This is a genomic window from Enterobacter cloacae complex sp. GF14B (assembly GCF_004136805.1).
GTDB classification, from domain to species: domain Bacteria; phylum Pseudomonadota; class Gammaproteobacteria; order Enterobacterales; family Enterobacteriaceae; genus Enterobacter; species Enterobacter hormaechei_C.
The window spans coordinates 1-45,298 of the sequence record NZ_QFRV01000037.1; the positions used below are offsets into that span (position 1 = coordinate 1).

The following is a 45,298-nucleotide window of genomic DNA, read 5'->3' on the forward strand; positions in this document are numbered from 1 at the left end:
CGCGGGGACGTTTGCGGTGGCGGGAATGGGGGCGCTGCTGGCGGCCTCCCTGCGCGCGCCGCTTACCGGGATCGTACTGGTGCTGGAAATGACCGACAATTACCAGCTCATTTTGCCAATGATCATTACCTGTCTCGGCGCGACACTATTAGCCCAATTCCTGGGTGGAAAACCGCTATACTCCACCATTCTTGCCCGTACCCTGGCGAAACAGGAAGCTGAACAGGCCCTGAAGCAGAATACTTGAATGAATTACCAGGGTATTAGATAATGACAAAAAGAATTGGGTGATTTTTGCCCAATAGCAGTCGCAGTATTCATGGGAGCATAAGATGAGTGATGACGTAGCGTTGCCGCTGGAATTTACCGAAGCAGCAGCGAAAAAAGTGAAAACCCTGATTGCCGACGAGGACAATCCGGATCTGAAACTGCGTGTTTATATTACCGGCGGCGGCTGTAGTGGCTTCCAGTATGGTTTTACCTTTGACGACCAGGTTAACGATGGTGATATGACTATCGAGAAACAGGGCGTCGCGCTGGTGGTTGATCCGATGAGCCTGCAATATCTGGTGGGCGGTTCAGTGGACTACACTGAAGGTCTGGAAGGTTCGCGCTTTGTGGTGACTAACCCGAATGCGACCAGCACCTGCGGGTGTGGTTCTTCGTTCAGTATTTAAGCCTGGACGCAGATTGTAGGCCCGGTAAGCGAAGCGCTACCGGGCTTATAAACGACACCTATCTTGAATTTTCATCCAGCGCAAAGGTCGGCAGCTTCAGGTGCCAGCGTATCGCCGCTAAACGGATCACCAGCGTGACCACCATCCCCAGCATCGCCGCATTCTCCAGCGGGACAGCAAAGGTGTAATACGCCGTGGCGTGAACGATCCCCCCGATGATACAGGCCGTCGCGTAGATTTCCGTTCGCAGGATCATCGGGACTTCTCGCGCCAGTATGTCGCGAATAATCCCTCCGCCCACGCCAGTTAACACCCCCATGCAGATCGCCACCAGCGGGCCAGTCCCGGCAATAAAGGCTTTGTTCACGCCTATTCCCACAAAGACCGCCAGACCGACGGCATCCAGCACCGGTAATATCCATTTTGGCAGTCTGCGAGGCTGACGAACCAGCACGATGGTTAACAGGCAGGTGACCATCGCCACCACCAGATCCGTGGGATCTTTTACCCAAAATACCGGGCCATTTGCCAGCGCCATATCGCGGATCGTTCCGCCTCCCACCGCCGTAACGACGCCGAGCACCAGTACGCCAAAAGGATCCATGCGTAGTTTTCCGGCAAGCAAAACGCCGGAGATAGCAAAAACGGCTGTGCCAAGAATATCCAGCCAATACACGAGCATCGTTAAATCCTCGAAGGGGGTATTTATCTGTTTGAGTGACTCTCTGCCAGTTCGGCGCAGAGTTGTTTTGCGGCGAGGATAATACGCGGGCTGGCGCGTTCAAACCAGTCGCTGTTGAGTGCGATGACCGGAATTTTAAGCTGCCGATGCCAGAATTGTTCTATTTTAGGAATCTCGCTCGCATTTCCGACCACCACAATGGCCTGCGGTTGTCGCGCCAGAACCTGCTCACGACTGACCTGGGGCCAGGGGACCCGACTTTCGGCAAAGATATTTTCACCTCCACAGGTTTCAAGCACCTGGTTCTGGATCGAACCTTTCCCGGTAGTGAACAGCGGCTGGCTGCCAAATTGCAGAAAAACGCGTTGTTTCGGTTGCGTGCCGTATCGGGCTTTTAGCGCGGCATAGTCGTTGAGCATCTGCTGTGCAGCCTGTCCGGCGCGTTGGGGGGTAGGGCTGAAGGGCGCGAGGTCACGGAGGGTTTGCGCCACCTGTTCGATGCTCACCGCGTCCACCCATTTAACCGTTATTCCCAGCGAAGAGAGCTGGTTTACCTGCCGTTCGGCATTACCGCCGCGCCAGGCGAGTACCAGATCGGGCTTTAGCGCAACGATGCGTTCCAGATTCATTCCCTGCCAGGTGGCAACCTGTTCGATTTGGGCGGCCTGCGGTGGATAATCGGAAAAGCTGCTCACCGCAACGGGCGTGATCCCGGCGGCAAAAGCCAGTTCCGTATTGGCAGGGGAGAGTGTGATCACCCGCGGCGCGGCGATGAGCCAGGCCGGAGCGAACAGAAGCAGGGCGACCAGCGCCCTGAATGACACCTTACCCACGCGCCAGTTTCTGCACCAGGGTTTCCACCATCACGGTGGACTGCTTGGCCGCAACGGCCAGGAACTCGTCGAAGCTGATGTGGGACTGCTGGTCCGCTACGTCAGAGATCGCGCGAACGACCACGAACGGCACGCTGAAGTTATGGCACACGTGCGCAATGGCCGTGGCTTCCATCTCAACGGCCACAGCCTGCGGGAAGTTATGACGGATTTTCGCCAGACCAACAGAGCCGTTGATAAAGGCATCGCCGCTGACGATCAGGCCACGCACCGCATTGAGGTTCAGCTCGTTGATGCAGCTTTCAGCGGCGGCAATCAGCTTATCATCCGCTTTAAACCCGGCCGGGCAGCCCGGAAGCTGACCATATTCGTAGCCGAATGCGGTGACGTCTGCATCGTGGTAACGCGCTTCGTCGGAAACCACGATATCGCCCACTTTCAGCGTCGGCGCCAGACCGCCCGCAGAACCTGTATTAATGATAACGTCAGGCTTGCAGCGCTCAAGCAGCAGGGTCGCGCCCAGTGCCGCTGCAACTTTACCGATGCCTGATTTCAGCAGAGCCACGTCAACACCGTTCAGCTGGCCGGTGTAGATCTCACAGCCACCGAGGGAGAGGGTCTGACGGTTCTCAATTTTGTCACGCAGCAGCGTAACTTCTTCTTCCATTGCACCAATAATGCCGATTTTCATAGATTTACTCGCGATGTGCCTTGTTAAGATGCATAGTCTATCATGCGGTTAAGGGGAAACGCATTCTCACGCGGGGGAGCACATGGCACCAATCGATTTTCGCACCAAAATTAACTGGCACCGACGTTTCCGTTCGCCACAGGGCGATAAGAGCGAACATGAGATCCTGCGCATTTTTGAAAGCGATCGCGGACGCATCATCAATTCGCCCGCCATCCGCCGGTTACAGCAAAAAACCCAGGTGTTCCCGCTGGAGCGTAACGCCGCGGTGCGTACGCGGTTAACGCACTCCATGGAAGTGCAGCAGGTGGGACGCTACATTGCGAAAGAGATCCTCAGCCGCCTTAAAGAGCAACGTCTGCTGGAAACCTACGGACTGGATGAACTGACCGGCCCGTTCGAAAGCATCGTTGAGATGGCCTGCCTGATGCACGATATCGGCAATCCTCCCTTTGGTCATTTCGGCGAGGCCGCCATCAATGACTGGTTTAAACAGCGGCTTTTTCCCTCTGATGCCATAAGCCAGCCGCTCAGCGATGACCGCTGTTTGGTACGCGATTTACGCCTGCGTGAAGGTGAAGATAGCCTGAACGATCTGCGCCGTAAGGTGCGCCAGGATCTGTGTCATTTCGAAGGTAACGCGCAGGGGATCCGTCTGGTGCACTCCCTGATGCGGATGAATCTGACCTGGGCCCAGGTGGGCTGTATTCTTAAATACACGCGTCCCGCGTGGTGGACCGGAGAAACGCCCGCCACGCATAGCTACCTGATGAAAAAACCGGGCTATTACTTATCGGAAGAAGCATATATCGCGCGGTTGCGTAAAGAACTGTCTCTGACCCCCAATGGCCGTTTTCCATTGACATGGATTATGGAAGCGGCTGATGACATTTCTTATTGCGTGGCCGATCTGGAAGACGCGGTGGAAAAAAGAATATTCAGCGTCGAGGAGCTGTATCAGCATCTTCATGATGCCTGGGGAGAGCATGAAAAAGGTTCTCTGTTTGCGCAGGTCGTCGAGAATGCCTGGGATAAATCGCGTTCAAATTCGCTGAGCCGCAGTACCGAAGATCAGTTCTTTATGTATTTGCGAGTAAACACGCTGAATAAACTGGTGCCGTATGCAGCCGCCCGTTTCATTGATAATTTGCCGATGATATTTAGCGGGGAATTTAATCACGCCCTGCTGGAAGATGAGAGCAGTTTTAGCCAGCTTCTTGAATTATATAAAAACGTGGCTGTCCGCCATGTTTTCAGCCACCCGGATGTCGAACAGCTGGAGCTGCAAGGATACCGGGTTATCAGCGGGTTGCTGGAGATTTATGGCCCGCTGCTCCAGCTGACGGTCGATGAGTTTAGCGAGCTAGCAGATAATGAACGTGTTCGCCGCCTGCCGATTGAATCTCGTCTCTATCAGAAGCTTTCAACGCGCCACCGGCTGGCATACATTGAGGCCGTCAGTAAAATAGATCGTCATTCTTCCCAATGGCCAGTCATGGAATATTATTATCGCTGTCGTCTTATCCAGGACTATATCAGCGGGATGACAGATTTGTATGCCTGGGATGAATACCGCAAGCTTATGGCCGTTGAATAAGCCATGAGTTTTGTAAAGACGACCAATAAATTTTTACTTTTTCCATAAACTTAATCCCGGAACTAAGCGGTATAAAACGAATCTGAGTTACACAGCAATTTTGCGTTATCTGGTAAATCGAGATTGAGAAACATGAAAAAAACCACATTAGCAATGAGTGCACTGGCTCTGAGTTTAGGTTTAGCGCTGTCCCCTCTGGCGACGGCGGCCGAGACAGCTTCCTCGGCAGCGACTGCGCAGCAGATGCCAAGCCTGGCCCCGATGCTCGAAAAAGTGATGCCATCGGTGGTGAGTATTAACGTTGAGGGCAGCACAACCGTCAATACGCCGCGTATGCCGCGTAATTTCCAGCAGTTCTTCGGCGACAATTCGCCGTTCTGCCAGGACGGTTCGCCATTCCAGAGCTCCCCGTTCTGTCAGGGCGGCGGTGCAGGGAATGACGGCATGGGCGGCGGCCAGCAGCAGAAATTCATGGCACTCGGCTCGGGCGTGATTATTGATGCAGCCAAAGGCTACGTGGTAACCAATAACCACGTGGTGGATAATGCTAACACCATTAAGGTGCAGATGAGCGATGGCCGTAAATTCGATGCCAAAGTGGTCGGTAAAGACCCGCGCTCCGATATCGCGCTGATTCAAATCCAGGATCCGAAGAACCTGACGGCGATTAAGCTTGCCGACTCTGACGCGCTGCGCGTGGGTGACTACACCGTCGCCATCGGTAACCCGTTTGGTCTGGGCGAAACCGTGACCTCGGGTATCGTCTCGGCGCTGGGACGTAGCGGCCTGAATGCGGAAAACTATGAAAACTTCATCCAGACGGATGCGGCCATTAACCGTGGTAATTCCGGCGGTGCGCTGGTTAACCTGAATGGTGAACTGATCGGTATCAACACCGCTATCCTGGCACCGGACGGTGGCAACATCGGTATCGGCTTTGCTATCCCGAGCAACATGGTGAAAAACCTGACTGCGCAGATGGTGCAATATGGACAGGTGAAACGCGGTGAGCTGGGTATCATGGGTACCGAGCTGAACTCCGAGCTGGCGAAAGCGATGAAAGTAGACGCTCAGCGCGGCGCATTCGTAAGCCAGGTCATGCCGAACTCCTCGGCGGCGAAAGCCGGCATTAAAGCGGGTGACGTGATCACCTCTCTGAACGGTAAACCGATCAGCAGCTTTGCCGCCCTGCGTGCGGAAGTGGGTTCTATGCCAATCGGCAGTAAAGTGACCCTCGGCCTGCTGCGTGAAGGTAAGCCGGTTAACGTGAGCCTGGAACTGCAACAGAGCAGTCAGAACCAGGTGGATTCCAGCACCATCTTCAGCGGTATTGAAGGTGCTGAGATGAGCAACAAAGGGGCAGATAAAGGCGTGGTGGTGAACAACGTGAAAGCGAACTCACCTGCTGCCCGTATCGGCCTGAAAAAAGGTGATGTGATCATGGGTGCTAACCAGCAGCCGGTGAAAAACATCGCTGAACTGCGCAAAATTCTCGACAGCAAGCCGTCCGTGCTGGCACTGAATATTCAGCGTGGTGATACTTCTATTTATCTCCTGATGCAGTAATCATCTTAAGCCCCTGTTCGCAGGGGCTTTCTCGTTTCTGTGACCTTTCCCACAACTCCATACATCTCTCTCTGCCTTTGGGCATCTGCACAATGCAGCCTTAGCTGAACTTCCCTATGCTTGAGCTCTGCTCACGGGAGGGTTTTATGGCTGGCTGGCATCTTGATACCAAAATGGCGCAGGATATCGTGGCGCGAACCATGCGCATCATTGATACCAATATCAACGTAATGGATGCCCGTGGGCGCATTATCGGCAGCGGCGATCGTGAGCGTATTGGGGAATTGCACGAAGGGGCGTTGCTGGTGCTCTCTCAGGGGCGCGTGGTCGACATCGATGACGCCGTGGCGAAACATCTGCACGGGGTTCGTCAGGGGATCAACCTGCCGCTGCGTCTGGAAGGAGAGATTGTTGGCGTTATCGGTCTGACCGGCGATCCTGAATCGCTGCGTAAATACGGTGAGCTGGTCTGCATGACGGCGGAGATGATGCTGGAGCAGTCGCGTCTGATGCACCTGCTCGCCCAGGACAGCCGCCTGCGCGAAGAGCTGGTGATGAATTTGATTCAGGCGGAGGAGCATACGCCTGCCCTGAGCGAGTGGGCGCAGCGTCTGGGTATCGACCTGAATCAGCCGCGCGTGGTTGCCGTTATTGAGGTGGATAGCGGCCAGCTTGGCGTGGACAGCGCCATGGTGGAACTACAGCAGCTGCAAAACATGCTGGCGACGCCGGAGCGTAACAACCTGGTGGCAATCGTCTCTTTAACGGAAATGGTGGTGCTCAAGCCTGCGCTTAATCAGTTTGGCCGCTGGGACGCGGAAGATCATCGTCGCCGCGTTGAGCTGCTCATCGAGCGCATGAAGGAGAACGGACAGCTCCGTTTTCGCGTCGCGCTGGGAAATTACTTTACCGGGCCGGGGAGTATCGCCCGTTCATGGCGAACGGCGCGCACCACCATGATGGTGGGTAAACAGCGCATGCCGGAGAGCCGCAGTTATTTCTATCAGGATCTGATGCTGCCGGTCCTGCTCGACAGCCTGCGCGGTGGCTGGCAGGCCAACGAGCTGGCGCGCCCGCTGGTGCGTCTGAAAGCGATGGACAACAACGGGCTGCTGCGCCGCACGTTGCAGGCGTGGTTCCGGCATAACGTGCAGCCGCTGGCAACGTCAAAAGCGCTGTTTATTCACCGTAATACGCTGGAGTATCGGCTTAACCGGATCTCGGAACTGACGGGGCTGGATTTAGGGAATTTTGACGACCGGCTACTGCTGTATGTGGCGTTGCAGCTGGATGAGCAGAGATAATGTTGTGTGCGGTTTTCACCCTCTCCCTGTGGGAGAGGGCCGGGGTGAGGGCATCAGACCGCACCGGAATAACTTATTTCCGCGTCAATTTCTCAAGATCCGCTTCAATCTCGCTGATCTTATTGGTGACTACGCTTTCCAGGTGACGCAGGTCGTCAAGGATCTTACGTTTCAGATCGACTTCGCTGCGATCGCGCTGGCAGATTTGATCGAGTTCGTCGATCACGTAGCGCAGGTTAGGGCTGATTTCCTGTACTTCTTTATATCCCTGACCGATACCGTCAGCGACAACGGTCTTACGCTGGCGAGGGTATTTAAACTTCACGCTTTTGGCGAAGAACTCTCCTTTGTCCTTGTGAAAATAGATTTTCAAAATATCGTTATTGGCTTCCTGGCGAAGACTATAACGATCAATTTCATCAGGATTGGTAATGCCCAGACTTTTCAGATTATCGTACATAGCGGTACCCTTGATCTCAACATAACCTATGAATAATTAACGAAAAAATCTATTTTCGCCACCTTCGGATATAAAAAAAGCGGGGTTGCCCCCGCTTTTTGTTATACCCGATTAATCGATGGTGCGCAGCAGTTCATTGATGCCTACTTTACCGCGCGTTTTCGCGTCCACTTTTTTCACGATGACCGCGCAATACAGGCTGTATTTGCCATCTTTAGACGGCAGGTTGCCGGAAACCACAACGGAACCGGCTGGAACGCGGCCGTAGTGAATTTCACCGGTTTCGCGATCGTAAATACGGGTGCTCTGGCCAATGTACACGCCCATGGAGATCACAGAACCTTCTTCGACGATCACGCCTTCAACCACTTCGGAACGTGCGCCGATGAAGCAGTTGTCTTCGATGATGGTTGGGTTAGCCTGAAGTGGCTCAAGAACGCCACCGATGCCCACGCCGCCGGACAGGTGAACGTTTTTACCGATCTGCGCGCAGGAGCCGACGGTAGCCCAGGTGTCCACCATGGTGCCTTCGTCAACGTAGGCGCCGATGTTCACGTAGGATGGCATCAGCACGGTGTTGCGTGCGATGAATGCCCCCTGACGAACGGCTGCCGGTGGTACTACGCGGAAGCCCTCTTTCTGGAAGCGCGCTTCGTCGTAATCCGCAAATTTCATTGGCACTTTATCGAAGTAGCGGCTTTCTGCTCCGTCGATAACCTGGTTATCGTTGATGCGGAAAGAGAGCAGCACAGCTTTCTTCAGCCATTGATGAGTAACCCACTGACCGTCGATTTTTTCTGCCACGCGCAGCGCGCCGGAATCCAGCAGGGAAATAACCTGGTTTACCGCTTCACGGGTCACGGTATCCACATTTGCCGGAGTGATGTCGGCGCGACGCTCAAAAGCGGACTCAATAACGTTCTGTAACTGCTGCATTGTTTACTCTTTCCATTTCACTAAAAAACACGTCACCCTTTATCGTTTGGATTGAGGGCTGCTGTCAACCGTTGTTGCACTTCAAGTTGCAGGTCATTATTAAGGGCACGCCGGTCGGCCGTCGCGATTATAAATAAATCTTCTACTCGTTCGCCAATCGTTGTAATTCGGGCGCCGTGAAGCGAAATTCCCAGATCGGCAAAAACCTGGCCGACGCGGGCGAGTAGCCCTGGCTGGTCGAGCGCAATCAGCTCAAGGAACGATTTACGGTCGGTATGGGTCGGCAGGAAATTGACCTCGGTATCGACGGTAAAGTGGCGCAGTTTTGCCGCCTGACGGCGCGGCTGCGGAGGTTGCCAGCTGCGCTGCGTAATCGCCTGCTCAAGGCCAAAGCGTATCCCCTCATGCCTGTCCGACGACAGCGGGCTGCCGTCCGGCTCCAGCACAATAAAGGTGTCCATCGCCATGCCGTCGCGGGTGGTAAAAATCTGCGCGTCGTGAACGCTCAGGTTACGCCTGTCCAGCTCGGCACAGACCGCTGCAAACAAATAAGGCCGGTCCGGGCTCCAGATAAAGATCTCCGTCCCGCCGCGCGTGGCCTGCGGGCTAAGCAGAATCATCGGTTTCGTCAGATCGTGCTTCAGCAGATGCCGGGCGTGCCAGGCAAGCTGGTTTGGGCTGTGGCGTACAAAGTAGTTGGCGCGACAGCGCGCCCAAATCTGATGCAGCGCCTCTTCGTTGATGTTATCCATGCGCAGCAGGGCCAGCGCTTGCAACTGGTGATGGCGCACACGCTCGCGCATGTCCGGGGTATTCTGCATCCCGCGACGCAGCTGTTTTTCGGTGGCGAAGTACAGCTCGCGCAGCAGGCTCTGCTTCCAGCTGTTCCATAGGGTTTCGTTGGTGGCGCAGATATCGGCTACCGTCAGGCAGACCAGGTAGCGCAGGCGGTTCTCCGTTTGCACTTCCTCGGCGAACTGCTTGATCACTTCCGGATCCTGAATATCACGACGCTGAGCGGTAACCGACATCAGCAGATGATGGCGAACCAGCCAGGCGATAAGCTGCGTTTCACGCGAGTTCAGGCCGTGCAGCTCGGCAAATTTCAGCACGTCCTGTGCACCGAGTACGGAGTGGTCGCCGCCGCGACCTTTGGCGATATCATGGAACAGAGCAGCGATCAGGATCAGCTCCGGGTGTGCCAGACGTGGCCACAGATCAACGCACAGCGGATGGCGGGATCGCGTCTCTTCTTTAGCGAAACTTTCCAGCTTCAGCATGACGCGGATCGTGTGCTCATCCACCGTATAGGCATGAAACAGGTCGAACTGCATCTGCCCGACAATATGCGACCACTGAGGCATATAGGCCCACAGCACGCTGTGACGGTGCATTGGCAGCAGTCCGCGGCTGACGGCGCCCGGATGACGAAGCATGCTCAGGAACAACGAGCGCGCCTCCGGGATGTAACACAGCGGCTGCTTCAGATGACGCCGTGCATGGCGCAGATGACGCAGGGTAGTGGAGTAGATCCCGGTGATCGTGCTGTTGCGCACCATGGTATAGAACATTCGCAGGATCGCTTCCGGTTCGCGAATGAACAGCGTTTCGTCGCGCAGATCGATCAGCGTGCCGCGCAGCTGAAATTCGTCATCAATCGGACGCGGTTTTTCGTCAGCCGTCAGCGCGAGGATCGCCTCATCGAACAGCTGTAACAGCATCTGGTTCAGCTCAGAGACGCGGCGGGTGACGCGGAAGAAATCCTTCATCATTTGCTCGACCGGCTCGTTGCCCTCGCCCTGGTAATTCAGGCGCTGCGCCACGCTGAGCTGTCGGTCAAACAGCAGGCGGTTATCGTAGCGGGTGACTTCCAGGTGCAGGGCAAAACGGATGCGCCACAGCAGATGCAGACACTCATTGAGTTCGTTACGTTCGGCTTCGGTCAGAAAACCAAACCCGACCATTTCGTCCAGCGATGTTGCCCCAAAATGGCGACGGGCGACCCATTGCAGCGTGTGTATATCGCGCAGGCCACCGGGGCTGCTTTTAATGTCAGGCTCAAGGTTATAGCTGGTGCCGTGGTAGCGCTGGTGGCGCTGGTTTTGCTCCTCGACTTTCGCGGCGAAGAACTTTTCTGACGGCCAGAAGCCGTCGCTGAAGATGTGTTTTTGCAGCTCCAGGAACAGCGCGACGTCGCCAATCAGCAGACGGGTTTCAATCAGGTTGGTGGCGACGGTCAGGTCAGATAACCCTTCCAGCAGACACTCTTCCAGCGTGCGTACGCTGTGGCCCACTTCCAGCTTTACGTCCCAGAGCAGGGTCAACAGTTCACCGATTTTCTGCGCCCGATCGTCCGGCAGTTTTTTACGGCTTAAGATCAGCAGGTCGATATCAGAGAGCGGATGCAGTTCACCCCGGCCATAGCCGCCAACAGCAACCAGCGCGACGTCGCTCACCTGTCCGAAACCGTAGTCGATCCAGAGACGTTGCAGGAGCTGGTCGATAAATTCGGTGCGCGCTTCAATGAGCTGCTCGGCCGAAACGCCTGCGTCAAATGCGCTTCCCAGCCAGCGATGGAAAACCTCCATGTGGGCTTTGATATGCGCGCAGGTCAGTTCATGCGGTGGCCAGACGCCCGGGTTATCAGGCTGGTCGGGGAGGGTGGGAAGTGCTGTGTTAGCATACTGTTCGGGTAAGAGATTACTCATCGTGCGCCACCCATAAGAAAAAGCTATCGCCATTAAAAAAGCCGGCATTCGCCGGCTTCTTATCACTCAATGTTCGTCAGTATCGCCGGGATGGTGTCATCCTTGCGCAACGTCATAATTTCGCAGCCGTTGTCTGTAACCACAATAGTATGCTCGTACTGGGCAGACAAGCTTCTGTCTTTGGTTTTTACCGTCCAGCCATCTTTCATGGTACGGATGCGGTAATCACCCGCGTTGACCATTGGCTCGATCGTGAAGGTCATGCCCTTTTGCAGCACTACGCCGCCGTCGTCTGCATCGTAGTGCAGAACCTGCGGTTCTTCATGGAACACACGACCAATACCGTGACCGCAATATTCGCGCACCACGGAGAAACCTTCCGCTTCCACAAATTTCTGGATTGCGGCGCCGATGGTGCGCAGGCGGATGCCCGGCTTCACCATTTTCAGCGCCAGGTAGAGGCTCTCTTGCGTTACTTTGCACAGACGCTCGCCCAGAATCGTTGGCTTGCCAACGATGAACATCTTAGAGGTGTCGCCGTGGTAGTCGTCTTTGATGACGGTCACGTCGATGTTGACGATGTCGCCATCTTTCAGCAGCTTCTCGTCATCCGGAATGCCGTGGCAAACCACTTCATTAATAGAGATGCAGACGGATTTCGGGAAACCGTGATAGCCAAGGCAGGCGGAGACCGCGTGCTGTTCGTTGACGATATAGTCGTTACAGATGCGATCCAGTTCGCCAGTGCTGACGCCCGGTTTCACAAACGGCTCAATCATTTCCAGCACGTCCGCGGCCAGACGACCGGCGACGCGCATCTTTTCAATTTCTTCAGGTGTCTTAATAGAGATAGCCATGTAATCTGTCCATCGGTGTCGATTTTTTCGACAATACTAGTGTAAGTGTTGTCAATGGTATCAGTCAGGCGCACCCCGTGCCAAATTGAGAATCATTAACAGCACACTCCGCCAACAATTATTGGTTTCTGGCCGTGTTTTGTGATATAAAGCGCGCCGGACTTCCGATCCATCTCAGATACACAGGCTGGACGGGAGCGACAAATCTCACTTTGTGTAACAACACACACGTATCGGCACATATTCCGGGGTGCCCTTCGGGGTCGGTAATATGGGATACGTGGAGGCATAACCCCAACTTTCAATATAGAGGTTTTAAACATGGCAACTGTTTCCATGCGCGACATGCTCAAGGCTGGTGTTCACTTCGGTCACCAGACCCGTTACTGGAACCCGAAAATGAAGCCTTTCATCTTCGGCGCACGTAACAAAGTTCACATCATCAACCTTGAGAAGACTGTACCAATGTTCAACGAAGCCCTGGCTGAGCTGAACAAGATCTCTTCCCGTAAAGGTAAGATTCTGTTCGTTGGTACTAAGCGCGCTGCAAGCGAAGCTGTGAAAGATGCTGCTAACAGCTGCGACCAGTTCTTCGTGAACCATCGCTGGTTGGGCGGCATGCTGACCAACTGGAAAACTGTTCGTCAGTCCATCAAGCGCCTGAAAGATCTGGAAACCCAGTCTCAGGACGGTACTTTCGATAAGCTGACTAAGAAAGAAGCGCTGATGCGCACTCGTGAACTGGACAAGCTGGAAAACAGCCTGGGCGGTATCAAAGATATGGGCGGCCTGCCAGACGCGCTGTTCGTAATCGATGCAGACCACGAGCACATCGCAATCAAAGAAGCTAACAACCTGGGTATCCCGGTATTCGCTATCGTTGATACCAACTCCGATCCGGACGGTGTTGACTTCGTTATCCCGGGTAACGACGACGCAATCCGTGCTGTTAGCCTGTACCTGAGCGCTGTAGCTGCTACCGTTCGTGAAGGCCGTTCCCAGGATCTGGCTTCTCAGGCGGAAGAAAGCTTCGTAGAAGCTGAATAATAAGGTTTTACCCCTTATTAGTACCGTGTATGAATAGGGGCCCATTATCGGCCCCTTTTTTCAATTTATACTGTTTGGCTCCCGGCCGGGCAGTTCACATCTCCCGAGGATTTAAGAATGGCTGAAATTACCGCATCCCTGGTAAAAGAGCTGCGTGAGCGTACTGGCGCAGGCATGATGGATTGCAAAAAAGCGCTGACCGAAGCGAACGGCGACATCGAGCTGGCAATCGAAAACATGCGTAAATCCGGTGCGATCAAAGCAGCTAAGAAAGCAGGCAACGTTGCTGCTGACGGCGTGATCATCACCAAAATCGACGGCAACTACGGCATCATTCTGGAAGTTAACTGCCAGACTGACTTCGTTGCTAAAGATGCTGGTTTCCAGGCATTTGCTAACAAAGTTCTGGACGCAGCGGTTGCAGGCAAAATCACTGACGTTGAAGTTCTGAAAGCACAGTTCGAAGAAGAGCGTGTTGCGCTGGTTGCTAAAATCGGTGAGAACATCAACATCCGTCGCGTTGCTTCCCTGGAAGGTGACGTTCTGGGCTCTTACCAGCACGGCGCGCGTATCGGTGTTCTGGTTGCGGCTAAAGGCGCTGACGAAGAGCTGGTTAAACAGCTGGCAATGCACATCGCTGCAAGCAAACCAGAATTCGTTAAGCCAGAAGACGTGTCTGCTGAAGTGGTAGAGAAAGAGTACCAGGTTCAGCTGGACATCGCGATGCAGTCTGGTAAGCCAAAAGAAATCGCAGAGAAAATGGTTGAAGGCCGCATGAAGAAATTCACCGGCGAAGTTTCTCTGACTGGCCAGCCTTTCGTAATGGATCCAAGCAAGTCTGTTGCTCAGCTGCTGAAAGAGCACAACGCTGATGTAACTGGCTTCATCCGCTTCGAAGTGGGCGAAGGCATCGAGAAAGTTGAGACTGACTTCGCAGCAGAAGTTGCTGCAATGTCCAAGCAGTCTTAATGATTGAAAAGGAGCCGCCTGAGGGCGGCTTCTTTTTGTCACCCGTCTCACGAAATCAGACAGGCTCCAGTATCGCTGTGCTGATTTGCGACATATCATGTCGCCAGAATTAACCCCATCTTAATCGTTGACAGTCTCAGGAAAGAAACATGGCTACCAATGCAAAACCCGTGTACAAACGCATTCTGCTTAAGCTGAGTGGCGAAGCGCTGCAAGGATCGGAAGGCTTCGGTATTGACGCAAGCATCCTTGATCGCATGGCACAGGAAATCAAAGAACTGGTCGAACTGGGTATTCAGGTTGGCGTGGTCATTGGCGGTGGCAACCTTTTCCGTGGTGCTGGTCTGGCGAAAGCGGGGATGAACCGCGTAGTGGGCGACCACATGGGTATGCTGGCAACCGTGATGAATGGCCTGGCGATGCGTGATGCGCTTCATCGCGCCTATGTGAACGCTCGCCTGATGTCCGCTATTCCTTTGAATGGCGTATGCGATAATTACAGCTGGGCAGAGGCCATCAGCCTGCTGCGCAACAACCGCGTGGTGATCCTCTCCGCCGGTACGGGTAACCCGTTCTTTACCACCGATTCCGCAGCCTGCCTGCGCGGTATCGAAATCGAAGCCGATGTGGTGCTGAAAGCGACCAAAGTAGATGGCGTGTTTACTGCCGACCCGGCAAAAGATCCTTCAGCGACCATGTACGATCAGCTGAGCTACAGCGAAGTGCTGGAAAAAGAGCTAAAAGTGATGGATCTTGCCGCCTTTACGCTGGCTCGTGACCACAAACTGCCGATCCGTGTCTTCAATATGAACAAGCCTGGCGCGCTGCGTCGCGTTGTTATGGGCGAAAAAGAAGGCACTTTGATCACGGAATAATTTCCGTCGGCGATAAATACAGGTAAGATTCCGCTTTATTTCGACGTGGTATCTTACCCGGGCGCGCCTTTGGCGTTGTCATGAATTAAACGCGACTATACTTAGCACGCCTGTAGCGCTGTGCTGGCGGATAGTCTGCCTGAGACAAGTTTTCAAGGATCCGTAACGTGATTAACGACATCAGAAAAGATGCTGAAGTACGCATGGACAAATGCGTAGAAGCGTTCAAAAACCAAATCAGCAAAATCCGTACTGGCCGAGCTTCCCCAAGCCTGCTGGATGGCATCATCGTAGAATACTACGGTACGCCTACGCCACTGCGTCAGCTGGCGAGCGTGACGGTAGAAGATACCCGTACCCTGAAAATCAACGTGTTCGATCGCTCAATGAGCCCGGCCGTTGAAAAAGCGATCATGGCATCTGACCTGGGTCTGAACCCAAGCTCAGCGGGCGCGGATATTCGCGTACCACTGCCTCCGCTGACGGAAGAGCGTCGTAAAGACCTGATCAAAGTGGTTCGCGGTGAAGCTGAGCAGGGTCGCGTTTCTGTACGTAACGTGCGTCGCGATGCGAACGATAAAGTGAAAGCTCTGCTGAAAGAAAAAGAGATCAGCGAAGACGACGATCGTCGTTCTCAGGACGACATTCAGAAAATGACCGACGCGGCGATCAAGAAAATTGATGCGGCGCTGGCAGAAAAAGAAGCGGAACTGATGCAGTTCTGATTTTCGCTGTACACTGATAAACGCCGTTCAGAAGGACATTGAGTCTTGCTGGCGGCGTTTTGCTTTTATCTGGTCTAACTTTTGGGCATCTCATGAAGCATCTCACTCTCCTCGGCTCGACCGGCTCTATCGGTTGCAGCACTCTCGACGTTGTACGTCATAATCCTGACAGCTACACCGTAGCCGCGCTTGTGGCCGGAAAAAACGTGCAGCGAATGGTCGAACAGTGCCTGGAGTTTACCCCCCGTTTTGCGGTGATGGATGATGAAGAGAGCGCCCGCCAGGTAAAAGCGCTGTTGCAGGAGAAGGGCTGCCGTACCGAGGTGCTCAGCGGGCAACAGGCGGCGTGCGATATGGCCGCGCTTGATGAAGTTGATCAGGTTATGGCGGCAATCGTCGGGGCGGCGGGTCTTCTGCCGACGCTTGCCGCGATCGATGCGGGAAAAGATGTCCTGCTTGCGAACAAAGAGTCGCTGGTCACCTGCGGACGTCTCTTTATGGACGCGGTAAAACAGCGTGGGGCACGTCTTTTGCCGGTCGATAGCGAGCACAACGCCATTTTTCAGAGTTTACCCCAACCTTTTCAACAAAACCTGGGGTACGCTGACCTGGAGCAGAATGGCGTTGTGTCGATTCTGCTTACCGGGTCTGGTGGCCCGTTCCGTGAAACGCCACTGTCTGAATTGAGCGCAATGACGCCGGATCAGGCATGTCGTCATCCGAACTGGTCAATGGGGCGTAAGATCTCCGTCGATTCGGCCACCATGATGAACAAAGGTCTGGAATACATTGAAGCTCGCTGGCTGTTCAATGCGTCGGCGAAACAGATGGAAGTGCTGATCCACCCGCAGTCGGTGATTCACTCGATGGTGCGCTATCAGGACGGCAGCGTGTTGGCCCAGCTGGGCGAACCGGATATGCGTACGCCAATTGCTCATACAATGGCGTGGCCAAACCGCGTAAAATCGGGCGTTAAGCCTCTCGATTTTTGCAAGCTGAGTTCACTGACGTTTAGCGAGCCTGATTACGACCGTTATCCCTGTCTGAAACTGGCGATGACGGCCTTCGATCAGGGGCAGGCGGCGACAACGGCGCTTAATGCAGCCAATGAAGTGACCGTTGAAGCATTCCTGAACCAGCAGATCCGCTTTACTGATATCGCCGCGTTGAATTTATCCGTGCTGGAGATGATGGATTTGCGTGAGCCGCAGAGCGTGGAAGAGGTGCTGGCCGTGGATGAACAGGCACGCATTGTTGCGCGTAAACAGGTGACACGTCTCGCAAGCTGGTGATAAAGCAAGCACTAGTCGTCGTGCTATTTGTTAGCGTTGGGCTTCAGTGATATAGTCTGCGCCACCTGATCGCAGGTATTTGGCTTTAAGTGGTCAGGTAAGCCGTGGTTTGACACGGCTTTTTTATGTATAGGCTTCAATATTCCTGTGTACCGTTAAATCCTTTCAGGGACTAAAAACGCGTTATGTTGTCTGCGAATCAACCAATAAGCGAAAACTTGCCAGCACATGGCTGTCGCCATGTTGCAATCATCATGGATGGCAATGGCCGCTGGGCGAAAAGACAAGGGAAGATACGAGCCTTTGGGCATAAAGCTGGGGCGAAATCTGTTCGCCGCGCCGTTTCTTTTGCCGCCAATAACGGCATTGATGCGTTAACGCTCTATGCTTTTAGCAGTGAGAACTGGAATCGACCTGCGCAGGAAGTGACTGCGTTGATGGAACTGTTCGTGTGGGCGCTCGATAGCGAAGTAAAAAGCCTGCACCGCCACAACGTCCGCTTGCGTATTATTGGCGAAACCAGTCGTTTTAACTCACGTTTGCAGGAACGGATTCGCAAAGCAGAAGCGCTGACGGAAAATAATACCGGCCTGACGCTCAATATCGCGGCGAATTACGGCGGACGCTGGGATATTATCCAGGGGGTTCGGCATCTGGCTGAGCAGGTTCAGGAAGGGCTGTTAAGACCCGACCAGATTGATGAAGAGGCGCTGAGTCAGCAAATCTGCATGAATGAACTGGCACCCGTGGATTTGGTTATAAGGACAGGGGGGGAGCATCGCATTAGTAACTTTTTGCTGTGGCAAATTGCCTACGCCGAACTTTACTTTACGGATGTTCTTTGGCCAGATTTTGATGAACAAGACTTTGAAGGTGCGCTGCATGCCTTTGCCAATCGAGAGCGTCGTTTCGGCGGCACCGAGCCTGGTGGCGATAACGCCTGATGGGGGTAGCTTTTGCTGAAGTATCGCCTGATTTCCGCTTTTGTATTAATACCCGTCGTCATCGCAGCGCTGTTTTTACTGCCTCCGGTGGGATTCGCTATTGTTACGCTGGTGGTGTGTATGCTCGCCGCGTGGGAATGGGGGCAGCTTAGCGGCTTTACCTCGCGCACTCAGCGGGTATGGCTGGCGGTACTCTGTGGTTTTTTACTGGCCCTGATGCTGTATACCTTGCCTGAATATCATCACGATGTTCACCAGCCGCTGGTTGCCGGATCCTTATGGATATCGCTGGCCTGGTGGATTGCTGCGCTTGTTTTAGTGCTTTTCTATCCAGGCTCTGCGGCGATCTGGCGTAACTCTAAAGTGTTGCGCCTTATTTTTGGTCTGCTCACGATTGTTCCCTTTTTCTGGGGGATGGTTGCGCTGCGCGCCTGGCACTATGACGAAAACCACTACAGCGGCGCGATATGGCTGCTTTATGTGATGATTCTCGTCTGGGGGGCTGACTCCGGGGCCTATATGTTTGGTAAACTGTTCGGCAAACATAAACTGGCGCCAAAGGTTTCTCCGGGCAAAACCTGGCAAGGCTTCATTGGCGGCCTGTTTACGGCAGCAATTATCTCCTGGGGCTATGGGGTCTGGGCGAATCTTGAGGTTGCCCCCTCCACGCTGCTGGTATGTTCGATTTTCGCGGCGCTGGCATCGGTGCTGGGTGATTTAACCGAGAGTATGTTTAAGCGTGAAGCAGGGATTAAGGACAGTGGTCACCTGATTCCAGGACATGGCGGAATACTGGATCGCATTGACAGCCTTACCGCGGCTGTTCCTGTATTTGCTTGCCTGCTTTTACTGGTGTTTGGGACGATATAACGGAAGGTTTTATGCTGAGCATTCTCTGGAATCTGGCGGCGTTCATTGTTGCACTGGGTGTACTGATTACCGTGCATGAATTTGGCCATTTCTGGGTTGCCCGGCGCTGTGGTGTGCGGGTGGAGCGATTCTCGATTGGCTTTGGCAAATCGCTCTGGAAGCGTACCGATAAGCATGGCACCGAGTTTGTCATCGCTCTGATTCCCCTGGGCGGCTATGTCAAAATGCTCGACGAACGCGTTGAGCCTGTCGCCCCGGAACTTCGCCATCGCGCGTTTAACAATAAAACTGTTGGACAACGTGCTGCCATCATCGCTGCCGGCCCGGTAGCCAATTTCATCTTCGCTATCTTCGCCTACTGGCTGGTGTTTATCATCGGCGTGCCTGGCGTGCGCCCGGTCGTGGGCGAAATCACCACGGGTTCTATTGCGGCAACGGCGCAAATTACACCGGGAATGGAACTTAAAGCGATTGATGGTATCGAAACCCCTGATTGGGATGCCGTGAGGTTACAACTGGTTGCCAAAATCGGTGATGAGCAGACAACCGTCAGCGTATCGCCATTTGGTTCCGACCAGCGGCAGGAAAAAGTGCTGGATTTACGCCACTGGCGCTTTGAGCCAGACAAAGAGGACCCTGTCGCCGCACTCGGGATTCGACCGCGCGGCGCGCAGATCGAGCCGGTATTAGCCGAAGTACAGGCCAAATCGGCAGCGAGTAAAGCAGGTTTACAAGCGGGTGACAGGATCGTTAAAGTCGATGGTCAGCCATTAACACAATGGATGACCTTTGTTACTCTGGTGCGCGATAATCCAGGCAAGCCGCTCGCGCTGGAAGTGGAAAGGCAGGGGAGTTCGCTCTCACTGACTCTCACCCCGGATACCAAATCGGGCGGCGGTAAGGCGGAAGGGTTTGCCGGCGTTGTGCCGAAAGTGATCCCACTGCCAGATGAGTACAAGACAATACGCCAGTATGGGCCGTTTAGCGCCATCGTTGAGGCCACGGATAAAACATGGCAGCTGATGAAGCTTACGGTCAACATGTTGGGGAAATTGATAACCGGTGATGTGAAACTGAACAACCTCAGTGGGCCAATTTCGATTGCTCAGGGGGCTGGGATGTCAGCGGAGTTCGGGGTGATTTACTATCTCATGTTCCTTGCGCTGATTAGCGTGAACCTGGGGATAATCAACCTGTTCCCGCTTCCCGTACTAGATGGGGGCCATTTGCTGTTTTTAGCGATTGAAAAGCTAAAAGGCGGACCGGTATCCGAGCGAGTTCAAGACTTTAGTTATCGCATTGGCTCGATTTTGCTGGTGCTGTTAATGGGGCTTGCACTTTTCAATGATTTCTCTCGGTTGTAAGAGAGTTAGTTAGGAAGAACGCATAATAACGATGGCGATGAAAAAGTTGCTCATAGCGTCGCTGCTGTTTAGCAGCGCGACCGTATACGGTGCTGACGGGTTCGTAGTGAAAGATATTCATTTCGAAGGCCTTCAGCGTGTCGCCGTTGGTGCGGCCCTCCTCAGTATGCCTGTGCGCCCCGGCGATACGGTTAATGATGAAGATATCAGTAACACCATCCGTGCTCTGTTTGCCACTGGCAACTTTGAGGACGTCCGCGTCCTGCGCGATGGTGATACGCTGGTGGTTCAGGTAAAAGAACGTCCAACGATTGCCAGCATCACTTTCTCCGGCAACAAGTCGGTGAAAGATGACATGCTCAAGCAGAACCTTGAGGCATCGGGTGTTCGTGTGGGGGAATCTCTGGACCGCACAACCCTTGCAGACATTGAAAAAGGTCTGGAAGATTTCTATTACAGCGTCGGTAAATACAGCGCGAGCGTTAAAGCGGTTGTTACACCGCTGCCACGTAACCGTGTCGACCTGAAACTGGTCTTCCAGGAAGGTGTTTCTGCGAAGATCCAGCAGATCAACATCGTGGGTAACCACGCGTTCAGCACCGACGAACTGATCTCCAACTTCCAGTTGCGTGACGAAGTGCCGTGGTGGAACGTGGTGGGCGATCGTAAATACCAGAAACAGAAACTGGCGGGTGACCTTGAAACCCTGCGCAGCTACTATCTGGATCGCGGTTACGCCCGTTTCAACATCGATTCAACTCAGGTGAGTCTGACTCCGGACAAGAAAGGTATCTACATTACCGTTAACATCACTGAAGGCGATAAGTACACGCTTTCAGGTGTTGAAGTCAGCGGCAACCTGGCAGGACATTCAGCTGAAATTGAATCTCTGACCAAAATTCAGCCGGGCGATCTGTACAGCGGATCTAAAGTCACCAAAATGGAAGACAGCATTAAGAAGCTGCTCGGCCGTTATGGTTATGCGTATCCGCGTGTGCAAACGCAGCCGGAAATTAACGACACGGATAAAACCGTTAAGCTGCACGTTAACGTTGATGCGGGCAACCGTTTCTATGTGCGTAAGATCCGCTTCGAAGGTAACGATACCTCTAAAGACTCCGTTCTGCGCCGTGAAATGCGCCAGATGGAAGGGGCATGGCTGGGAAGCGATCTGGTAGACCAGGGTAAAGAGCGTCTGAACCGTCTGGGCTATTTCGAAACGGTCGATACCGATACTCAGCGTGTACCAGGTCGTCCGGATCAGGTTGATGTTGTTTATAAAGTTAAAGAACGTAATACCGGTAGCTTCAACTTCGGTATTGGTTACGGTACTGAAAGTGGCGTGAGCTTCCAGGTCGGTGTTCAGCAGGATAACTGGCTGGGTACGGGCTACTCTGTCGGTATCAACGGGACGAAAAACGACTACCAGACCTACTCTGAGTTCTCTGTTACCAACCCATACTTCACCGTTGACGGTGTAAGCCTGGGCGGTCGTATCTTCTATAACGACTTTAAAGCGGATGACGCGGACCTCTCCTCGTATACCAACAAGAGTTACGGTCTGGATGGTACGCTCGGCTTCCCGGTTAACGAATACAACACCCTGCGCGCAGGTTTAGGGTACGTGCATAACGACCTGTCCAACATGCAACCGCAGGTGGCGATGTGGCGTTACCTGGACTCCATCGGTCAGTCGGCGAGTACGTCCAGCGATGACAACGGTTTCGCCGCGGATGACTTCACCTTCAACTACGGTTGGACCTACAACCGTCTTGACCGTGGCTACTTCCCGACGGAAGGTTCACGTGTCAACCTGAACGGTAAAGTGACTATCCCGGGCTCGGATAACGAGTTCTACAAGGTCACGCTGGATACGGCGTCCTACTTCCCAATTGATGAAGATCACAAGTGGGTTGTTCTGGGTCGTACCCGTTGGGGTTATGGTGACGGTATTGGAAGCAAAGAACTGCCGTTCTATGAAAACTTCTACGCCGGTGGTTCAAGCACCGTGCGTGGCTTCCAGTCCAATAACATTGGTCCGAAAGCGGTTTATTACGGCGGTAATGACGAAGATAACTGCAACAAACCGGCTACGGACGGAGCAGGCAATAAGAACGTATGTAGTTCCGATGATGCAGTAGGTGGTAACGCTATGGCCGTGGCGAGCCTCGAGTTCATCACGCCTACGCCGTTTATCAGCGACAAGTACGCAAACTCTGTCCGCACCTCTTTCTTTATGGATGCAGGTACAGTGTGGGATACCAACTGGCAGAACACGACTGAAACGCGCCTTGCTGGTGTGCCGGACTACAGCGATCCGAGCAACATTCGCATGTCCGCAGGTATCGCATTACAATGGATGTCACCGCTGGGGCCGTTGGTCTTCTCTTACGCCCAGCCGTTTAAGAAATACGATGGAGACAAAGCGGAGCAGTTCCAGTTTAACATTGGTAAAACCTGGTAATAATCCGCTGCAATGGAATGCGTTGGCAGTGTAGCGCTGACAACCGGCGATCGGTAAAACGATCGCCTTGCCACGCAAAGAACGGTACCCCTCGGGTGCCAATGGGATGGTAAGGAGTTAATTGTGAAAAAGTGGTTATTAGCTGCAGGTCTCGGTTTAGCGATGGCAACTTCTGCTCAGGCAGCGGATAAAATTGCAATCGTCAACATGGGTAATTTGTTCCAGCAGGTTGCACAGAAAACCGGTGTTTCTGCAACGCTGGAAAACGAATTCAAAGGCCGTGCGAGCGAACTGCAACGTATGGAAGGTGATCTTCAGTCCAAGATGCAGCGTCTTCAGCGTGATGGTTCTACCATGAAAGCGAGCGAGCGCAGCAAACTGGAAAAAGACGTCATGTCTCAGCGCCAGACCTTCTCTCAGAAAGCGCAGGCTTTCGAGCAGGATCGTCAGCGTCGTTCTAACGAAGAGCGTGGCAAACTGGTGACGCGTATTCAGTCTGCCGTTAAAGCAGTCGCAGCCGATCAGAGCATCGATCTGGTTGTTGATTCGAACGCCGTTGCATTCAACAGCAGCGATGTTAAAGACATCACCGCTGATGTTCTGAAACAGGTTAAATAAGTAATGCCTTCAATTCGACTGGCTGATTTAGCTCAGCAGTTGGATGCAGAATTACACGGTGATGGCGATATCGTCATCACCGCTGTTGCGTCCATGCAATCTGCTAAAGCAGGCACTATTACCTTCATGGTAAGCGCTAAGTACCGTGAACACCTGGCCCAGTGCCAGGCGTCTGCCGTTGTTCTGACGCAGGACGATCTTCCGTTTGCCACTAGCGCTGCACTGGTAGTGAAAAATCCCTACCTGACCTATGCGCGCATGGCCCAAATTCTTGATACCACGCCGCAGCCGGCACAGAACATTGCAGCCAGTGCTGCGATTGATCCGACGGCTCAGCTGGGTAACAACGTATCAGTCGGCGCAAACGCCGTTATCGAATCCGGCGTCGTGCTGGGTGATAACGTGGTGATTGGCCCAGGCTGCTTTGTTGGAAAAAATACGAAAATTGGCGCAGGGACTCGTCTGTGGGCCAATGTCTCTGTCTACCATGAGGTTGAGATTGGCGAGAATTGTCTCGTACAGTCCAGCACGGTGATTGGTTCTGACGGATTTGGTTACGCTAACGATCGGGGTAACTGGGTTAAGATCCCTCAGCTGGGTCGCGTGATTATCGGCGATCGTGTGGAGATCGGCGCTTGCACCACCATCGACCGCGGTGCGCTTGACGACACCATTATTGGTAACGGTGTTATCATAGACAACCAGTGCCAGATTGCACATAACGTTGTGATTGGCGACAATACCGCAGTTGCGGGTGGTGTTATCATGGCAGGCAGCCTGAAAATTGGCCGTTACTGCATGATTGGCGGTGCCAGCGTGATCAATGGCCATATGGAAATATGCGACAAAGTCACGGTGACGGGGATGGGCATGGTGATGCGTCCAATCACTGAGCCTGGCGTTTATTCCTCCGGTATTCCGCTGCAACCGAACAAGGTCTGGCGTAAAACAGCTGCACTGGTGATGAATATTGATGATATGAGCAAGCGACTCAAAGCGATTGAGCGCAAAATCGATCAACAAGACTAAGCGTTCATCCGTTTAACGCTAAATTTCCCGGCCTGTCGGCTTTGTTTATAAACCGGCAGGCCGTGTTATTATTGCTACTTAGTACATTTGACAGGAAGAGTATTTTGACTACTGACACTCATACTCTGCATATTGAAGAGATTTTAGAACTTCTGCCGCACCGCTATCCGTTTTTACTGGTAGACCGTGTGCTGGATTTTGAAGAAGGTCGTTTTCTGCGCGCAGTGAAAAATGTCTCCGTTAACGAGCCGTTCTTCCAGGGGCACTTCCCTGGTAAGCCTATCTTCCCGGGGGTATTGATCCTGGAAGCGATGGCACAGGCTACCGGTATTCTGGCGTTTAAAAGCGTAGGTAAACTGGAACCGGGTGAACTCTATTACTTCGCGGGTATCGATGAAGCGCGCTTCAAGCGTCCGGTCGTGCCTGGTGATCAAATGATCATGGAAGTCACTTTTGAAAAAACGCGTCGCGGCCTGACTCGCTTCAAAGGCGTAGCTATGGTTGACGGCAAAGTTGTTTGCGAAGCGACAATGATGTGTGCGCGTAGCCGGGAGGCCTGATACGTGATTGATAAATCCGCCTTTATTCATCCTACCGCCATTGTGGAAACGGGTGCCATCATTGGTGCCAATGTCCACATCGGCCCGTTTTGTATTGTTGGACCCCATGTCGAAATTGGTGAGGGTACAGTACTGAAATCTCACGTTGTCGTGAATGGTCATACCACCATTGGCTGCAACAATGAGATCTATCAGTTCGCCTCCATCGGCGAAGTTAACCAGGATCTCAAGTATGCTGGCGAACCGACCCGCGTGGAAATCGGCGATCGTAACCGCATTCGCGAAAGCGTCACCATTCATCGTGGTACAACGCAAGGCGGTGGATTGACGAAGGTGGGCAGCGACAACCTGTTTATGGTTAATGCGCACATTGCGCACGACTGTACCGTGGGGAGCCGCTGTATTCTCGCCAACAACGCAACGCTGGCGGGACACGTATCGGTCGATGATTTCGCCATTATTGGCGGCATGACCGCAGTCCATCAGTTCTGCATCATTGGTGCACACGTGATGGTCGGCGGATGCTCCGGTGTGGCGCAGGACGTCCCACCGTTTGTGATTGCGCAGGGCAACCATGCCACGCCGTTTGGCGTGAACATTGAAGGTCTCAAGCGTCGTGGCTTCAGCCGCGAAGCGATTACCGCGATCCGCAACGCGTACAAATTGCTGTACCGTAGCGGTAAAACGCTGGAAGAGGCTAAGCCGGAAATTGCCGAGCTGGCGAATAAGCACCCTGAAGTGAAAACGTTCATGGAATTCTTTGAACGTTCAACCCGTGGTCTGATTCGTTAATGGTCGACAGTCGTCCGCTTACCATCGCCCTGGTCGCCGGAGAAACCTCCGGCGATATTCTTGGTGCAGGTCTTATCCGCGCGCTTAAAGCCCGTGTACCCAATGCCCGCTTTGTGGGCGTGGCTGGGCCGCTAATGCAGGCCGAAGGCTGCGAAGCCTGGTATGAAATGGAAGAGCTGGCTGTGATGGGCATCGTCGAGGTGCTGGGCCGCTTGCGTCGCCTGCTGCATATCCGCGCCGACCTTACCCGCCGCTTTACCGACCTCAAGCCCGATGTATTTGTCGGCATTGATGCGCCTGATTTCAATATTACCCTTGAAGGGAACCTGAAAAAGCAGGGGATCAAAACGATCCATTACGTCAGCCCATCCGTGTGGGCGTGGCGACAGAAACGCGTTTTCAAAATCGGACGGTCCACCAATCTGGTGCTGGCTTTTCTGCCTTTCGAAAAAGCGTTTTACGACAGATTTAATGTCCCGTGCCGTTTTATCGGTCATACCATGGCGGATGCCATGCCACTGGATCCGGATAAAAACGCGGCGCGTGACGAACTGGGCATCCCGCATGATGTGCATTGTCTGGCGCTGCTGCCAGGAAGCCGGGGTGCGGAAGTTGAAATGCTCAGTGCCGATTTCCTGAAAACGGCGCAAATTCTTCGCAAGACTTACCCCGATCTTGAAGTGGTCGTGCCGCTGGTGAATGCCAAACGCCGGGAGCAGTTTGAGCGTATCAAAGCCGACGTCGCCCCGGATCTTCACGTCCGCTTGCTGGACGGAAAAGGGCGGCAAGCCATGTTTGCGAGCGATGCCGCACTGCTGGCTTCCGGCACGGCTGCGCTGGAGTGTATGCTGGCAAAATGCCCAATGGTGGTCGGTTATCGCATGAAGCCGTTTACCTTCTGGCTGGCAAAACGTCTGGTAAAAACAGATTACGTATCTCTGCCAAACCTGCTTGCGGGTCGCGAGCTGGTGAAAGAGCTCTTGCAGGATGAATGTCAGCCGCAGGCGCTGGCAGATGCGCTGCTGCCGCTGCTGGCCAACGGTAAAACCAGCCACCAGATGCATGATACCTTCCGTGAACTGCATCAACTGATCCGCTGTAATGCTGATGAGCAGGCGGCCGATGCGGTGCTGGAGTTAGCACAATGATGGAATTTATTTATCCCCATACCCACCTCGTTGCCGGTGTGGATGAAGTCGGTCGTGGCCCGTTAGTGGGTGCCGTTGTGACCGCGGCGGTGATCCTCGATCCAGCCCGCCCGATCGTTGGCCTGAACGACTCGAAAAAACTGAGCGAAAAGCGTCGTTTAGCGCTGTTCGATGAAATTAAAGAGAAAGCGCTGGCCTGGAGTCTCGGGCGCGCAGAACCGCATGAGATTGACGATCTAAACATTCTGCACGCTACTATGCTGGCGATGCAGCGTGCCGTTGCGGGCCTGAAGATTGTGCCTGAGTATGTACTGATCGACGGTAACCGTTGCCCGGCGCTGCCGATGCCTTCCATGGCTGTTGTTAAAGGCGATAGCCGCGTCGCAGAAATCAGTGCGGCGTCAATCATTGCCAAAGTGACGCGCGATGCTGAAATGGCCGCGCTGGACCTCACTTATCCCGCGTATGGTTTCGCCCAGCACAAGGGATATCCAACGGCTTTCCATCTGGAAAAGCTGGCTGAACATGGCGCAACTGAACATCATCGGCGCAGCTTTGGCCCGGTGAAACGCGCGCTGGGACTGGTGTCCTGAATCAAGACGCAAGCAATTAAGTAACGCGGGATTTGAAGATGGCTGAACCACGTTTCGTACACCTGCGGGTGCATAGCGACTACTCCATGATCGATGGGCTGGCAAAGACCGGGTCGCTGGTAAAAAAGGCGGCCTCGCTTGGCATGCCTGGGCTGGCGATCACCGATTTTACCAACCTGTGTGGCCTGGTGAAGTTCTACGGAACGGCGCATGGCGCAGGATTAAAGCCCATCGTCGGTGCGGATTTTCATGTGCAGAGCGACCTGCTCGGCGATGAGATGACGCAAATTTCCGTGTTAGCCATGAATAACACGGGCTATCAGAATCTCACTCTGCTGATCTCAAAAGCCTACCAGCGCGGCTACGGCGCACTGGGTCCATGGATTGACCGCGACTGGCTGGCAGAGCTGAACGAAGGTTTGCTGCTGATCTCCGGTGGTCGTATGGGGGATGTCGGCAAATGTCTGCTGCGCGGTAACAACGCGCTGGTGGATCAGTGCGTCTCGTTCTACGAAGAGTATTTCCCGGATCGCTATTACCTGGAGCTGATCCGTACCGGGCGTGCGGACGAAGAGAGCTATCTGCATGCGGCCGTCGCCCTGGCGGAAGCGCGTGGCCTGCCTGTAGTGGCCACCAACGATGTGCGCTTCCTTGAGGCGGGCGATTTTGACGCGCATGAAATTCGCGTCGCTATCCACGACGGCTTCACCCTCGACGATCCGAAACGCCCGCGCAACTACTCATCGCAGCAGTACATGCGCAGCGAAGAGGAGATGTGTGAGCTTTTCTCGGACATCCCGGAAGCGCTGGAAAACAGCGTAGAGATTGCCAAGCGCTGTAACGTCACCGTGCGTCTCGGCGAATACTTCCTGCCGCAGTTCCCGACGGGCGACATGACCACCGAAGATTTCCTGGTCATGAAATCGAAAGAGGGTCTGGAAGAGCGTCTGGAATTCCTTTTCCCGGATGAAGCGGTCCGTAAAGAGAAGCGTCCTGAATATGACGAGCGCCTGGATATTGAACTCCAGGTGATCAACCAGATGGGGTTCCCTGGCTACTTCCTGATCGTGATGGAGTTCATCCAGTGGTCGAAGGATAACGGCGTGCCGGTAGGCCCGGGCCGTGGTTCCGGTGCCGGCTCGCTGGTGGCGTACGCACTGAAAATCACCGACCTCGATCCGTTGGAATTCGACCTGCTGTTCGAACGTTTCCTCAACCCGGAACGTGTCTCCATGCCCGACTTTGACGTCGACTTCTGCATGGAAAAACGCGACCAAGTGATTGAGCACGTGGCCGATATGTACGGTCGTGATGCGGTTTCACAGATCATTACCTTCGGGACGATGGCGGCGAAAGCGGTTATCCGCGACGTGGGCCGCGTTCTGGGCCACCCGTACGGTTTTGTCGATCGTATCTCTAAGCTGGTGCCGCCCGATCCGGGCATGACTCTGGCGAAAGCCTTTGAAGCTGAACCTCAGCTGCCGGAAATCTACGAAGCCGACGAAGAGGTCAAAGCGCTGATCGACATGGCGCGCAAGCTGGAAGGCGTCACGCGTAACGCCGGTAAGCATGCGGGGGGGGTGGTTATCGCCCCGACCAAAATCACCGACTTTGCGCCGCTGTACTGCGACGAAGCGGGCCAGCATCCGGTCACCCAGTTCGACAAGAACGACGTAGAATACGCCGGGCTGGTGAAGTTCGACTTCCTCGGCCTGCGTACGCTGACCATCATCAACTGGGCGCTGGAGATGATTAACGCCCGTCGCGAGAAGAACGGCGAACCGCCGCTGGATATCGCGGCTATCCCGCTTGATGACAAGAAAAGTTTCGACATGCTGCAACGCTCGGAGACGACAGCCGTCTTCCAGCTTGAATCCCGCGGCATGAAAGATTTGATTAAGCGTCTGCAACCCGACTGCTTCGAAGATATGATCGCGCTGGTGGCCCTGTTCCGTCCGGGGCCGTTGCAGTCGGGGATGGTGGATAACTTTATCGACCGTAAGCACGGGCGCGAAGAAATTTCCTACCCGGACGTTCAGTGGCAGCATGAAAGCCTGAAACCGGTACTGGAGCCAACCTATGGCATCATCCTGTATCAGGAACAGGTGATGCAGATCGCCCAGGTACTTTCGGGTTATACCCTTGGCGGCGCAGACATGCTGCGTCGTGCGATGGGTAAGAAAAAGCCGGAAGAGATGGCCAAGCAGCGCTCCATCTTTGAAGATGGAGCGAAGAAAAACGGCATCGATGGCGAACTGGCGATGAAAATCTTCGACCTGGTGGAGAAATTCGCCGGGTACGGATTTAACAAATCTCACTCCGCCGCCTATGCTTTGGTTTCGTATCAGACGCTGTGGCTGAAAGCTCACTATCCCGCTGAGTTTATGGCAGCGGTAATGACTGCCGATATGGACAACACCGAGAAGGTGGTTGGCCTGGTGGACGAGTGCTGGCGCATGGGGCTGAAGATCCTGCCGCCGGATATTAACTCGGGCCTGTATCATTTTCACGTTAACGATGACGGGGAAATCGTCTATGGGATCGGCGCGATCAAGGGCGTGGGTGAGGGTCCGATCGAGGCGATCATTGAAGCGCGTAACAACGGCGGCTACTTCCGTGAGCTGTTCGATCTGTGCGCCCGTACCGATACCAAAAAACTGAACCGCCGCGTGCTGGAAAAACTGATCATGTCCGGCGCGTTTGACCGTCTGGGGCCACACCGCGCCGCGCTGATGAACTCGCTCGGCGATGCGCTGAAGGCGGCCGATCAGCATGCGAAAGCGGAAGCCATTGGCCAGGCGGATATGTTCGGCGTGCTGGCGGAAGAGCCAGAGCAGATCGAGCAGTCCTATTCCAACTGCCAGCCGTGGCCAGAACAGGTAGTGCTGGATGGAGAGCGGGAAACGTTAGGTCTGTACCTGACGGGGCACCCGATCAACCAGTATCTTAAAGAAATTGAGCGCTATGTCGGCGGCCACAGGCTTAAAGACATGCATCCGACAGAACGTGGTAAAATCACCACGGCTGCGGGGCTCGTGATTGCTGCAAGGGTAATGGTCACCAAGCGCGGCAATCGTATCGGCATCTGTACCCTGGATGACCGTTCCGGGCGTCTGGAGGTGATGTTGTTCACCGACGCGCTGGATAAATACCAGCAATTGCTGGAAAAAGACCGCATACTTATCGTCAGCGGACAGGTCAGCTTTGATGACTTCAGCGGGGGGCTTAAAATGACCGCCCGCGAAGTGATGGACATTGACGAAGCCCGGGAAAAATATGCTCGCGGGCTTGCTATCTCGCTGACGGACAGGCAAATTGATGACCAGCTTTTAAACCGACTCCGTCAGTCTCTGGAACCCCACCGCTCGGGGACCATTCCAGTACATCTCTACTATCAGAGGGCGGATGCACGCGCGCGGTTGCGCTTTGGTGCAACGTGGCGTGTCTCTCCGAGCGATCGTTTACTGAACGATCTCCGTGGCCTCATTGGTTCGGAGCAGGTGGAACTGGAGTTTGACTAATACAGGAATACTATGAGTCTGAATTTCCTTGATTTCGAACAGCCGATTGCAGAGCTGGAAGCGAAAATCGATTCTCTGACAGCCGTGAGCCGTCAGGATGAAAAACTGGATATTAACATCGACGAAGAAGTGCATCGTCTGCGCGAAAAAAGCGTAGAACTGACGCGCAAAATCTTTGCCGATCTCGGCGCATGGCAGATCGCCCAGCTGGCGCGACATCCACAGCGTCCGTACACCCTGGATTATGTCCGCCTGGCGTTTGACGAATTTGACGAACTGGCAGGCGACCGCGCATACGCTGACGATAAAGCTATCGTCGGCGGTATCGCGCGTCTGGATGGACGTCCGGTGATGATCATTGGTCATCAGAAAGGCCGTGAAACCAAAGAGAAAATCCGTCGTAACTTCGGTATGCCAGCACCAGAAGGCTACCGTAAGGCCCTGCGTCTGATGGAGATGGCTGAGCGTTTCAATATGCCAATCATCACCTTCATCGACACGCCGGGTGCTTACCCGGGTGTTGGCGCTGAAGAGCGCGGTCAGTCTGAAGCCATCGCACGCAACCTGCGCGAGATGTCTCGCCTGAAAGTGCCGGTTATCTGTACCGTTATCGGTGAAGGTGGGTCCGGCGGTGCGCTGGCAATTGGCGTGGGCGATAAAGTGAATATGCTACAGTACAGTACCTATTCCGTTATCTCTCCGGAAGGCTGTGCCTCCATCCTGTGGAAAAGTGCCGATAAAGCGCCGCTGGCTGCTGAAGCGATGGGCATCATTGCCCCACGTCTGAAAGAGCTGAAGCTGATCGACACCGTTATCCCTGAACCGCTGGGTGGCGCGCATCGTAAGCCGGAAGTGATGGCTGCTTCCCTGAAAGCGCAGCTGCTGGCAGACCTGGCGGACCTGGACGTGCTGAGCACAGAAGATCTGCTCAACCGTCGTTATCAGCGTCTGATGACCTACGGTTACGCGTAAGCCTCACAATTATCCTAAAAGCCGCACATTGTTGCGGCTTTTTTTATACCTGCCGTTTACCTTAACTATGCTTATCTGATGTTTTTCAAGGAGGTAAACCATGAACATCATTGCCATCATGGGGCCACACGGCGTCTTTTATAAAGACGAACCCATCAAGGAGCTGGAGCAAGCCCTTAAAGCACGCGGATACCAGCTGATCTGGCCGCAAAACAGCGCCGACCTGCTGAAATTTATCGAACACAATCCGCGCATCTGTGGCGTGATATTCGACTGGGACGAATACGACATGGAGTTGTGCAGCGATATCAATAAGCTCAACGAATATCTTCCGCTGTACGCGTTTATCAACACTCACTCGACCATGGACGTGAGTGCGCACGATATGCGTATGGCGCTGTGGTTCTTCGAATACTCACTCGGCGTTGCCGAGGACATTGCGACCCGCATTCAGCAGTACACCGGTGAATACCTCGATAACATCACACCGCCGTTTACGCGCGCATTGTTCACCTATGTGAAAGAAGGGAAGTACACCTTCTGTACGCCAGGCCATATGGCGGGAACGGCCTATCAAAAAAGCCCGGTGGGATGCCTGTTCTACGATTTCTTCGGCGGTAACACGCTGAAGGCGGACGTGTCGATTTCGGTCACCGAGTTAGGCTCTCTGCTGGATCATACCGGCCCGCATCTGGAAGCTGAAGAATACATCGCCCGGACCTTTGGCGCCGAGCAAAGCTACATGGTGACCAACGGTACCTCAACCTCGAACAAAATCGTCGGGATGTATGCCGCGCCTGCCGGCAGTACGCTGCTGATTGACCGAAACTGCCATAAATCACTGGCGCATTTGCTGATGATGAGCGATGTGGTGCCGCTCTGGCTGTCGCCTACTCGTAATGCGCTGGGTATTCTCGGCGGCATTCCTCGCCGTGAGTTCGCGCATGAAGCCATTGAGAATAAGATCGCGGCTATCCCCGAGGCAAGCTGGCCTGTGCATGCGGTGATCACCAACTCCACCTATGACGGGCTGCTTTACAACACGAACTGGATCAAGCAGACGCTGGACGTGCCGTCGATTCACTTTGACTCCGCGTGGGTGCCTTACACTAATTTCCACCCGATTTACTCGGGTAAAAGTGGGATGAGCGGCGAGCGGGTGCCGGGCAAGGTGTTCTTCGAAACGCAGTCGACGCACAAAATGCTGGCCGCGTTTTCCCAGGCGTCTCTCATTCACATCAAGGGTGAGTACGACGAGGACACCTTCAACGAAGCTTTCATGATGCACACGACCACGTCGCCAAGCTACCCGCTGGTGGCGTCCATCGAAACGGCGGCAGCGATGCTGCGCGGTAATCCGGGTAAACGCCTGATCAATCGTTCGGTGGAGCGGGCGTTGCATTTCCGAAAAGAGGTTCAGCGACTTAAAGATGAAGCGGACGGCTGGTTCTTTGATATCTGGCAGCCGGAAGAGATTGATGAGGCAGAATGCTGGCCCGTCGCGCCGGGGGAGAGCTGGCACGGTTTTCGGGATGCTGATGCGGACCACATGTTCCTCGATCCGGTTAAGGTGACAATCCTGACGCCGGGCATGGATGAGCAGGGTGTGATGGGTGAGGAAGGGATCCCGGCTGCGCTGGTGGCGAAGTTCCTTGATGAGCGCGGCGTGGTGGTGGAGAAAACCGGCCCCTATAATCTGCTGTTCCTGTTCAGCATCGGGATCGATAAAACCCGCGCGATGGGGCTGCTCAGGGGACTGATGGAGTTTAAGCGCGCATACGATCTGAACCTGCGGGTGAAGAACATGCTGCCGGATCTCTACGCGGAAGATCCTGACTTCTACCGCAATATGCGTATTCAGGATCTGGCCCAGGGGATTCACAGGCTGATCCGCCAGCACGATCTGCCGCGCCTGATGTTGCAGGCATTTGATGTTCTGCCTGAAATGAAGCTGACGCCGCACAGGGCGTGGCAGCGCCAGGTGAAAGGGGAGGTTGAAACCGTTGAGCTGGAGAACCTGGTCGGGCGGGTATCGGCCAACATGATCCTGCCTTATCCGCCGGGCGTGCCGCTGCTGATGCCGGGTGAAATGATCACTGAGGAGAGCCGGGCGGTGCTCGATTTCCTGCTGATGCTCTGTTCGGTGGGGCGCCACTATCCCGGCTTTGAAACGGATATTCATGGCGCGAAACGCGACGATAACGGCGTGTACTGGGTGAGAGTCCTAAAATAAAAGGGGCCGCTTGCCAGGGGCGGGTTGTCGGTTGTAACGTTCAGGACATCATAAAAAGGAGAAACTATGCTGGGTTTAAAAGCGGTTCATCATATTGCGATCATTGCCACCGATTATGCGAAAAGTAAGGCATTCTACTGCGACGTTCTCGGCTTTACGCTGTTGAGCGAGGCCTACCGTGAGGAGCGCGACTCCTGGAAAGGCGATCTGGCGTTAAACGGTCAATATGTGATTGAGCTGTTCTCTTTTCCTTTCCCGCCAGCGCGTCCTTCACGCCCGGAAGCCTGCGGCCTGCGCCACCTGGCCTTCAGCGTCGATGACCTGGACAGCGCGGTAAAACATCTGGAAGCCCACGGCGTGGCCTGCGAAGCGATTCGTGTCGATCCCTTTACCGATAAACGTTTCACTTTTTTCAACGATCCGGACGGCCTGCCGCTGGAGCTTTATCAGCAGTAATCGCCGTCATGTGTGATAATGCCCGTTCAGTTCGGGCATTTTTTATGTGTAATTTCCTATGACCTTACCCGCTATCGCGCACGCCGTTTCACCCTACCGCCAGCTGCTGGTGGGGTTCAGCGGTGGCCTGGATTCCACCGTTTTGCTGCACCGCCTTAAGCTCTGGCGCGACCGTGAGCCTGACGTCCAGCTGCGGGCGATGCATATCCATCACGGCTTAAGCCCCCATGCCGACGACTGGGTGGCGCACTGCGAAGCGGTGTGCTCAGGGTGGGAGATCCCGCTGATCGTTGAACGCGTCACGCTTGAGGATGAGGGGCTGGGTATTGAGGCGCAGGCGCGGAAAGCCCGCTACGCCGCGTTTTCTGGCGCATTACAGCCTGGAGAAGCGTTGGTCACCGCGCAGCATCTGGACGACCAGTGCGAGACGTTTTTACTGGCGCTCAAGCGGGGCAGCGGGCCTGCGGGTTTATCCGCCATGCCTGAGCGCGCTGATTTTGCTGAAACAGAGCTCATCCGCCCGCTGCTGGGTGAGACGCGCGCATCACTGGAAGCCTGGGCGCAGCAGCATCATCTGTGCTGGATTGAAGACGACAGCAATCAGGACGACAGTTACGACCGTAACTTCCTGCGCCTGCGCGTCTTACCGCTGCTGAGTGAGCGCTGGGCGCATTTTTCCGAAGCGGCGGCCAGAAGCGCCATGCTGTGTGCTGAACAGGAAAGCTTGCTGGATGAGTTGCTGAGCGGGGAGCTGAATACACTGATTACCGCTGACGGTGCCCTGAACGTTGCGCCGTTGAAGGTGATGAGCCCCGTGCGTCGGGCTGCTCTGATTCGCCGCTGGCTGGCTTACCACCGTGCGGTTATGCCGTCCCGGGCGATGCTCAACCGTATCTGGGAGGAAGTTGCACAGGCGAGGGAAGATGCCGCACCGTGTATACACCTGAATGGTTATGACGTCAGGCGTTATAAAGGGCAACTCTGGTGGGTAAAATCTGTGCCGTCGCTGGCTGACGTTGTGCTCGACTGGCCGTCGCCGGAAAAAGCATTAACGCTACCGATGAATGCCGGTGTCGTTGCGTTAAGTCATTCGGGCAATGTGCGTCTACCTGAGCCGGACGAGAACGTTACCATACGCTTCAGGGCCAGCGGCATGCTGCATATCGTCGGTCGTAACGGCGGGCGTAAGCTGAAGAAAATCTGGCAGGAACAGAACGTTCCGCCCTGGCGACGTGATACCACGCCGCTTCTGTTTTACGGCGACACGCTCATCGCGGCGGCAGGGGTGTTCATCACTGAAGAGGGGTGGGCTGAAGCGGGTGTTAATTTTGAATGGAAAGCGTAACGGGCAGCCTGGCTGCCCGTTGGTTATCAGGATTCGCTCACCACGACGGTGCCGATTTCCGGATGGCTGAAACTGGCAATTTTGTCGAGGCGTAGCTCACGCGTTGCACCTGCATCTTCCACAACCAGGTATTCCACATTTTTACGGGAAACCAGATCGCTGGCCTTTGCCTTTAGCACTTCGCCATCTTTTAGCTCCAGCGTCAGTATTAAATGATGCTGGCAGGCGAGTTCGAGGTTGTCATAGTCATCACAATTGATGGGTTGATAGGTATCATTCATCGACATAATCGCTCACCAGTAAATTCGCCGCAGCATACGCTGCTTTTTCCCTGACCGATTCAGAAAGGCTCTCATCAGAGGCCACTTCATTTAGCACATTCAATACACAGCCCAACGCATCCGGAATGTACCCCAGATCTCCGCTGGCGATCTCCGCATACCGTCTGCGAATCAACTCACAATAATTATTCACATCACCTCCTGCCAGCGTACTGACTTACTGTGAGATATCATTAAGCCTACGAAGTTAAACTCGGTTTAGCAAGGTGACTATACCATACTCATTTAAGCAATATCAGCGCCTTGATAAGAGTTAGCCACCACCTCGTAACAGCCTTTTGCCGCGGTTTTCGCTACAATGTACGCCTGATTCGAAAGGAGTTCTCTCATGGCGCTAAAAGCGACTATTTATAAAGCTGTGGTCAATGTGGCGGATCTTGACCGTAACCAGTTTCTGGATGCGTCATTGACGCTGGCGCGTCACCCTTCTGAAACCCAGGAGCGCATGATGCTGCGCCTGCTGGCGTGGATTAAGTATGCCGACGAGCGTCTGCAATTTACCCGTGGTTTAAGCGCGGAAGATGAACCGGAAGCCTGGTTGCGCAACGATCATCTGGGTATCGATTTATGGATTGAGCTTGGCCTGCCGGATGAACGCCGGATCAAAAAGGCCTGCACCCAGTCTGCTGAAGTGGCGTTGTTTGCCTACAACCAGCGCGCGGCGGAGATCTGGTGGCAACAAAATAAAAATAAATGTGCGCAGTTCAAAAATCTTACCGTCTGGTATCTGGATGATGAACAGCTGGCGCAGCTGAGTGCGTTCGCCAGCCGGACGATGGCGCTACAGGCAACAATTCAGGACGGTGCCATCTGGCTTTCCGATTCTCAGAATAATCTGGAAATTCATCTCACGGCCTGGCAGCCCGCATCATGATTGTATTGTCCCGAAATGTCAGCATCCCTGATAACGAGCTGGAGATCACCGCTATCCGGGCCCAGGGCGCAGGGGGGCAGCACGTTAACAAGGCCTCAACGGCTATCCATTTGCGCTTTGACATTCGGGCCTCCAGCCTGCCAGAGTATTATAAAGAAAGCCTGCTTGCCGCCAGCCATCACCTGATCACCAGCGAGGGTGTGATAGTGATTAAAGCGCAGGAGTATCGCAGCCAGGAGCTTAACCGGGAAGCGGCAATTGCCCGGCTGGTCGCGGTCATCAAAGAGCTGACGGCTGTACAAAAAAGTCGCCGGGCAACACGTCCAACGCGGGCATCGAAAGAACGTCGGTTGTCATCGAAGGCGCAGAAATCCACCGTAAAATCACTGCGTGGCAAAGTCCGTCACCCATAATGTGACGAAAGGGATACCCTTTTCATAAGGAAAGTATTGTGAAAAAAGCATTATTATCAGCGCTGGCCGTGACAAGCCTGTTTGCGCTTTTTGGCTGTAATAACCGTTCGGAAACGCAGGTACTACAGCCAACGCAAAATGAAGAATTAAAGCCGATGCAGCAAAGCTGGCGCGGCGTATTACCGTGTGCAGATTGCGAGGGCATCGAAACCTCTCTGTTCCTGCAAAAAGATGGCACCTGGGTCATGAACCAGCGTTACCAGGGGGCGAAAGAACCGTCTTCTTTTGCATCTTACGGAACATGGGCGCGTACGGCTGAGAAGCTGGTATTGACGGATACCACGGGCGATAAAACCTTCTTCCGCGCCAAAGGCGAGGGGATGGAGATGCTCGATCGCGAAGGCAATCCGATTGAATCCCAGTTCAACTACACGTTGGCCCCGGTGAAAGCGACCCTGCCAGCCACCCCAATGGCGATGCGAGGAATGTATTTCTACATGGCGGATGCGGCGATCTTCACTGACTGTGCAACCGGGAAGAAAGTCAGCGTGGCGAACAATGCCCAGCTGGAGCGAGACTATGCCGTTGCGCGCGGCAACGACAGTAAGCCAGTGTTGCTGACGGTTGAAGGGCATTTTACGCTGGAGCCAAACCCGGATAGCGGCGAGCTGGTGAAAACGCTAGTGGCAGATAAAGACGCGAAGTTTGCTGCGGGGAAAGACTGCGACAGTAAATAAGATATAGCCATTAAAAAACCCCGCACTGGCGGGGTTTTTTGTTTCTTAACCTTTGATGGCTTTCACCAGGTAATCAAGAATATCGCCCGTCTTGATCATCTGTTTTTCGCCGTTGCGACGGTACTTGTATTCAATCTCGTCGCTGTCGAGGTTACGGTCGCCAATGACGATGGTGTGTGGAATACCGATCAGTTCCATGTCAGCAAACATCACGCCAGGACGCTCTTTACGGTCATCCATTAGCACGTCGATACCTTTCGCGCTCAGCTCAGCGTAGAGTTTCTCAGCCAGCTCCTGCACACGGTAAGACTTGTGCATGTTCATTGGCAGGATCGCTACCTGGAAAGGCGCGATGTTATCCGGCCAGACGATTCCGCGTTCGTCATAATTCTGCTCGATAGCGGCAGCAACAACGCGCGTTACGCCAATGCCGTAGCAGCCCATGGTCAGAACCTGGTTACGACCATCTTCGCCCTGAACGGCAGCGTTCATTGCGCGTGAGTACTTATCGCCCAGCTGGAAGATGTGGCCTACTTCGATACCGCGTTTGATCATCAGGGTACCCTTGCCGTCCGGGCTTGGATCGCCTGCGACCACGTTACGGATGTCAGCCACTTCCGGCGTCGCCACGTCCCGATCCCAGTTGATGCCGAAGTAGTGTTTACCGTCGATGTTTGCGCCCGCAGCGAAGTCGCTCATCGCCGCAACGGTGCGGTCAATGACCACCGGAACAGGCATGTTCACCGGGCCCAGAGAACCAGGACCTGCATTCACCACGGCGCGGATCTCCGCTTCCGTTGCGAAGGTCAGCGGGCTGGCAACCTGCGGCAGCTTCTCGGCTTTCACTTCGTTCAGCTCGTGATCGCCTCGTACCAGCAGGGCAACCAGTGGATAAGCGCTACCTTCAGCCGATTTCACCAGCAGGGTTTTCACGGTTTTTTCGATCGGCAGAGTAAACTGCTCAACCAGCTCGGCGATGGTTTTCGCGTTTGGCGTATCAACCAGCGTCATCTCTTGCGTTGCCGCGCCGCGTGGTTCTTTTGGTGCCAGCGCTTCTGCAAATTCGATGTTCGCGGCGTAATCAGAGGAGTCAGAGAAGATCACATCGTCTTCGCCGCTCTGCGCCAGAACCTGGAATTCATGGGAGGCGCTACCGCCGATTGAACCGGTATCAGCCTGTACAGCACGGAAATCCAGCCCCATGCGGGAGAAGATTTTACTGTAGGCCGCGTACATTTTGTCGTAGGTCTCTTGCAGCGATTCCTGAGAAGTATGGAAAGAGTAAGCATCTTTCATCAGGAACTCGCGAGAACGCATGACGCCAAAGCGTGGACGCACTTCGTCACGGAACTTGGTCTGGATCTGGAAGAAGTTCAGCGGCAGCTGTTTGTAAGAGCTCAGCTCGTTACGGATCAGATCGGTGATCACTTCTTCATGCGTTGGGCCGAGGACGAATGGACGATCGCCACGATCGGCAATACGCAGCAGTTCAGGACCGTACTGCTCCCAGCGACCGCTCTCCTGCCACAGTTCAGAGGGCTGAACGACCGGCATTAACACCTCGATAGCACCGGCGTTGTTCATCTCTTCACGCACGATGTTTTCGACTTTTTTCAGGACGCGCACGCCGGTCGGCAGCCAGGTGTATAACCCGGAGGCCAGCTTGCGGATCATCCCGGCGCGCAGCATCAGCTGGTGGCTGATCACCTCGGCGTCGGCAGGTGTCTCCTTCAGAGTGGAGAGCAGATATTGGCTAGTACGCATGTTGTTACGGTTCCATTTCGACGATTGGAACAGGCTGAAACACCAGCCTGACACAAAAAAAGTGGTTTAGTTTACCAGTGTGGCAAAGATGCCAAAAGAGAGGAGAACAAAATTACCTGGGTTCCAGGGCAAACACTTCAAAACCCGCCGCAGTCACGCGCCAGCGCACGTTAAAGTCCAGCAGCCAGACGGCGTACGTTTTCCCGGCTTCCTCTTCTTTGCGGTAGGCGGGACGGGGGTCCTGCGCCAGCACTTCAACGATAAAGTCACGCAGACGTGGATAACGCTTTTCCAGCTCGCTGATTTGCGTCGTTATTTCAGACGTGAAGTGAACCGGCATATCTGCCTGCGGTGCGTCCTGAGCATAGCTTGCCCGGGCATCCGGCAGCGCTTCGGCGAAGGGCAGGTAAGGCTTAATATCTATGACCGGTGTGCCATCAACCAGGTCAAGGCTACCTAACTCCAGGATCACCTGATCTCTCTGACAACGTATGCCTTTCAGCTCGACCAGCGACATTCCGATGGGGTTGGGACGAAAGGTTGAGCGGGTGGCAAAGACCCCCATTCTGGCATTTCCGCCCAGACGAGGAGGACGCACAGTGGGACGCCAGCCGCCTTCCATGGTCTGGTGAAACACAAAGACCACCCATAAATGGCTGAACGCCTCAAGCCCGCGCACTGCATCGGCCTGGTTATACGGCGCGACAAGATGAAGCTCGCCGCTGCCGTGAATGACCAGACCCGGCTGACGCGGTACGGCGAACTTTTCTTTATAAGGGGAGCGGATAACGCCTATCTGCTCGAACTGAAATGAACTCATTTCGCCGTAATGTTAAGCGCAGAACCGATACATACCGCCTGACGATAGCAACCTGGTGTGCCGCTGGTGACTTCACAGCTGTGCAGCAACACCGCGTTGGCTTTCATTTTCGACGCGTTGATTTGCATACGCTTGCGGGCTGTCGGAATATTGGGTGGAGAGTCCTGATTCGTTGCCTGGCAGGATTCGCCGCTCACTTCGCCCAGTTCACGGAATGGCTTACCGACCAGCTCGTCGGCTTTGGTAATAATACGTACCGGCGCAGCGCGAGGCGCTTTCGGTTTTGCTGGCTCCGCTTTTGGCGGGGTTGCAGTGCTTTGAACAGGTTCAACAGGAGATCTGCTTAGCATAGAACAGCCGCTCAGCATCAGTGCTAAAAGACAGATCGGTAAAGCACGCATAATAATTCCTCAGTGGATAATCAAAACGTCAGATATTGAAGCAGTTGACCGCACAAATGACAAGACGGGCAAATGCCCGTCTTGATGATATTACACTGCCGGGAGATTACCAGCCTTTAACCGCGCCGCCGTTAAACACCTTATTGGCTTCCTGGTACACTTCTTCAGACTGATATGCCTGTATGAATTTCTTCACATTCTCCGCGTCTTTGTTGTCTTCGCGAGTCACGATCAGGTTGACGTACGGGGAATCTTTATCTTCAACGAAGATGCCATCTTTCGCTGGGGTCAGGCCGATCTGGCTGGCGTAAGTGGTGTTGATCACGGCCAGGGCGATCTGCGCATCGTCCAGAGAACGTGGCAGCTGTGGTGCTTCCAGCTCAACAATTTTCAGATTTTTCGGGTTTTCGGTTACGTCCAGAACGGTCGGTAACAGGCCAACGCCTTCTTTCAGTTTAATCAGGCCCACTTTCTGTAGCAGAAGCAGGGAACGGCCAAGGTTGGTTGGGTCGTTAGGGACGGCAACCTGTGAACCCGGCTGGAGTTCATCCAGAGATTTAATTTTCTTGGAGTAGCCGGCAATCGGGTAAACGAAGGTGTTACCGACAGCAACCAGTTTGTAGCCGCGATCTTTGATCTGCTGATCCAGGTACGGTTTATGCTGGAAGGCGTTAGCGTCAATGTCGCCTTTGCTCAGCGCTTCGTTCGGCAGAACGTAATCGTTGAAGGTCACCAGTTCAACGTCCAGGCCATATTTCTCTTTAGCGATTTTCTGCGCGGCCTCAGCAACCTGCTGTTCTGCACCGACGATAACGCCTACTTTGATGTGGTTTGGATCTTTTTCGTCCTGACCGCAACCCACCAGTGCCAGCGAGCCAATCAGTGCGCCTACTGCTGCGAAGGTCTTAAATTTAAACGCCATGTTATATCCTTAACTCGTCGAGTTTGTGTTGTTTGTAACGTTATTTATGCGTAACAGCCCGGACGATACGATCGCCAGAGAATTGAATTAAGTAAACCAGCACAACCAGCAATACCAGAACGGTATTCATTACGGTAGCGTTATAGCCAATATAGCCGTACTGATAGCCAATCTGGCCTAAACCGCCAGCACCTACGGCGCCGCCCATTGCGGAATAACCGACCAGCGTGATAAGCGTGATGGTTGCTGCGTTCACCAGCCCAGGCAGCGCCTCTGGCAGCAGAACTTTGCGAACGATCTGCATTGGTGTTGCACCCATCGCGCGGGAAGCTTCAATCAGGCCTGTTGGGATTTCCAGCAGGGCGTTTTCCACCATACGGGCGATAAACGGTGCCGCGCCTACTGTCAGCGGGACAATTGCCGCCTGCAAACCAATCGACGTCCCGACGATCACGCGAGTAAACGGAATCATCCACACCAGCAGAATAATGAACGGAATAGACCGGAAAATGTTCACCAGCGCAGAGAGCGTGCGATACAGCTTCGCGTTTTCAATAATTTGACCCGGGCGCGTGACGTACAGCAACACGCCGACCGGCAGCCCAATCACAAAACCAAAGAAGCCCGATACGAAGGTCATTGCCAGCGTTTCCCAAACGCCGCGAACCAGTAGCCACATCATCGGCTCAGACATAACCCAGTACCTCTACTTTTACGTGATGTTCTTGCAGCCAGGCAATTGCCGCCTGGGTTTCTTCCTGTGTGCCGTGCATTTCCGTCAGCATAATGCCGAACTTCACGCCACCGGCGTAATCCATCTGCGCGCTAATAATGTTGTTATTAACGTTAAAGCGACGCGCGGTTTCGGACAGCAGCGGTGCGTCAACGGACTGACCCGTAAACTCCATGCGCAGCATTGGAACGCTGTCTGCAACGGCTTCTGTTTTCAGTCGTTCCAGATAATCTTCCGGAATATCAAGATGCAGTGTGGACTGAATGAACTGCTGAGCCAGCGGCGTTTTCGGGTGCGAGAAGACTTCGCTCACCGTGTCCTGCTCAATCAGCTCACCGTTGCTGATGACTGCTACACAGTCGCAGATACGTTTCACTACATCCATTTCATGCGTAATAAGGAGGATAGTCAGGCCCAGACGACGGTTAATGTCTTTTAACAGTTCCAGAATAGAGCGCGTGGTAGCCGGATCTAATGCGCTGGTGGCTTCATCGCACAGCAGCACTTTTGGGTTGCTTGCCAGCGCGCGAGCGATTGCTACTCGCTGTTTTTGCCCGCCGGACAAATTTGCCGGGTAGCTGTCATGTTTATCACCCAGACCAACCAGATCGAGCAGTTCGGTGACGCGACGCGTAATTTCTTCTTTTGGTGTGTTATCCAGCTCCAGGGGTAACGCAACGTTACCGAAAACGGTGCGTGAGGCCAGCAGGTTAAAGTGCTGGAAAATCATGCCAATCTGGCGACGCGCTTTGGTGAGTTCTTTTTCTGAGAGAGCGGTAAGCTCCTGGCCGCCAACTTCTACGCTGCCCTGGGTTGGGCGCTCAAGCAGGTTAACACAACGGATCAGCGTACTTTTACCTGCACCCGATGCGCCAATGACGCCATAAATCTGACCAGCAGGAACATGCAGGCTGACGTTGTTCAGCGCCTGAATGGTTCGGTTCCCCTGCTGGAACACTTTGGTGATATTGGAAAGTTTAATCATTAGATTATTTTTATCGTAAGTAAGTTAGCCGTGGCATTTTCTTCTGCCAGATACGGGGAATGACCGTAAACAAAATGGATGTTAAGGCATCCAGACGTCTAAATCAATCCACCTCTTTGCGATGAGCACTTTATTGCGCTGCGATTCATGAGATACTAGCTGAACAAGCCTTTTTCAGGAGCAAACCGGTGGCAAAATCTGTACCCGCAATTTTTCTCGATCGTGACGGCACTATTAATGTGGATCACGGTTACGTCCATGAGATTGATGAGTTCGAATTTATCGAGGGCGTAATAGATGCCATGCGCCAGTTGAAAGAGATGGGCTATGCGCTGGTGGTGGTAACTAACCAGTCCGGTATCGCCCGGGGTAAATTTACCGAAGCGCAGTTCGAGACGCTGACGGAATGGATGGACTGGTCTCTGGCCGATCGCGGCGTCGATCTTGATGGCATCTATTATTGTCCGCATCACCCGCAGGGAAGTGTAGAGGCGTATCGTCAGACCTGCGATTGCCGTAAGCCACACCCGGGCATGTTTATCTCTGCACAGGAATTCCTGCACATTGATATGGCCGCATCTTATATGGTGGGCGATAAACTGGAAGATATGCAGGCAGCAACGGCGGCAGGTGTAGGTACCAAAGTATTAGTGCGTACCGGTAAACCGGTCACCCCAGAAGCAGAAAATGCAGCCGACTGGGTGATAACTAGTCTGGCAGAACTGCCAAAAGAGATTAAAAAGCACCAAAAATAGGCGTTTTGGCGAAAAGGTGAGCGGTTGAAATAAAAATGCATTTTTCCGCTTGTCATTCCTCGGCGGCTCCCTATAATGCGCCTCCATCGACACGGCGGATGTGAATCACTTCACAAACAACCCGGTCGGTTGAAGAGAAAAAATCCTGAAAATCAGGGTTGACTCTGAAAGAGGAAAGCGTAATATACGCCACCTCGCAACGGTGAGCGAAAGCCGCGTTGCACTGCTCTTTAACAATTTATCAGACAATCTGTGTGGGCACTCAAAGTGACATGGATTCTTAACGTCCTCGGACGAAAAATGAATACCAAGTCTCAACGAGTGAACACGTAATTCATTACGAAGTTTAATTCATTGAGCATCAAACTTTTAAATTGAAGAGTTTGATCATGGCTCAGATTGAACGCTGGCGGCAGGCCTAACAC

Annotated in this window: 44 protein-coding genes; 29 read left to right on the plus strand and 15 right to left on the minus strand. The window is 54.0% G+C overall.

Features of this window, described 5'->3' with window-relative positions; all coding sequences use genetic code 11:
• On the plus strand, window positions 1–247 hold a 247-nt coding region (locus DD606_RS13525), incomplete at its 5' end, for a chloride channel protein (RefSeq protein ID WP_176691442.1).
• Between the two features lie 85 nt (window positions 248–332).
• Window positions 333–677, plus strand: coding sequence for an iron-sulfur cluster insertion protein ErpA (erpA, locus tag DD606_RS13530; RefSeq protein ID WP_003856230.1), 345 nt, complete (start codon window positions 333–335; stop codon window positions 675–677).
• A gap of 58 nt (window positions 678–735) precedes the next feature.
• On the opposite strand, the gene DD606_RS13535 is transcribed toward erpA, so the two are convergent.
• Genes DD606_RS13535 through mtnN form a run of 3 tightly spaced genes read right to left on the minus strand, consistent with a single transcriptional unit; the run spans window position 736 to window position 2,883 of the window.
• The gene (locus DD606_RS13535) at window positions 736–1,359 is read right to left on the minus strand and encodes a TRIC cation channel family protein (RefSeq protein ID WP_003856227.1); all 624 of its coding nucleotides are present in this window, start codon (window positions 1,357–1,359) and stop codon (window positions 736–738) included.
• 23 nt (window positions 1,360–1,382) lie between these two features.
• Window positions 1,383–2,192, minus strand: coding sequence for a vitamin B12 ABC transporter substrate-binding protein BtuF (btuF, locus tag DD606_RS13540; protein WP_032608538.1), 810 nt, complete (start codon window positions 2,190–2,192; stop codon window positions 1,383–1,385).
• Window positions 2,185–2,883 (minus strand): 5'-methylthioadenosine/S-adenosylhomocysteine nucleosidase, encoded by a 699-nt coding sequence (gene mtnN / locus DD606_RS13545; protein WP_003856223.1) that lies wholly within the window; start codon window positions 2,881–2,883, stop codon window positions 2,185–2,187. Before mtnN ends, btuF begins: the two co-directional genes overlap by 8 nt.
• A gap of 82 nt (window positions 2,884–2,965) precedes the next feature.
• Between mtnN and dgt the strand changes: the two genes are divergently transcribed.
• From dgt to DD606_RS13560, 3 genes are all read left to right on the plus strand, one after another.
• Window positions 2,966–4,480, plus strand: a complete 1,515-nt coding sequence (gene dgt / locus DD606_RS13550) for a dGTPase (RefSeq protein WP_126542271.1) — start codon at window positions 2,966–2,968, stop codon at window positions 4,478–4,480.
• A 132-nt stretch (window positions 4,481–4,612) separates the two neighbouring features.
• Window positions 4,613–6,046, plus strand: a complete 1,434-nt coding sequence (gene degP, locus DD606_RS13555; protein ID WP_129258767.1) for a serine endoprotease DegP — start codon at window positions 4,613–4,615, stop codon at window positions 6,044–6,046.
• A gap of 146 nt (window positions 6,047–6,192) precedes the next feature.
• Window positions 6,193–7,350 carry a CdaR family transcriptional regulator gene (locus DD606_RS13560; protein WP_003856217.1) on the plus strand — a complete coding sequence of 386 codons (1,158 nt, stop codon included), beginning with the start codon at window positions 6,193–6,195 and terminating at the stop codon, window positions 7,348–7,350.
• 73 nt (window positions 7,351–7,423) lie between these two features.
• Here DD606_RS13560 and DD606_RS13565 read toward each other — a convergent pair whose 3' ends face one another.
• The 4 genes from DD606_RS13565 to map all read right to left on the minus strand — a co-directional run bounded on the left by DD606_RS13565 (window position 7,424) and on the right by map (window position 12,311).
• Entirely contained in the window at window positions 7,424–7,810 is a 387-nt protein-coding gene (locus DD606_RS13565) for a DUF3461 family protein (RefSeq protein ID WP_003856216.1), read from the minus strand.
• Between the two features lie 111 nt (window positions 7,811–7,921).
• Window positions 7,922–8,746 carry a 2,3,4,5-tetrahydropyridine-2,6-dicarboxylate N-succinyltransferase gene (dapD, locus tag DD606_RS13570; RefSeq protein ID WP_003856214.1) on the minus strand — a complete coding sequence of 275 codons (825 nt, stop codon included), beginning with the start codon at window positions 8,744–8,746 and terminating at the stop codon, window positions 7,922–7,924.
• A 32-nt stretch (window positions 8,747–8,778) separates the two neighbouring features.
• Window positions 8,779–11,454: a bifunctional uridylyltransferase/uridylyl-removing protein GlnD gene (gene glnD / locus DD606_RS13575; protein WP_003856210.1), complete on the minus strand. Its 2,676-nt coding sequence runs from the start codon at window positions 11,452–11,454 to the stop codon at window positions 8,779–8,781.
• A 62-nt stretch (window positions 11,455–11,516) separates the two neighbouring features.
• Window positions 11,517–12,311 carry a type I methionyl aminopeptidase gene (gene map / locus DD606_RS13580; RefSeq protein WP_003856208.1) on the minus strand — a complete coding sequence of 265 codons (795 nt, stop codon included), beginning with the start codon at window positions 12,309–12,311 and terminating at the stop codon, window positions 11,517–11,519.
• 321 nt (window positions 12,312–12,632) lie between these two features.
• Between map and rpsB the strand changes: the two genes are divergently transcribed.
• The 20 genes from rpsB to tilS all read left to right on the plus strand — a co-directional run bounded on the left by rpsB (window position 12,633) and on the right by tilS (window position 36,128).
• Window positions 12,633–13,358, plus strand: coding sequence for a 30S ribosomal protein S2 (rpsB, locus tag DD606_RS13585; RefSeq protein ID WP_003856207.1), 726 nt, complete (start codon window positions 12,633–12,635; stop codon window positions 13,356–13,358).
• 117 nt (window positions 13,359–13,475) lie between these two features.
• A complete protein-coding gene (gene tsf, locus DD606_RS13590; protein ID WP_003856196.1) occupies window positions 13,476–14,327 on the plus strand; it encodes a translation elongation factor Ts in 852 nt (283 codons plus the stop codon).
• A gap of 149 nt (window positions 14,328–14,476) precedes the next feature.
• The gene (pyrH, locus tag DD606_RS13595; protein ID WP_003856194.1) at window positions 14,477–15,202 is read left to right on the plus strand and encodes a UMP kinase; all 726 of its coding nucleotides are present in this window, start codon (window positions 14,477–14,479) and stop codon (window positions 15,200–15,202) included.
• Window positions 15,203–15,369: 167 nt separating this feature from the next.
• Window positions 15,370–15,927, plus strand: coding sequence for a ribosome recycling factor (frr, locus tag DD606_RS13600; RefSeq protein WP_003856180.1), 558 nt, complete (start codon window positions 15,370–15,372; stop codon window positions 15,925–15,927).
• A 92-nt stretch (window positions 15,928–16,019) separates the two neighbouring features.
• Window positions 16,020–17,219 (plus strand): 1-deoxy-D-xylulose-5-phosphate reductoisomerase, encoded by a 1,200-nt coding sequence (ispC, locus tag DD606_RS13605; protein WP_022650418.1) that lies wholly within the window; start codon window positions 16,020–16,022, stop codon window positions 17,217–17,219.
• A 185-nt stretch (window positions 17,220–17,404) separates the two neighbouring features.
• The gene (gene ispU, locus DD606_RS13610; RefSeq protein WP_003856176.1) at window positions 17,405–18,163 is read left to right on the plus strand and encodes a (2E,6E)-farnesyl-diphosphate-specific ditrans,polycis-undecaprenyl-diphosphate synthase; all 759 of its coding nucleotides are present in this window, start codon (window positions 17,405–17,407) and stop codon (window positions 18,161–18,163) included.
• 12 nt (window positions 18,164–18,175) lie between these two features.
• The gene (gene cdsA, locus DD606_RS13615) at window positions 18,176–19,033 is read left to right on the plus strand and encodes a phosphatidate cytidylyltransferase (RefSeq protein WP_003856175.1); all 858 of its coding nucleotides are present in this window, start codon (window positions 18,176–18,178) and stop codon (window positions 19,031–19,033) included.
• A gap of 11 nt (window positions 19,034–19,044) precedes the next feature.
• Window positions 19,045–20,397, plus strand: a complete 1,353-nt coding sequence (gene rseP / locus DD606_RS13620; protein WP_003856174.1) for a sigma E protease regulator RseP — start codon at window positions 19,045–19,047, stop codon at window positions 20,395–20,397.
• A 31-nt stretch (window positions 20,398–20,428) separates the two neighbouring features.
• Window positions 20,429–22,861 (plus strand): outer membrane protein assembly factor BamA, encoded by a 2,433-nt coding sequence (gene bamA, locus DD606_RS13625; protein ID WP_023324178.1) that lies wholly within the window; start codon window positions 20,429–20,431, stop codon window positions 22,859–22,861.
• A 123-nt stretch (window positions 22,862–22,984) separates the two neighbouring features.
• A complete protein-coding gene (gene skp, locus DD606_RS13630; protein WP_003856169.1) occupies window positions 22,985–23,479 on the plus strand; it encodes a molecular chaperone Skp in 495 nt (164 codons plus the stop codon).
• 3 nt (window positions 23,480–23,482) lie between these two features.
• Window positions 23,483–24,508 (plus strand): UDP-3-O-(3-hydroxymyristoyl)glucosamine N-acyltransferase, encoded by a 1,026-nt coding sequence (lpxD, locus tag DD606_RS13635; protein WP_123060717.1) that lies wholly within the window; start codon window positions 23,483–23,485, stop codon window positions 24,506–24,508.
• A 104-nt stretch (window positions 24,509–24,612) separates the two neighbouring features.
• On the plus strand, window positions 24,613–25,068 hold the full coding sequence (gene fabZ / locus DD606_RS13640; protein WP_003856165.1) for a 3-hydroxyacyl-ACP dehydratase FabZ: 456 nt from the start codon (window positions 24,613–24,615) through the stop codon (window positions 25,066–25,068).
• A 3-nt stretch (window positions 25,069–25,071) separates the two neighbouring features.
• Window positions 25,072–25,860 carry an acyl-ACP--UDP-N-acetylglucosamine O-acyltransferase gene (gene lpxA, locus DD606_RS13645; RefSeq protein WP_003856164.1) on the plus strand — a complete coding sequence of 263 codons (789 nt, stop codon included), beginning with the start codon at window positions 25,072–25,074 and terminating at the stop codon, window positions 25,858–25,860.
• The gene (gene lpxB / locus DD606_RS13650; RefSeq protein ID WP_003856161.1) at window positions 25,860–27,008 is read left to right on the plus strand and encodes a lipid-A-disaccharide synthase; all 1,149 of its coding nucleotides are present in this window, start codon (window positions 25,860–25,862) and stop codon (window positions 27,006–27,008) included. Before lpxA ends, lpxB begins: the two co-directional genes overlap by 1 nt.
• Window positions 27,005–27,601, plus strand: a complete 597-nt coding sequence (gene rnhB, locus DD606_RS13655; protein WP_003856158.1) for a ribonuclease HII — start codon at window positions 27,005–27,007, stop codon at window positions 27,599–27,601. Before lpxB ends, rnhB begins: the two co-directional genes overlap by 4 nt.
• Window positions 27,602–27,639: 38 nt before the next feature.
• A complete protein-coding gene (gene dnaE / locus DD606_RS13660) occupies window positions 27,640–31,122 on the plus strand; it encodes a DNA polymerase III subunit alpha (protein ID WP_129258769.1) in 3,483 nt (1,160 codons plus the stop codon).
• A 12-nt stretch (window positions 31,123–31,134) separates the two neighbouring features.
• Window positions 31,135–32,094 (plus strand): acetyl-CoA carboxylase carboxyl transferase subunit alpha, encoded by a 960-nt coding sequence (gene accA / locus DD606_RS13665; RefSeq protein ID WP_003856154.1) that lies wholly within the window; start codon window positions 31,135–31,137, stop codon window positions 32,092–32,094.
• 100 nt (window positions 32,095–32,194) lie between these two features.
• Window positions 32,195–34,327, plus strand: a complete 2,133-nt coding sequence (locus DD606_RS13670; RefSeq protein ID WP_003856152.1) for a lysine decarboxylase LdcC — start codon at window positions 32,195–32,197, stop codon at window positions 34,325–34,327.
• Between the two features lie 66 nt (window positions 34,328–34,393).
• Complete coding sequence (locus tag DD606_RS13675) at window positions 34,394–34,783, plus strand: VOC family protein (RefSeq protein WP_003856151.1); 390 nt, start codon at window positions 34,394–34,396, stop codon at window positions 34,781–34,783.
• A gap of 58 nt (window positions 34,784–34,841) precedes the next feature.
• Window positions 34,842–36,128 (plus strand): tRNA lysidine(34) synthetase TilS, encoded by a 1,287-nt coding sequence (gene tilS / locus DD606_RS13680; RefSeq protein ID WP_023324181.1) that lies wholly within the window; start codon window positions 34,842–34,844, stop codon window positions 36,126–36,128.
• Window positions 36,129–36,154: 26 nt separating this feature from the next.
• Here tilS and rof read toward each other — a convergent pair whose 3' ends face one another.
• Together rof and DD606_RS13690 are read right to left on the minus strand one after the other, a co-directional pair.
• Window positions 36,155–36,415, minus strand: coding sequence for a Rho-binding antiterminator (gene rof, locus DD606_RS13685; protein WP_003856148.1), 261 nt, complete (start codon window positions 36,413–36,415; stop codon window positions 36,155–36,157).
• Window positions 36,402–36,602, minus strand: a complete 201-nt coding sequence (locus tag DD606_RS13690) for a YaeP family protein (protein WP_003856146.1) — start codon at window positions 36,600–36,602, stop codon at window positions 36,402–36,404. The genes rof and DD606_RS13690 overlap by 14 nt, the downstream gene beginning before the upstream one ends.
• A gap of 195 nt (window positions 36,603–36,797) precedes the next feature.
• Here DD606_RS13690 and DD606_RS13695 point away from each other — a divergent pair, with 195 nt between their 5' ends.
• Genes DD606_RS13695 through nlpE form a run of 3 tightly spaced genes read left to right on the plus strand, consistent with a single transcriptional unit; the run spans window position 36,798 to window position 38,493 of the window.
• The gene (locus DD606_RS13695) at window positions 36,798–37,343 is read left to right on the plus strand and encodes a YaeQ family protein (RefSeq protein ID WP_003856144.1); all 546 of its coding nucleotides are present in this window, start codon (window positions 36,798–36,800) and stop codon (window positions 37,341–37,343) included.
• Complete coding sequence (arfB, locus tag DD606_RS13700; protein WP_003856142.1) at window positions 37,340–37,756, plus strand: alternative ribosome rescue aminoacyl-tRNA hydrolase ArfB; 417 nt, start codon at window positions 37,340–37,342, stop codon at window positions 37,754–37,756. Before DD606_RS13695 ends, arfB begins: the two co-directional genes overlap by 4 nt.
• A 38-nt stretch (window positions 37,757–37,794) precedes the next feature.
• A complete protein-coding gene (gene nlpE, locus DD606_RS13705; RefSeq protein WP_003856140.1) occupies window positions 37,795–38,493 on the plus strand; it encodes an envelope stress response activation lipoprotein NlpE in 699 nt (232 codons plus the stop codon).
• Window positions 38,494–38,538: 45 nt separating this feature from the next.
• On the opposite strand, the gene proS is transcribed toward nlpE, so the two are convergent.
• From proS to metN, 6 genes are all read right to left on the minus strand, one after another.
• A complete protein-coding gene (proS, locus tag DD606_RS13710) occupies window positions 38,539–40,257 on the minus strand; it encodes a proline--tRNA ligase (protein ID WP_003856138.1) in 1,719 nt (572 codons plus the stop codon).
• Between the two features lie 112 nt (window positions 40,258–40,369).
• Window positions 40,370–41,077: a tRNA (N6-threonylcarbamoyladenosine(37)-N6)-methyltransferase TrmO gene (gene tsaA, locus DD606_RS13715; RefSeq protein ID WP_129258771.1), complete on the minus strand. Its 708-nt coding sequence runs from the start codon at window positions 41,075–41,077 to the stop codon at window positions 40,370–40,372.
• Window positions 41,074–41,478 (minus strand): Rcs stress response system protein RcsF, encoded by a 405-nt coding sequence (gene rcsF / locus DD606_RS13720; RefSeq protein WP_003856133.1) that lies wholly within the window; start codon window positions 41,476–41,478, stop codon window positions 41,074–41,076. The genes tsaA and rcsF overlap by 4 nt, the downstream gene beginning before the upstream one ends.
• 106 nt (window positions 41,479–41,584) lie before the next feature.
• Window positions 41,585–42,400, minus strand: a complete 816-nt coding sequence (gene metQ, locus DD606_RS13725; RefSeq protein ID WP_003856132.1) for a methionine ABC transporter substrate-binding lipoprotein MetQ — start codon at window positions 42,398–42,400, stop codon at window positions 41,585–41,587.
• A 40-nt stretch (window positions 42,401–42,440) separates the two neighbouring features.
• Complete coding sequence (locus DD606_RS13730) at window positions 42,441–43,094, minus strand: methionine ABC transporter permease MetI (RefSeq protein ID WP_003856130.1); 654 nt, start codon at window positions 43,092–43,094, stop codon at window positions 42,441–42,443.
• Window positions 43,087–44,118 carry a methionine ABC transporter ATP-binding protein MetN gene (metN, locus tag DD606_RS13735; RefSeq protein WP_003856124.1) on the minus strand — a complete coding sequence of 344 codons (1,032 nt, stop codon included), beginning with the start codon at window positions 44,116–44,118 and terminating at the stop codon, window positions 43,087–43,089. The genes DD606_RS13730 and metN overlap by 8 nt, the downstream gene beginning before the upstream one ends.
• A gap of 188 nt (window positions 44,119–44,306) precedes the next feature.
• Here metN and gmhB point away from each other — a divergent pair, with 188 nt between their 5' ends.
• The gene (gene gmhB, locus DD606_RS13740) at window positions 44,307–44,873 is read left to right on the plus strand and encodes a D-glycero-beta-D-manno-heptose 1,7-bisphosphate 7-phosphatase (RefSeq protein ID WP_003856122.1); all 567 of its coding nucleotides are present in this window, start codon (window positions 44,307–44,309) and stop codon (window positions 44,871–44,873) included.
• Window positions 44,874–45,298 lie beyond the last annotated feature (425 nt).

What these genes read in the sequence shown, in the direction of transcription:
- erpA (WP_003856230.1), top strand. Translation starts at nt 333, where the DNA reads ATGAGTGATGACGTAGCGTTGCCGCTGGAATTTACCGAAGCAGCAGCG.
- DD606_RS13535 (WP_003856227.1), bottom strand. Translation starts at nt 1,359, where the DNA reads ATGCTCGTGTATTGGCTGGATATTCTTGGCACAGCCGTTTTTGCTATC.
- mtnN (WP_003856223.1), bottom strand. Translation starts at nt 2,883, where the DNA reads ATGAAAATCGGCATTATTGGTGCAATGGAAGAAGAAGTTACGCTGCTG.
- dgt (WP_126542271.1), top strand. Translation starts at nt 2,966, where the DNA reads ATGGCACCAATCGATTTTCGCACCAAAATTAACTGGCACCGACGTTTC.
- degP (WP_129258767.1), top strand. Translation starts at nt 4,613, where the DNA reads ATGAAAAAAACCACATTAGCAATGAGTGCACTGGCTCTGAGTTTAGGT.
- DD606_RS13560 (WP_003856217.1), top strand. Translation starts at nt 6,193, where the DNA reads ATGGCTGGCTGGCATCTTGATACCAAAATGGCGCAGGATATCGTGGCG.
- DD606_RS13565 (WP_003856216.1), bottom strand. Translation starts at nt 7,810, where the DNA reads ATGTACGATAATCTGAAAAGTCTGGGCATTACCAATCCTGATGAAATT.
- dapD (WP_003856214.1), bottom strand. Translation starts at nt 8,746, where the DNA reads ATGCAGCAGTTACAGAACGTTATTGAGTCCGCTTTTGAGCGTCGCGCC.
- glnD (WP_003856210.1), bottom strand. Translation starts at nt 11,454, where the DNA reads ATGAGTAATCTCTTACCCGAACAGTATGCTAACACAGCACTTCCCACC.
- map (WP_003856208.1), bottom strand. Translation starts at nt 12,311, where the DNA reads ATGGCTATCTCTATTAAGACACCTGAAGAAATTGAAAAGATGCGCGTC.
- rpsB (WP_003856207.1), top strand. Translation starts at nt 12,633, where the DNA reads ATGGCAACTGTTTCCATGCGCGACATGCTCAAGGCTGGTGTTCACTTC.
- tsf (WP_003856196.1), top strand. Translation starts at nt 13,476, where the DNA reads ATGGCTGAAATTACCGCATCCCTGGTAAAAGAGCTGCGTGAGCGTACT.
- pyrH (WP_003856194.1), top strand. Translation starts at nt 14,477, where the DNA reads ATGGCTACCAATGCAAAACCCGTGTACAAACGCATTCTGCTTAAGCTG.
- ispC (WP_022650418.1), top strand. Translation starts at nt 16,020, where the DNA reads ATGAAGCATCTCACTCTCCTCGGCTCGACCGGCTCTATCGGTTGCAGC.
- ispU (WP_003856176.1), top strand. Translation starts at nt 17,405, where the DNA reads ATGTTGTCTGCGAATCAACCAATAAGCGAAAACTTGCCAGCACATGGC.
- rseP (WP_003856174.1), top strand. Translation starts at nt 19,045, where the DNA reads ATGCTGAGCATTCTCTGGAATCTGGCGGCGTTCATTGTTGCACTGGGT.
- bamA (WP_023324178.1), top strand. Translation starts at nt 20,429, where the DNA reads ATGGCGATGAAAAAGTTGCTCATAGCGTCGCTGCTGTTTAGCAGCGCG.
- lpxD (WP_123060717.1), top strand. Translation starts at nt 23,483, where the DNA reads ATGCCTTCAATTCGACTGGCTGATTTAGCTCAGCAGTTGGATGCAGAA.
- lpxB (WP_003856161.1), top strand. Translation starts at nt 25,860, where the DNA reads ATGGTCGACAGTCGTCCGCTTACCATCGCCCTGGTCGCCGGAGAAACC.
- rnhB (WP_003856158.1), top strand. Translation starts at nt 27,005, where the DNA reads ATGATGGAATTTATTTATCCCCATACCCACCTCGTTGCCGGTGTGGAT.
- dnaE (WP_129258769.1), top strand. Translation starts at nt 27,640, where the DNA reads ATGGCTGAACCACGTTTCGTACACCTGCGGGTGCATAGCGACTACTCC.
- accA (WP_003856154.1), top strand. Translation starts at nt 31,135, where the DNA reads ATGAGTCTGAATTTCCTTGATTTCGAACAGCCGATTGCAGAGCTGGAA.
- DD606_RS13670 (WP_003856152.1), top strand. Translation starts at nt 32,195, where the DNA reads ATGAACATCATTGCCATCATGGGGCCACACGGCGTCTTTTATAAAGAC.
- DD606_RS13675 (WP_003856151.1), top strand. Translation starts at nt 34,394, where the DNA reads ATGCTGGGTTTAAAAGCGGTTCATCATATTGCGATCATTGCCACCGAT.
- tilS (WP_023324181.1), top strand. Translation starts at nt 34,842, where the DNA reads ATGACCTTACCCGCTATCGCGCACGCCGTTTCACCCTACCGCCAGCTG.
- rof (WP_003856148.1), bottom strand. Translation starts at nt 36,415, where the DNA reads ATGTCGATGAATGATACCTATCAACCCATCAATTGTGATGACTATGAC.
- DD606_RS13695 (WP_003856144.1), top strand. Translation starts at nt 36,798, where the DNA reads ATGGCGCTAAAAGCGACTATTTATAAAGCTGTGGTCAATGTGGCGGAT.
- arfB (WP_003856142.1), top strand. Translation starts at nt 37,340, where the DNA reads ATGATTGTATTGTCCCGAAATGTCAGCATCCCTGATAACGAGCTGGAG.
- proS (WP_003856138.1), bottom strand. Translation starts at nt 40,257, where the DNA reads ATGCGTACTAGCCAATATCTGCTCTCCACTCTGAAGGAGACACCTGCC.
- tsaA (WP_129258771.1), bottom strand. Translation starts at nt 41,077, where the DNA reads ATGAGTTCATTTCAGTTCGAGCAGATAGGCGTTATCCGCTCCCCTTAT.
- rcsF (WP_003856133.1), bottom strand. Translation starts at nt 41,478, where the DNA reads ATGCGTGCTTTACCGATCTGTCTTTTAGCACTGATGCTGAGCGGCTGT.
- metQ (WP_003856132.1), bottom strand. Translation starts at nt 42,400, where the DNA reads ATGGCGTTTAAATTTAAGACCTTCGCAGCAGTAGGCGCACTGATTGGC.
- DD606_RS13730 (WP_003856130.1), bottom strand. Translation starts at nt 43,094, where the DNA reads ATGTCTGAGCCGATGATGTGGCTACTGGTTCGCGGCGTTTGGGAAACG.
- metN (WP_003856124.1), bottom strand. Translation starts at nt 44,118, where the DNA reads ATGATTAAACTTTCCAATATCACCAAAGTGTTCCAGCAGGGGAACCGA.